59 protein-coding genes (2 of these 59 cut by a window edge) are annotated in these 55,679 nt (G+C 65.5%); 23 read left to right on the forward strand and 36 right to left on the reverse strand.

Translation table 11 applies throughout. The features are described 5' to 3' along the window. The 4 genes from CK489_RS33415 to CK489_RS33430 all read left to right on the forward strand — a co-directional run. Positions 1-192 carry the end of an alpha-E domain-containing protein gene (locus tag CK489_RS33415; RefSeq protein ID WP_095735299.1) on the forward strand. It extends 753 nt beyond the left edge of the window, so the window shows 192 of its 945 coding nt (coding positions 754-945); its start codon lies beyond the left edge, outside the window; it ends in the stop codon at positions 190-192. A 161-nt stretch (positions 193-353) separates the two neighbouring features. Further along, on the forward strand, positions 354-1,196 hold the full coding sequence (locus CK489_RS33420; RefSeq protein WP_050625547.1) for a transglutaminase family protein: 843 nt from the start codon (positions 354-356) through the stop codon (positions 1,194-1,196). Between the two features lie 50 nt (positions 1,197-1,246). After that, positions 1,247-2,089, forward strand: a complete 843-nt coding sequence (locus CK489_RS33425; protein ID WP_095735300.1) for an alpha/beta fold hydrolase — start codon at positions 1,247-1,249, stop codon at positions 2,087-2,089. 69 nt (positions 2,090-2,158) lie between these two features. Then, positions 2,159-2,584, forward strand: coding sequence for a carboxymuconolactone decarboxylase family protein (locus tag CK489_RS33430; protein WP_095735301.1), 426 nt, complete (start codon positions 2,159-2,161; stop codon positions 2,582-2,584). A 15-nt stretch (positions 2,585-2,599) separates the two neighbouring features. On the opposite strand, the gene CK489_RS33435 is transcribed toward CK489_RS33430, so the two are convergent. Next, the gene (locus tag CK489_RS33435) at positions 2,600-4,210 is read right to left on the reverse strand and encodes an ABC transporter substrate-binding protein (RefSeq protein WP_095735302.1); all 1,611 of its coding nucleotides are present in this window, start codon (positions 4,208-4,210) and stop codon (positions 2,600-2,602) included. Between the two features lie 300 nt (positions 4,211-4,510). Here CK489_RS33435 and CK489_RS33440 point away from each other — a divergent pair, with 300 nt between their 5' ends. Together CK489_RS33440 and CK489_RS33445 are read left to right on the forward strand one after the other, a co-directional pair. Continuing rightward, positions 4,511-5,272, forward strand: a complete 762-nt coding sequence (locus CK489_RS33440) for a proteasome-type protease (protein WP_021077764.1) — start codon at positions 4,511-4,513, stop codon at positions 5,270-5,272. A 14-nt stretch (positions 5,273-5,286) separates the two neighbouring features. Continuing rightward, positions 5,287-6,048: an SDR family oxidoreductase gene (locus CK489_RS33445; protein WP_050625541.1), complete on the forward strand. Its 762-nt coding sequence runs from the start codon at positions 5,287-5,289 to the stop codon at positions 6,046-6,048. A 599-nt stretch (positions 6,049-6,647) separates the two neighbouring features. Here the strand turns inward: CK489_RS33445 and CK489_RS33450 are convergent. Beyond that, a complete protein-coding gene (locus CK489_RS33450; RefSeq protein ID WP_050625540.1) occupies positions 6,648-7,871 on the reverse strand; it encodes an MFS transporter in 1,224 nt (407 codons plus the stop codon). Between the two features lie 116 nt (positions 7,872-7,987). Here CK489_RS33450 and CK489_RS33455 point away from each other — a divergent pair, with 116 nt between their 5' ends. After that, positions 7,988-9,238: a NupC/NupG family nucleoside CNT transporter gene (locus tag CK489_RS33455; RefSeq protein ID WP_095735303.1), complete on the forward strand. Its 1,251-nt coding sequence runs from the start codon at positions 7,988-7,990 to the stop codon at positions 9,236-9,238. Positions 9,239-9,374: 136 nt separating this feature from the next. On the opposite strand, the gene CK489_RS33460 is transcribed toward CK489_RS33455, so the two are convergent. Then, the gene (locus CK489_RS33460; RefSeq protein WP_095735304.1) at positions 9,375-9,941 is read right to left on the reverse strand and encodes a cupin domain-containing protein; all 567 of its coding nucleotides are present in this window, start codon (positions 9,939-9,941) and stop codon (positions 9,375-9,377) included. A 110-nt stretch (positions 9,942-10,051) separates the two neighbouring features. Continuing rightward, entirely contained in the window at positions 10,052-10,342 is a 291-nt protein-coding gene (locus CK489_RS33465) for an usg protein (protein WP_074127572.1), read from the reverse strand. Between the two features lie 404 nt (positions 10,343-10,746). On the opposite strand from CK489_RS33465, the gene groES reads away from it, so the two are divergent. Beyond that, positions 10,747-11,061 (forward strand): co-chaperone GroES, encoded by a 315-nt coding sequence (groES, locus tag CK489_RS33470; RefSeq protein WP_021077770.1) that lies wholly within the window; start codon positions 10,747-10,749, stop codon positions 11,059-11,061. A 43-nt stretch (positions 11,062-11,104) separates the two neighbouring features. Next, on the forward strand, positions 11,105-12,745 hold the full coding sequence (gene groL, locus CK489_RS33475; RefSeq protein WP_050625538.1) for a chaperonin GroEL: 1,641 nt from the start codon (positions 11,105-11,107) through the stop codon (positions 12,743-12,745). A 122-nt stretch (positions 12,746-12,867) separates the two neighbouring features. Here the strand turns inward: groL and CK489_RS33480 are convergent, their stop codons facing one another. After that, on the reverse strand, positions 12,868-13,698 hold the full coding sequence (locus CK489_RS33480) for a DUF3313 domain-containing protein (protein ID WP_198961089.1): 831 nt from the start codon (positions 13,696-13,698) through the stop codon (positions 12,868-12,870). Positions 13,699-13,973: 275 nt separating this feature from the next. Here CK489_RS33480 and CK489_RS33485 point away from each other — a divergent pair, with 275 nt between their 5' ends. Then, positions 13,974-14,582, forward strand: a complete 609-nt coding sequence (locus CK489_RS33485; RefSeq protein WP_095735306.1) for a TetR/AcrR family transcriptional regulator — start codon at positions 13,974-13,976, stop codon at positions 14,580-14,582. Between the two features lie 82 nt (positions 14,583-14,664). Here the strand turns inward: CK489_RS33485 and CK489_RS33490 are convergent, their stop codons facing one another. Next, entirely contained in the window at positions 14,665-15,504 is an 840-nt protein-coding gene (locus CK489_RS33490) for a LysR family transcriptional regulator (RefSeq protein WP_095735307.1), read from the reverse strand. 125 nt (positions 15,505-15,629) lie between these two features. Here CK489_RS33490 and CK489_RS33495 point away from each other — a divergent pair, with 125 nt between their 5' ends. Next, a complete protein-coding gene (locus tag CK489_RS33495) occupies positions 15,630-16,223 on the forward strand; it encodes a cysteine hydrolase family protein (protein WP_095735308.1) in 594 nt (197 codons plus the stop codon). Between the two features lie 10 nt (positions 16,224-16,233). Beyond that, the gene (locus tag CK489_RS33500) at positions 16,234-16,863 is read left to right on the forward strand and encodes a glutathione binding-like protein (protein ID WP_095735309.1); all 630 of its coding nucleotides are present in this window, start codon (positions 16,234-16,236) and stop codon (positions 16,861-16,863) included. Between the two features lie 22 nt (positions 16,864-16,885). On the opposite strand, the gene CK489_RS33505 is transcribed toward CK489_RS33500, so the two are convergent. From CK489_RS33505 to CK489_RS33550, 10 genes are all read right to left on the reverse strand, one after another. Further along, positions 16,886-18,382 carry an AMP nucleosidase gene (locus CK489_RS33505; protein ID WP_095735310.1) on the reverse strand — a complete coding sequence of 499 codons (1,497 nt, stop codon included), beginning with the start codon at positions 18,380-18,382 and terminating at the stop codon, positions 16,886-16,888. Positions 18,383-18,490: 108 nt separating this feature from the next. Beyond that, positions 18,491-18,841: a DUF779 domain-containing protein gene (locus tag CK489_RS33510; RefSeq protein ID WP_095735311.1), complete on the reverse strand. Its 351-nt coding sequence runs from the start codon at positions 18,839-18,841 to the stop codon at positions 18,491-18,493. Positions 18,842-18,924: 83 nt separating this feature from the next. Beyond that, positions 18,925-20,433, reverse strand: a complete 1,509-nt coding sequence (adh, locus tag CK489_RS33515; RefSeq protein ID WP_502694161.1) for an aldehyde dehydrogenase — start codon at positions 20,431-20,433, stop codon at positions 18,925-18,927. Between the two features lie 194 nt (positions 20,434-20,627). Continuing rightward, positions 20,628-21,584, reverse strand: a complete 957-nt coding sequence (locus tag CK489_RS33520) for a GAF domain-containing protein (protein WP_050625809.1) — start codon at positions 21,582-21,584, stop codon at positions 20,628-20,630. A gap of 263 nt (positions 21,585-21,847) precedes the next feature. Further along, positions 21,848-22,981: a DUF2778 domain-containing protein gene (locus CK489_RS33525; RefSeq protein WP_347336261.1), complete on the reverse strand. Its 1,134-nt coding sequence runs from the start codon at positions 22,979-22,981 to the stop codon at positions 21,848-21,850. 434 nt (positions 22,982-23,415) lie between these two features. Next, positions 23,416-24,111, reverse strand: coding sequence for a DUF899 family protein (locus tag CK489_RS33530; protein ID WP_095735313.1), 696 nt, complete (start codon positions 24,109-24,111; stop codon positions 23,416-23,418). A gap of 79 nt (positions 24,112-24,190) precedes the next feature. Further along, positions 24,191-25,693, reverse strand: a complete 1,503-nt coding sequence (locus CK489_RS33535; RefSeq protein ID WP_095735314.1) for a glycosyltransferase family 39 protein — start codon at positions 25,691-25,693, stop codon at positions 24,191-24,193. 7 nt (positions 25,694-25,700) lie between these two features. Beyond that, a complete protein-coding gene (locus tag CK489_RS33540) occupies positions 25,701-26,834 on the reverse strand; it encodes a glycosyltransferase (RefSeq protein WP_095735315.1) in 1,134 nt (377 codons plus the stop codon). Positions 26,835-27,089: 255 nt separating this feature from the next. After that, complete coding sequence (locus CK489_RS33545; protein ID WP_095735717.1) at positions 27,090-27,299, reverse strand: hypothetical protein; 210 nt, start codon at positions 27,297-27,299, stop codon at positions 27,090-27,092. 67 nt (positions 27,300-27,366) lie between these two features. After that, complete coding sequence (locus tag CK489_RS33550; RefSeq protein WP_095735316.1) at positions 27,367-27,723, reverse strand: hypothetical protein; 357 nt, start codon at positions 27,721-27,723, stop codon at positions 27,367-27,369. A gap of 139 nt (positions 27,724-27,862) precedes the next feature. On the opposite strand from CK489_RS33550, the gene CK489_RS33555 reads away from it, so the two are divergent. Next, complete coding sequence (locus tag CK489_RS33555) at positions 27,863-28,723, forward strand: DUF72 domain-containing protein (RefSeq protein ID WP_245350589.1); 861 nt, start codon at positions 27,863-27,865, stop codon at positions 28,721-28,723. Positions 28,724-28,734: 11 nt separating this feature from the next. After that, positions 28,735-29,196 (forward strand): DUF488 domain-containing protein, encoded by a 462-nt coding sequence (locus CK489_RS33560; protein ID WP_095735317.1) that lies wholly within the window; start codon positions 28,735-28,737, stop codon positions 29,194-29,196. Here CK489_RS33560 and CK489_RS33565 read toward each other — a convergent pair. The 19 genes from CK489_RS33565 to CK489_RS33655 all read right to left on the reverse strand — a co-directional run bounded on the left by CK489_RS33565 (position 29,193) and on the right by CK489_RS33655 (position 46,828). Further along, positions 29,193-30,110, reverse strand: a complete 918-nt coding sequence (locus tag CK489_RS33565) for a PhzF family phenazine biosynthesis protein (RefSeq protein ID WP_095735318.1) — start codon at positions 30,108-30,110, stop codon at positions 29,193-29,195. The two genes, CK489_RS33560 and CK489_RS33565, sit on opposite strands and share 4 nt — an antisense overlap. Before the next feature lie 99 nt (positions 30,111-30,209). Continuing rightward, on the reverse strand, positions 30,210-31,109 hold the full coding sequence (locus CK489_RS33570) for an amidohydrolase family protein (protein ID WP_095735319.1): 900 nt from the start codon (positions 31,107-31,109) through the stop codon (positions 30,210-30,212). Between the two features lie 15 nt (positions 31,110-31,124). Further along, positions 31,125-32,369 carry an MFS transporter gene (locus CK489_RS33575; RefSeq protein WP_095735320.1) on the reverse strand — a complete coding sequence of 415 codons (1,245 nt, stop codon included), beginning with the start codon at positions 32,367-32,369 and terminating at the stop codon, positions 31,125-31,127. A 46-nt stretch (positions 32,370-32,415) separates the two neighbouring features. Continuing rightward, a complete protein-coding gene (locus CK489_RS33580) occupies positions 32,416-33,144 on the reverse strand; it encodes a GntR family transcriptional regulator (RefSeq protein WP_095735321.1) in 729 nt (242 codons plus the stop codon). A gap of 71 nt (positions 33,145-33,215) precedes the next feature. Further along, a complete protein-coding gene (locus tag CK489_RS33585; protein ID WP_502694162.1) occupies positions 33,216-34,535 on the reverse strand; it encodes an adenylate/guanylate cyclase domain-containing protein in 1,320 nt (439 codons plus the stop codon). 44 nt (positions 34,536-34,579) lie between these two features. Continuing rightward, positions 34,580-35,743 carry an ABC transporter permease gene (locus CK489_RS33590; RefSeq protein ID WP_095735322.1) on the reverse strand — a complete coding sequence of 388 codons (1,164 nt, stop codon included), beginning with the start codon at positions 35,741-35,743 and terminating at the stop codon, positions 34,580-34,582. An 18-nt stretch (positions 35,744-35,761) separates the two neighbouring features. Beyond that, positions 35,762-36,721 carry an ABC transporter ATP-binding protein gene (locus tag CK489_RS33595; RefSeq protein WP_095735323.1) on the reverse strand — a complete coding sequence of 320 codons (960 nt, stop codon included), beginning with the start codon at positions 36,719-36,721 and terminating at the stop codon, positions 35,762-35,764. After that, positions 36,718-37,509 (reverse strand): HlyD family secretion protein, encoded by a 792-nt coding sequence (locus CK489_RS33600; RefSeq protein WP_095735324.1) that lies wholly within the window; start codon positions 37,507-37,509, stop codon positions 36,718-36,720. The genes CK489_RS33595 and CK489_RS33600 overlap by 4 nt, the downstream gene beginning before the upstream one ends. Beyond that, positions 37,506-38,231: a TetR/AcrR family transcriptional regulator gene (locus CK489_RS33605; protein WP_095735325.1), complete on the reverse strand. Its 726-nt coding sequence runs from the start codon at positions 38,229-38,231 to the stop codon at positions 37,506-37,508. The genes CK489_RS33600 and CK489_RS33605 overlap by 4 nt, the downstream gene beginning before the upstream one ends. Positions 38,232-38,468: 237 nt before the next feature. Then, on the reverse strand, positions 38,469-38,879 hold the full coding sequence (locus CK489_RS33610) for a DUF2000 family protein (RefSeq protein WP_050629205.1): 411 nt from the start codon (positions 38,877-38,879) through the stop codon (positions 38,469-38,471). Positions 38,880-39,017: 138 nt separating this feature from the next. Next, positions 39,018-39,368: a DUF4189 domain-containing protein gene (locus tag CK489_RS33615; RefSeq protein WP_050422346.1), complete on the reverse strand. Its 351-nt coding sequence runs from the start codon at positions 39,366-39,368 to the stop codon at positions 39,018-39,020. 473 nt (positions 39,369-39,841) lie between these two features. Continuing rightward, a complete protein-coding gene (locus tag CK489_RS33620; RefSeq protein ID WP_095735327.1) occupies positions 39,842-41,446 on the reverse strand; it encodes an NTP transferase domain-containing protein in 1,605 nt (534 codons plus the stop codon). Next, positions 41,443-42,144 (reverse strand): XdhC family protein, encoded by a 702-nt coding sequence (locus CK489_RS33625; protein ID WP_050629204.1) that lies wholly within the window; start codon positions 42,142-42,144, stop codon positions 41,443-41,445. The genes CK489_RS33620 and CK489_RS33625 overlap by 4 nt, the downstream gene beginning before the upstream one ends. A 2-nt stretch (positions 42,145-42,146) precedes the next feature. Then, a complete protein-coding gene (locus CK489_RS33630) occupies positions 42,147-42,470 on the reverse strand; it encodes an XdhC family protein (protein WP_021077800.1) in 324 nt (107 codons plus the stop codon). A gap of 29 nt (positions 42,471-42,499) precedes the next feature. Continuing rightward, entirely contained in the window at positions 42,500-43,702 is a 1,203-nt protein-coding gene (locus tag CK489_RS33635; protein ID WP_198961090.1) for a vWA domain-containing protein, read from the reverse strand. A 143-nt stretch (positions 43,703-43,845) separates the two neighbouring features. Further along, on the reverse strand, positions 43,846-44,754 hold the full coding sequence (locus tag CK489_RS33640; protein ID WP_074128121.1) for an AAA family ATPase: 909 nt from the start codon (positions 44,752-44,754) through the stop codon (positions 43,846-43,848). 99 nt (positions 44,755-44,853) lie between these two features. Then, positions 44,854-45,660: an FAD binding domain-containing protein gene (locus CK489_RS33645; protein WP_050422266.1), complete on the reverse strand. Its 807-nt coding sequence runs from the start codon at positions 45,658-45,660 to the stop codon at positions 44,854-44,856. 67 nt (positions 45,661-45,727) lie between these two features. Then, the gene (locus tag CK489_RS33650) at positions 45,728-46,213 is read right to left on the reverse strand and encodes a (2Fe-2S)-binding protein (RefSeq protein ID WP_016840414.1); all 486 of its coding nucleotides are present in this window, start codon (positions 46,211-46,213) and stop codon (positions 45,728-45,730) included. 168 nt (positions 46,214-46,381) lie between these two features. Then, complete coding sequence (locus tag CK489_RS33655) at positions 46,382-46,828, reverse strand: SRPBCC family protein (protein ID WP_016840413.1); 447 nt, start codon at positions 46,826-46,828, stop codon at positions 46,382-46,384. 208 nt (positions 46,829-47,036) lie between these two features. On the opposite strand from CK489_RS33655, the gene CK489_RS33660 reads away from it, so the two are divergent. The 3 genes from CK489_RS33660 (at position 47,037) to CK489_RS33670 (ending at position 49,723) form a co-directional block, all read left to right on the forward strand. Further along, the gene (locus tag CK489_RS33660) at positions 47,037-48,392 is read left to right on the forward strand and encodes a 3-carboxy-cis,cis-muconate cycloisomerase (RefSeq protein ID WP_095735329.1); all 1,356 of its coding nucleotides are present in this window, start codon (positions 47,037-47,039) and stop codon (positions 48,390-48,392) included. A 54-nt stretch (positions 48,393-48,446) separates the two neighbouring features. After that, positions 48,447-49,229: a 3-oxoadipate enol-lactonase gene (gene pcaD / locus CK489_RS33665; RefSeq protein WP_095735330.1), complete on the forward strand. Its 783-nt coding sequence runs from the start codon at positions 48,447-48,449 to the stop codon at positions 49,227-49,229. Positions 49,230-49,330: 101 nt separating this feature from the next. Beyond that, positions 49,331-49,723: a carboxymuconolactone decarboxylase family protein gene (locus tag CK489_RS33670; protein ID WP_050629198.1), complete on the forward strand. Its 393-nt coding sequence runs from the start codon at positions 49,331-49,333 to the stop codon at positions 49,721-49,723. On the opposite strand, the gene CK489_RS33675 is transcribed toward CK489_RS33670, so the two are convergent. Next, entirely contained in the window at positions 49,703-50,230 is a 528-nt protein-coding gene (locus CK489_RS33675) for a hypothetical protein (protein ID WP_050629197.1), read from the reverse strand. The genes CK489_RS33670 and CK489_RS33675 overlap by 21 nt on opposite strands. Before the next feature lie 180 nt (positions 50,231-50,410). On the opposite strand from CK489_RS33675, the gene CK489_RS33680 reads away from it, so the two are divergent. The 6 genes from CK489_RS33680 to CK489_RS33705 form a co-directional block, all read left to right on the forward strand. Continuing rightward, positions 50,411-51,169 carry a hypothetical protein gene (locus CK489_RS33680; protein ID WP_095735331.1) on the forward strand — a complete coding sequence of 253 codons (759 nt, stop codon included), beginning with the start codon at positions 50,411-50,413 and terminating at the stop codon, positions 51,167-51,169. A gap of 496 nt (positions 51,170-51,665) precedes the next feature. Next, entirely contained in the window at positions 51,666-52,583 is a 918-nt protein-coding gene (locus tag CK489_RS33685; RefSeq protein ID WP_050629195.1) for an ABC transporter permease subunit, read from the forward strand. Positions 52,584-52,593: 10 nt separating this feature from the next. Continuing rightward, positions 52,594-53,919, forward strand: a complete 1,326-nt coding sequence (gene livM, locus CK489_RS33690; protein WP_095735720.1) for a high-affinity branched-chain amino acid ABC transporter permease LivM — start codon at positions 52,594-52,596, stop codon at positions 53,917-53,919. Next, positions 53,916-54,749, forward strand: coding sequence for an ABC transporter ATP-binding protein (locus tag CK489_RS33695; RefSeq protein ID WP_095735332.1), 834 nt, complete (start codon positions 53,916-53,918; stop codon positions 54,747-54,749). Before livM ends, CK489_RS33695 begins: the two co-directional genes overlap by 4 nt. Next, complete coding sequence (locus CK489_RS33700; RefSeq protein WP_050629192.1) at positions 54,746-55,495, forward strand: ABC transporter ATP-binding protein; 750 nt, start codon at positions 54,746-54,748, stop codon at positions 55,493-55,495. The genes CK489_RS33695 and CK489_RS33700 overlap by 4 nt, the downstream gene beginning before the upstream one ends. Before the next feature lie 155 nt (positions 55,496-55,650). After that, positions 55,651-55,679: the start of a branched-chain amino acid ABC transporter substrate-binding protein gene (locus CK489_RS33705; RefSeq protein ID WP_050629191.1), read on the forward strand. Its footprint extends 1,090 nt past the window's final position; 29 of the gene's 1,119 nt are visible here — the first part of the coding sequence; its start codon is at positions 55,651-55,653; its stop codon lies off the right edge, out of view.

The following is a 55,679-nucleotide window of genomic DNA, read 5'->3' on the forward strand; positions in this document are numbered from 1 at the left end:
AATCTGGACCAGATCGGCGTCGCCTATGGCCGCCAGGGCGCCTCCCAGCGCCACGCCCGCGGCATCAGGAACCGGCTCGAGCACAGCCATATGGACGATATCTTCCAGCACGGCGTGCACGAATTCATCCAGGAATTCATCGCTGACAACTCGCGGCTGGGTGAGATCATCACCAAGCAGTATCTGATCTGACCGATACGGCCCAAAATCGCTCAAATTGTCGTCATGGCGGACCTCATCCCGGCCATCGACGTCTTGCTTTCGCGGCCGATTAGGAAGAAAGACGTGATGCCCGGGAACGGTCCGGGCATGATGCTTCTGCCCAAAAAAACCGACTGAACTCCGGTTGAGCCATGCGCCTGCGGATAGCCCACACCACCACCTATCGCTACGAGCCGGCGGCCTCGGGCGTGATCCAGATTCTGCGGATGACGCCGGGCAGCCATGACGGCCAGTATGTCGCGGATTGGCAGATCGACGTCTCGACCGATTCCAGGCTCGATACCCACGAGGACGCCTTCGGCAACGTCACCCACGTGCTGACGCATGGCTCGATCAGCGACCTCACCATCCATTGCGAGGGCCTGGTCGAGACCCAGGACACCGGCGGGGTGCTCAAGGGCAGCGACGAGCGGTTTCCGCCGAGCCTGTTCCTGCGTGCCACGCCGCTGACCGACCTCAGCCCGGCGATGACGAGCATCGTGCGTGAGCTGCGCGCCGAGGCCGGCACCGACGTGCTCGGCTTCCTGCATGCGCTGATGGTGCGGATCTACGAACACATGACCTTCGACGAGGACCCGACCAACAGCGCCACCTCGGCCTCCGAGGCGTTCACGCTGAAGCGCGGCGTCTGCCAGGACTACGCCCATATCCTGATCGCCTGCGCGCGCGCCGGCGGGGTTCCGGCGCGGTTCGTCTCCGGCCACTTCCTGCGCTCCGACGGCATGGTCAACCAGCAGGCCGGCCATGCCTGGGCCGAGGCGTTCGTGCCGGACTTGGGCTGGGTCGGCTTCGACGCCGCCAACGGCATCTGCACCACCGACGCCCATGCCCGCGTCGCGATCGGCCTCGACTATCTCGGCGCCGCCCCCGTCCGCGGCACCCGCTATGGCGGCGGCAACGAGACGCTGACCGTCGCGGTCAAGGTCGATCAGGCCGGACGTCCCGGCCAGTGGCAGAGCCAGACGCAGTCGTAGGCCGACGTCTCACGTCATTCCGGGGCGCGTCTCCTGGCGCGGGTGTCATCATGGACCGACGTCTCTTTCTCGCAACCGCCCTGTTCGGCCTGGCGCGCATCCCGGGTGCCGACGCGCTCGAGCGCTGGCAGACGCTGCCGGCAACACCGGCGCCGATCGCAGGGCGCAGCGCGCACGCCGAGGTCAACGGCATCAGCCTGTTCCATGTCGAGACCGGCGATGGCAGTCCGGTGGTTTTCTTGCACGGCGGGCTGTCCAATTCCGATTACTTCGGCCTGCAGGTGCCGGAGGTCGCGCGGAATCACCGCGTGATCTGCGTCGACAGCCGCGGCCATGGCCGCAGCAGCCGCAATGCGCAGCCGTTCGGATACGATTTGATGACCGACGACGTCGTGGCGTTGCTCGATCTTCTGAAGATTCCGCGCGCGGCGATCGTCGGCTGGAGCGACGGCGCCATCATCGGCCTCGATATGGCAATGCGCCATCCCGATCGGGTGAGCCGGGTATTCGCGTTCGGCGCCAACACCCAGACATCGGGCCTCAAGCCCGACATCGACAAGAACCCGACCTTCGCGCAGTTCATCGCGCGGGCGAAGACCGAGTATGAGCGCCTGTCGCCGACGCCGGGTGAATATGACCAGTTCCTGCAACAGATCGAGAAGATGTGGGACAGCCAGCCGAACTGGACCGACGACCAGTTGCGCACGATCCGCGCGCCGGTGCTGATCGCGGACGGCCAATATGATGAGGGCATCAGGCGCGAGCATACCGAGTACATGGCCGCGACCATTCCCGGCGCCGGCCTGCTCATCCTGCCCAATGCCAGCCATTTCGCGTTCCTGCAGGATCCTGCGCTGTTCAACGCCGCGTTGCTTGATTTTCTCGACGCCTGACCGCGGACGCGGCAGCGCCGGCCGCCTTCTGCTATGATCGTCGCGCAATCTGACGAAATGAGAGAAGCCATGGCCACCGTAAAATTGCTTTCCGACGACGAACTCTCGGCCGAGGCGCGCGCCGTCTTCGACGACATCCGTTCGACGCGGAAGTCGGACTTCATCAACAATTTCTGGCGCGCGCTCGCGCATGATCCGAAGACCTTGCGGCGGACCTGGGAGAGCATCAAGGAGGTGATGGCGCCGGGCGCGCTGGATCCGAAGGTCAAGGAAATGCTCTACGTCGCGGTCTCGGTGGCCCATGGTTGCAGCTACTGCATCCATTCGCACACCGCAGCCGCCCGCGCCAAGGGCATGACCGACGCCGAGTATCAGGAAATGCTGGCGATCGTCGGCATGGCGGCCGAGACCAACCGGCTGGTCACCGCGCTCGGCGTGCCGGTGGATGAAGCGTTCCTTGTCGGTGCACCGGCCGGACGAAGCCAGGAGCCGTAACGGCCCAGCACTGCGTCACTTGTCCAGCCAAACGTCTTCGAACCGCAGATTGTTGTACTGGCTGTTGTCGTGCGGATGAAAGTTCTTCACGTAAGGCTGCCAGCAATTGCCGGCCGATGAGTGCAGGATGACCGGCCGCGCGGCGTCGTCGACCAGCAGGCGCTCGATGTCGAACACGATCTTGCGGCGCTTGTCCTTGTCGACCTCGCGCGACTGCGCGGCGAGCAATTTATCGACCTCGGCGTTGCAATACTGGGTGTAGTTGCGCTCCGAATTGCAGGAGTAGTTCTCGACAAGATTGCCGTCGGGATCGTCGACGCTGACGCCGGTGACATTGAGGCCGATGGTGTAATCCTTGCGCTGCAACCGCGAGTACCAACGCGGCGTGTCGAGGATATCGAGTTCGGCCACGATGTAGATCTTCTTGAGCTGGTCGGCGAGGATCACCGCCGGGTCGCGATAGGTCGGCAAATTACGGGTCTGGATCTTGATCGACAGCGGCTTGGCGCCGCTGTAGCCGAGCTTCTGCATGATCGCCTGCGCGTCGGCGAGGTTCTTCTCGGTATCGGGGCCATAGCCCATCAGCGTCGACAACATCTCCGGCGGCATGCCCCATTCGCCCTCGGGCTTGGCCTGCATCGCGCCGCCGAGCCGCCCGGTACCTTCGAACAGGATCGAGTTGAAGGCCTTGCGATCGAGCGCCAGCGACATCGCCTTGCGGATCTCCGGATTGTCGAACGGCGGATTGACGCGGTTGACCAGGAGATTGATCTGCAGGTTGGTCGACGTCATCTCGCAGATCGCGTTCGGCGCCCGCGCCTTGACGTCCTTCATCAGGGGAATACTGACGTCGGACGGAAACGTGATGTCATAGTCGCCGGTCGCAAACGCCAGCATGCGGGTGGCACGGCTGTCGATCGAGCGCACCGTGATCTCGTCGAGATACGGCCGGTCCTTCTTGAAATAATCGGGGTTGCGGACGAGACGGATCGAATCGCCGCGCCGGAACTCGACGAATTTGAACGGCCCGGTGCCGATCGGTTTGGTGCGCATCACCTGCTGCGGCACGTGACAGGGATAGACCACCGAGAAGGCGCTGGCGAGCAGCGCCAGGAGGCCGGGCTGCGGTTCGGTCAGCTCGAAGGTCGCCTCATCGTCGCCATTGACGCTGACGTCCTTCAGTTTGGAGTACCAGACCTTGCGCGGATTGCGCTTGAAGTCCGTGGCCTTGGAGTCCTGGGTCTCGCTCTTGCCGATCAGCATCCGCCAGGTGCATTGCACGTCCTTGGCGGTGAACGGCTGGCCGTCATGCCATTTCACGCCGTGATGCAGCTTGAATGTAAGCTTCGTGTTGGTGGAATCCCACGACCAGCTCTCGGCGAGATCGGGGATCACGGTGTCGATGCTCTCATGCACCTTGGCCGGATCGAACACCACGAGGTTGTTGAAGACCGCCGCGAACGGCATCACCGAGGCGATGGTGGATTCCTCGAGCAGTGAGGTCGAGGGCGGGTTGTCATTGTGATAGAGCCGCAGCGTGCCGCCCTTCTTCTGCGCCGATGCGGGGCCCGCAACGATTGCAGCGACGCCCAACGCCATGATGCACGCGGCCAATCTCAACGACATTCTCGCCTCCCGGAATTCTTGTTGTTTTTGTCGATTGGAGGCAGTCGATCACAATGCCCGGTGCCTCGCAATGACAGCGAACCCGGATCATTGCCGGCTGCGCGCAGCGCACAGCGAGACCGCCCAAACTCCGAAAAGTGGGCGGCAGGAACAAGCCCATGCGGGCCGTCTCGGCGATCCGACCCCGCCGTTTTGACCGGCCACCGCAATGTCCCGTCACGGGGAATTGGGGTTGGATGCGACCTCGAAATTGGCTACACGTTTCTCCGCCGAGAACCTCGGACCGTTTGAGGACTGGAAATGACCTATTGCTGCGGAATTCTGGTGCGCGACGGCCTCGTCATGATCGCCGACACCCGCACCAATGCCGGCCTCGACAACGTCTCGACCTTCCGCAAGCTGCACATCTTCGAGAAGCCCGGCGAGCGCATCATGGCGATCGCCAGCGCCGGCAATCTCGCGATCAGCCAGTCGGTGCTGTCGACCCTGACCGAGGGCATGGAAGACCCGCACACCGGCGAGCTCGAGACGCTGATGAATGCGCCGACCATGTTCCAGGCGGCGCAGCGGATCGGCCGCGCCATCCGCTCAGTGCACGCCACCGAGGGCGAGGCGCTGCGTTCGGAGGACATCTCGTTCGACGTGTCGTTCCTGTTCGGCGGTCAGATCAAGGGCTCGCGGATGCGCCTGTTCATGGTCTACACCGCCGGCAACTTCATCGAATGCACCACCGATACGCCCTATTTGCAGATCGGCGAGCACAAATACGGCAAGCCGGTGCTCGATCGCGCCATGCACTACGACGTCGAGCTCTATGAGGCGCTCAAGACCGGCCTGATCTCGATGGATTCGACGATGCGCTCCAACCTCGGCGTCGGCCTGCCGATCGACGTGCTGGTGGTGCGCACCGACGTCTGTGAGGCCGACCTCAACCACCGCATCGAGGCCGGCGAGCCCTATTTCCACGATCTGCGCTCACGCTGGTCGGCGGCGCTGCGCGCGGCGCACCAGAACATTCCACGCCCGCCCTACAAGAACGAAACCGAAGCAAAAACCAAGTAAGAGGAAACTCGGAGATGACTGAGGCAACCCGCAAGATCGCACTCGTGACCGGCGCCGGCACCGGCGTCGGCCGCGCCGCATCGCTCGCCCTGATGGACAAGGGCTACACCGTGGTGCTCGCCGGCCGCCGCATGGAGATGCTGGAGGAGACCGCCAAGCTCGGCCCCGCCGGCAAGAGCCTGTGCGTCTCGGCCGACATGGCCAACCCCGCCGCGATCGCCGCGCTGTTCGACAAGGTGAAGGCGACCTATGGCCGGCTCGACGTGCTGTTCAACAACGCCGGCATGGGCGCGCCGCCGGTCAATTTCGAGGACTTGCCGCTCGAGCAGTGGCAGGCCGTGGTCAACACCAACCTCACCGCGCCGTTCCTGTGCACCCAGCACGCCTTCCGCATCATGAAGGACCAGACCCCGCGCGGCGGCCGCATCATCAACAACGGTTCGATCTCGGCACATGCGCCGCGGCCGTTCTCGGCGGCCTACACCTCGACCAAGCACGCCATCACTGGCCTGACTAAGGCCTCCAACCTCGACGGCCGGATGTATGACATCGCGGTCGGCCAGGTCGATATCGGCAACGCCGCAACCCCGATGACCGATCGCATGGTCAACGGCCCCGGCGTGCTGCAGCCGGACGGCACCACCAAGCACGAGCCGCGCATGGATGCGAAGGCGGTCGGCGATGCCGTCGCCTACATGGCCGGCCTGCCGCTCGACGCCAACGTGCTGTTCATGACAGTCATGGCGACCAAGATGCCGTTCGTGGGACGGGGCTGATCTTCCCCAGCTCCCCGCGTGCGGCAGGGCTATCACGATCGCATGGCCGGGCTTGTCCCGGCCATCGCGCTGCAGGGGCACGGTCAAAATATCGAAAACAACCCCATGCAAAGTGCCGGCGGCTGCCGGCGTCCGATCGGGCGGGTTGACACGTCGGGCAAATCAGCCGTATTTTTCCATTATTCCGAAATCGCTCAGGAGCCGGGAGCAGCATCCTTCAGTTCTCATCCGGGATGCCCGGCGTCCCGTCGTTCGCTTTTCTTCGCCAGTAAACTCGCTGCATCCGATCGGCGACAATGAACACTGGTATCGCGCCAAGGAATATGAGTTCGTACCAGGTACGATGCTGGTGCCAACTGTCAAAAAGTACGGCCGCCATTCCCCCGAAGGCAATTGTGCCCAGAGCCCAAATTCTCCATCTTACATTCAAAACGGCCTCACATAGTTGGGCTGCCTCCGCTGGCGGCCTCTTTTGCATTCCCGGCAAACGCCGCATGCGTCTGGCTACAGCTTCGTTTGCTTCACGCTTAAGCGCCGCGTAACGATCTCGTAGGGATCTTCTGCCACGCGCTTATTTCTGAGCCGTTGCGACGTCTATCCTACTCCAGCTTCTCCACATCCCGCAGCGTCGGGAACAGCTTCATCCAGAGCAGCGCGACCGCAACCGTGGCGACGCCGCCGAGCACGGCCGACGGCACGGCGCCGAGCAACGCCGCGGTGACGCCGCTCTCGAACTGGCCGAGCTGGTTCGACGCGTTGATGAACAGGAAGTTGACCGCGCCGACCCGGCCGCGCATCTCGTCGGGGGTCGCAAGCTGCACCAGCGAGAAGCGGATCACGACGCTGATCGTATCGGCCGCGCCAAGCACCGCGAGCGCCAGCGCCGATAGCCACATCCAGTGCGACAACGCGAACACCACCGTCGCCACGCCGAACACGATCACCGCCTGGAACATGCGTAATCCCACGCGGCGGTTGATGGTGTGCCGCGCCAGCACCATCGTCATCAACAGCGCGCCGACCGCAGGCGCCGCGCGCAAGATGCCGAGGCCGAGCGGGCCGGTCTGCAGGATGTCGCGCGCATAGATCGGCAGCAGCGCAGTGACGCCGCCGAACAGCACCGCGAACAGATCGAGCGAGATGGTGCCGAGGATCGCCGGATTACTGCGCACGAAAGTGACGCCGGCAAACAGATCATCCGACACCTCGCCGTTCTTCGCCGCCGCCCGCTGCAGCCGGCCGATGCCGCCGGTCAAGAGCGCGCCGAACAGCCAGAACACCATCATGATGCCGTAGGGCGCGCTCGGCATCAGCGCGTAGGCAAAGCCGCCGAGCGCGGGGCCGGTGATGGTCGCGACCTGCGCTGCGCCGCTCGAGATCGCAGTCGCCCGCTGCAGCGAACCTTGCGGGGCGATCAGCGGCAACAGCGCAGCGGTCGCCGGGCTCTCGAACGCGCCGGCGATGCCGAGCACGAAGGTCGCAATGAAGATCTGGATCTCGGAGATGGTGCCGGCAAACGTGCTTCCTGCGAGAAACAATGCGGTCAGCGCCTCCGCGACCTGGCAGGCCTGCACCACGCGCTTGCGCTCGAAGCGGTCGGCAGCGTGGCCTGCGACGAACACCAATAGCGCCGTCGGCAGGAACTGGACCAGCCCGACCATGCCGAGGTCGAAGGCGCTGCCGGTCAGGTCATAGATCTGCCAGCCGATCGCCACCGCGCCGATCTGGCTGGAGAAGCGCGACAGGCTGCGCGACGACAGGAAGAACAGGAACGGTCTGTGGCCGAGCAGGTCGCGGGCGCCGACCGAGGTGACGGAGGACATGGGTGATTGCGTGGCCGAGCGCCTGCAACTTGTCAATGGAGAGGACGCGAACGCGCAACAGCATTGCGCTGCGCGGGGCCCCCACCCATAATCGCCTGAGAGTTCTTGGGGGCGTGATGCTGCAGTTGCAATCGGCGTTCGGCGTGGTGGCGTTGCTCGTGATCGCCTGGGTGTTGAGCGAAAATCGCAGCATGGTGTCGCTGCGGCAGGCGGCGATCGGGCTCGCGGTCACCATCGCGACGGCGCTGGTTCTGATCAAGGTGCCGCTGGTGACGCAGGCCTTCGGCGTGATCAACGATGCCGTCGGCACCATCGCCGCCGCGACGCGGGCCGGCACCGCCTTCGTGTTCGGTTACGTCGGCGGCGGCCCGGCGCCGTTCGATCCGAAGGCTCCCGGCTCGGATTTCATCCTCGCCTTCCAGGCGCTGCCGATCGTGCTGGTCATGAGCGTGCTGACGACGCTGCTGTTCTATTGGCGCGTGCTGCCGCCCATCGTGCGCGGCATGGCCTGGCTGCTCGAGCGTACGCTCGGCGTCGGCGGCGCGGTCGGGCTCTCGACTGCGGCCAACATCTTCCTCGGCATGGTGGAGGCGCCGCTCTTCATCCGCCCGTATCTGGCGCAGCTCAGCCGCAGCGAATTGTTTCTGGTGATGACCGGTGGCATGGCCGGGATTGCCGGCACCGTGCTGGTACTGTACGCGACGTTGCTTGCGCCGCTGATCCCCGACGCCGCCGCGCATTTCGTCATCGCCTCGGTGCTCGGCGCGCCGGCCGCCATCCTGGTCAGCCTGATCATGGTGCCGGAAACCTCCGATAAACGCACCGGCGGATCGCTCGACGACCCCGATATCCAGGTCTCGTCGACGATGGACGCGATCGTGAAGGGCACCGCCGCGGGGCTCGAGCTCCTGATGAACATCATCGCGATGCTGCTGGTGCTGGTCGCGCTGGTCTATCTTGCCAACAAGATCGTCGGCCTGCTGCCGGAAATCGGCGGCGCGAAGATCTCGCTGCAACGCCTGCTCGGCTATGTCATGGCGCCGGTGTGCTGGCTGATGGGCCTCCCTTGGCCGCAGGCGCTCACGGCCGGCAGCCTGATGGGCACCAAGACCGTGCTGAATGAGCTGATCGCCTATGTCGATTTGGCGAAGCTCGGCCCCGACGCGCTCGATCCGCGCTCGCGCCTGATCATGCTCTACGCGATGTGCGGCTTCGCCAACTTCGCGAGCCTCGGCATCATGATCGGCGGCCTCGGCATCATGGCGCCGACGCGGCGCGACGAGATCAACGCGCTCGGACTGAAGTCGATCGTCTCGGGCACGCTGACGACCTGCCTGATGGGCGCGATCGTGGGGGCGATGACGTGACTTTCCGTCATTCCGGGGCGGCGCAAAGCGCCGAGCCCGGAATCCATCAGGCCGCAACACGCGTGGGGAAATGGATTCCGGGCTCGCGCTGCGCGCGCCCTCAGGTGCGCAATTGCGCACCGGGGAATGCCAGGGCCTACGCCTTCAATTCCACCGTCTTGAACTCGGCCGGCAGGATCACCTCGAGCAGCTCGACGTCGTCGGAATAGTCCAGGATCATGTGCCGGATGCGCGGCGGCTGGGTCCAGGCGCTGCCTTCCTTCATCAGCGTCTCGCCCTCGCCTTCCATGTAGGTCTTCACCCAGCCCTTGAGCACGTAGACCATCTGGAAGTCGACGTCGTGGAAGTGCAGCTTCGACACTTCGTCCGGATCGCACGGGCCCTGCAGCCGGATCACATGCGCCTGGGCGAGGCCGTGCGAGGCGGCCGATATGCCGAGGTCGCGGTACTTGGCGTAGGCGCGCAGGCCGTCGGCCTTGAAGTCCTCCTCGCGGTGATGGCTGATCGCGACGCGCTGCTTCGGCCGTGCCTTGGTCGCTGCTTTGGGCGCGCTCTTCTTGGCCGCCGAAACACGGCCCTTGGACTTGATGGTCTTGCGCGCGGACGATTTGGCGGGCGCCTTCTTGGCGCCGCCGCCAAGTCCCGACCATTTCTTCTTCACCGCGGTCTTGGCTGCGGATCTCGATGCCGTCTTCTTGGCCATTGTTCGCCTCCCGTCTTTTCTGGCAGACGGAGGCTAACACAAGTCGCGCCGCGCGAGGTGGGCAAAGGCGCATCGCCGCGCCTTGCCCCCTTGCCTTGCCCCTCAGCGGATCAATGCAGCCGGAACACGCCGTCGACGGCGCGCAGCTCGGCCGGCTTGACCAGCTTGGAATGCGCCACCGTCACCGAGAACAGCGGGCCCTCGAGCTTCTGCTGCCAGAAGGCGAGGAAATCCTGCAGCGCCGGAAATTTCGGAAACAGGTCGTAGTTCTGCCAGACATAGGTTTGCAGCAACGAGGGGTGATCCGGCATCCGATAGAGGATTTGCGCCGTCGTCAGCCCGTACCCCAGCAACTGCTTCCTGAAATCGTCGGAAACAACCCCACCAACTCGCGAGACCATGCCAACCTCCTGTGACGGAGCGCATTCACGTGGTGGCCGACCTCCCCGCCGGACCACCGGCAATGGATACGCTCACATGAGAGAAATGTGACGCACGCGACTAACTCATCTCAAGCCTAAATGTTTAAAAGGTTGTTGAAATTTCGTGCGTTGGCAGCAGCTTACCGCATCTGCTAATAGCTGCGGCGCGCCCAAGAGGAGCTACGGGGGCAGCATTAAGCATGCCGAAATGATCCCGATATCCTTCTGGCAACCGACACTTACGAGTGCCAATTTTTCTGCTAGAGGCACTTGCCCGCCGCCAAGGCTTGGCCTATCTCCTGCCCAACCAGTCTGGCACTCGCTGGACTGGACTGCTAAAACTCCAAAAATCTACAGCATCCGCAAATGTTTAGGAGGACTGCATGAAATTCCGTCCGCTTCACGACCGCGTCGTGGTTAAGCGTATCGACGCCGAAGAGAAGACCGCTGGCGGCATCATCATTCCGGACAGTGCCAAGGAAAAGCCCTCGCAGGGCGAAGTCATCGCCGTTGGCCCGGGCGGCCGCGATGAAGCCGGCAAGCTGATCCCCATCGACGTCAAGGTCGGCGACCGCGTCCTGTTCGGCAAGTGGTCGGGCACCGAGGTCAAGATCGACGGCGAAGACCTGCTGATCATGAAGGAAAGCGACATCATGGGCGTGCTCGACGTCCCCGCTTCCAAGAAGAAGGCGGCCTAAGCGCCTCCCTCCCTCCCAGTAATTCTCTCAAGGAAAAACTCAGATGGCAGCTAAAGAAGTCAAATTCTCCGTCGAGGCGCGCGACAAGATGCTGCGCGGCGTCGACGTTCTCGCCAACGCGGTGAAGGTCACGCTCGGTCCGAAGGGCCGCAACGTGGTGCTCGAGAAGTCGTTCGGCGCTCCCCGCATCACCAAGGACGGCGTCACCGTCGCCAAGGAGATCGAGCTCGAGGACAAGTTCGAGAACATGGGCGCCCAGATGGTGCGCGAAGTCGCCTCCAAGTCCGCTGACGCGGCCGGCGACGGCACCACCACGGCAACCGTGCTCGCCCAGGCGATCGTGAAGGAAGGCGCCAAGTCGGTCGCCGCCGGCATGAACCCGATGGACCTGAAGCGCGGTATCGACCTCGCGGTCGAAGCCGTCGTTGCGGACCTCCAGAAGAACTCGAAGAAGGTCACCTCGAACGAGGAGATCGCCCAGGTCGGCACCATTTCGGCCAACGGCGATGCCGAGATCGGCAAGTTCCTCGCCGACGCCATGAAGAAGGTCGGCAACGAGGGCGTGATCACGGTCGAGGAAGCCAAGTCGCTCGAGACCGAGCTCGACGTCGTCGAGGGCATGCAGTTCGATCGCGGCTACATCTCGCCCTACTTCGTCACCAACGCCGACAAGATGCGCGTTGAGATGGACGACGCCTACATCCTGATCAACGAGAAGAAGCTCTCCTCGCTGAACGAGCTGCTGCCGCTGCTCGAGGCCGTGGTGCAGACCGGCAAGCCGCTGGTCATCGTCGCTGAAGACGTCGAAGGCGAAGCCCTCGCCACCCTCGTCGTCAACCGCCTGCGTGGCGGCCTGAAGGTCGCGGCCGTCAAGGCTCCGGGCTTCGGCGATCGCCGCAAGGCCATGCTGCAGGACATCGCGATCCTGACCGGCGGCCAGGCCATCTCGGAAGACCTCGGCATCAAGCTCGAGAACGTCACGCTGCAGATGCTCGGTCGCGCCAAGAAGGTGATGATCGACAAGGAAAACACCACGATCGTCAACGGCGCCGGCAAGAAGGCCGACATCGACGCCCGCGTTGCCCAGATCAAGGCGCAGATCGAGGAAACCACCTCGGACTACGACCGTGAGAAGCTGCAGGAGCGTCTCGCCAAGCTCGCGGGCGGCGTCGCGGTGATCCGCGTCGGCGGCGCGACCGAAGTCGAGGTGAAGGAGCGCAAGGATCGCGTTGATGACGCGATGCACGCGACCCGTGCGGCTGTCGAGGAAGGCATCGTCCCGGGCGGCGGCGTCGCCCTGCTCCGTGCCTCCGAGCAGCTCAAGGGCCTGCGCACCAAGAACGACGACCAGAAGACCGGCGTCGAGATCGTGCGCAAGGCGCTGTCGGCTCCGGCTCGCCAGATCGCGATCAACGCCGGTGAAGACGGTTCGGTCATCGTCGGCAAGATCCTGGAGAACAAGGCCTACAACTACGGCTTCGACTCCCAGACCGGCGACTATGCCGACCTCGTCAAGAAGGGCATCATCGACCCGACCAAGGTCGTCCGTACCGCGATCCAGAACGCTGCCTCGGTTGCCGCGCTGCTGATCACCACGGAAGCGATGGTTGCCGAGCTGCCGAAGAAGAACGCCGGCGGGCCCGCGATGCCTCCGGGCGGCGGCATGGGCGGCATGGACTTCTAAGTCCAGCCACTCAAGGCAATCCACGAAATGCGAAACCCCGGCAGCGATGCCGGGGTTTCTGTTTTGGGGGGTCATCATTCCCAGGCACGCGAAACGTGAGCCCCGGAGTGACGAGTGCCCGCTCACTCCGTGCGCGCCGCAACCGGTCCCTTGTCGGTCCAGTCAGGCGGCACGCCCGCGCTGTCGCCGACCATGCCGATGAGACCGGGCGCGCGTCCGAACGCTTCGCATGCCGGATATTTCGGCGCGCCGCCGAGCAGGAAGCCGAGCCGCTGCATCGAGGGCATCGAGGGCACGCCGCCGAACGGCGTCACGCCGGTGACCAGCATCTGGCTGAAGTCGCCGCCGAATGATGCCGCAAGGCCGTACGCATCGCCCTCCTCCGACATCCGCCCGGTGTCGAAGGCATTGGCCGCGCGGCCCCAGACCATCGCCGCCTTCTGCTGTCCGGACGTATCGCGCGCCTCGGCTTCAAGCGACAGGCTGCCGAGCCCGACCGGAATGCGCGGAACCGGCACCGGCACGCCGGGCAGCAGAATCGTCTTCGCGACCGACACCCCCTTGGAGACGCCAACCGCGGTCGGGTCGGTCGGCACCACGTGGGTAATGACGGCCTGGACAGTCAGGTCGGCCGGCTCCGACGCGACCACGTAGAGGCGTTCGCTCAGGCCCGCACACAAGGCGCGGTCCGCGGCGTTGGTGACGAGCTTGCGCTGCGCGGCCGTGAACGGCGCCGGCGTCTTCTCGGAGAACACGGTGGGGATGATCCGGATCGTCTTCGCTGCCAGCACCTCGTCCTTGCTCACGCGCAGCTGCGACCGGGTCAGCATTCCGTCCGATTGCACCATGTTGTCGTAGGAGCGAAGCGAGCCGGCCTGATCCAGCGTGGCCGTCGCGCAACCCGAGACCAACAGGCCGAGCAGGCTCGCCGCCGCCCAGTTGCGGAGCTGCATCCTCCGCCCGCTCACGAATCCGTTTGCCGCCGGAATCCGTTTGATCCAGCATACGCGCGAGCAGGTTGTCATTGAGGCACCACGGACTTACACTTGGTGTAATTATTACACTCGGTGTAATTATCGTGTTGGGCGGTTTTATGGCGCGACCGCCGGCTGCGACCGGAAGACGCATGCCCGACCGCGCTGCCATGTGCGTTGACGCCGACGGCCGCACGAACCCGAGGCCGCGACGTGCTTTTGCCCCGATTGCCTGTTCGTGAGAGAAGCGGCCGATGCCCGATACACTGACGAAAACCCGGACGCCTGCGAAGGAAGGCCTGCGCGAGCGCAATCGCCGCCAGACGCTGCAACGCATCGCCGATGCCGGCATGGAGCTGTTTCTGGCCAACGGCTTCGAGGCGACGACGCTGGATGAGATCGCGGCGGCGGCCGGCATCTCGCGCCGGACCTTCTTCTATTATTTCAAGAGCAAGGACGACATCCTGCTCGCGCATATCGTCACCTATGACGACGCGCTCAGGGCATCGATCCGCGACCATGCCGCCGTCGGCGCGCCGATCGACGTCGTCCGTGAGGCCCTGCTGGAGGTGTCCGCCCGCTTCCAGACCGCGCGAACCGTCGCGATCTCACGCCTGATCCGCGAGAGCGACGTGCTCAGCTCCCGCAGACACCGGAACGACCTGCACCGCGAGCAGGTCATCTATGACATGCTGTGCGAATTGTGGCCGGCCAAGGATCGCCGCAACCGCCTTCGCCTGGTCGCGATGGCTTCGAGCGGCGCACTGCGCATTGCGGTCGACGCCTGGCTCGAGCAGGGCGGCAAACGCCAGCTCACCAAATTCGTCCAGAACGCCTTCGCCAATCTGAAGGCCGCGATCTGAGCGCGCCCTACCCGTCACTCCCCGGTGCGCAATTGTGCACCGGGGAATGACGCAAGGGTAAGTCCGTCTTCCCGTCTCCACCTCACTCGCTGCGCGCGACATCCTGAAAGCAGCCGCGCAGCCAGTCGATGGTGACGCGCGTTGCCGCATCGCGCTTGAGATGGTTCTGCACCAGCAGCCAGACGTCGCGCCGCTTCGGCAGCAGCGTGGCGCGCAGACGGCGGTCGGTCAGCAGGTCCACACAGCTATGTTCCGGTAGCACGCCGACCGCGTGATGCGACTGGATCAGCTTGTGGATGATACGGACATTGTCGGTGACGCAGCGCGCGCGAAGCCGCCTGGCGCGCAGGAACTGCATCTCGGGAATTGCTCCGAGCTCGTCCGGATAGGCGCAGGTCACCGCCTCTCCCGTTGTCGTCGCGGTCGGCTCGAAGAAATACAGCCTGACCTCGGCGAGCTTCGAGATCGCAAAGTCGCCCTTGTCGGGCTTGCGCAGGCGGATCGCGAGGTCGGCTTCCCAGCGCGAGAATTTGACGTTGTCGCTCGAGGTCAGGAATTGCAGAGTGAGGCCCGGATTGGCGCGCAGCAATGCGCCGGTGCGCGGCGCCAGCACTTCCTCGGCGATCGCGTTGGTGGAGGCAATGCGCAGCCGGCCGACCGGCCCGGGCAGGCTTTCGCCGACCCGGCCGATCTCCTCGGCATGCGCGGCCATCGCCTGGATATGTGCGAGCACCACGTCGCACTGCCGGGTCGGCTTGCGGACGCCGTCGGCGGCCTCGAACAGCCGCAGCCCGAGCGCGCGTTCGATCCGCGCCAGGCGGCGGCCGACCGTGGTCTCGTCGATGCGCAGCCGCGCGCTGGCGCCGGCATAGGTGCCCTCGTCCCTGACCGCGGCGATAATGCGAAGGTCGTCCCAGTTCATGGCGGCAGGCTACATCCAAGTTGGCCTGCCTGCAATAACGCAGCCACCGGCTGCAATATCCCTGCATATCAGCAGGCCGCTCCGCGGCTATATTTCAGCCACCCCATCTCGTGGAGACCAGGACCATGTCGTCAGCCAAAACCTTGATGCAGCTTGCCGGTATCGACACCACCCCGCCGCGCCTCGGCGAGACCTGCCTGGTGCTGATCGACATCCAGAACGAATATCTGACGGGTCCCCTCGCCCTGCCCGACGCCAGCCCCGCAATCGCCCGCGCCACCGCATTGCTCGGTCGCGCGCGGGAGAGCGGCGCCAAGATCATCCACATCGCGCACAAGGGAGGGCCGGGCAGCCTGTTCGATCGCGACGCGGAGCGCGGCGCGATCGTCACACCGCTCAAGCCGCGGCCCGGCGAGATCGTGATCGAGAAGCAGTTGCCGAACGCCTTCGCCGGCACCGACCTCAATGCGCAGCTTGCCGCGACCGGCCGCAAGGAGCTGGTGCTGGCCGGCTTCATGACGCATATGTGCGTCAGCTCGACCGCGCGTGCCGCGCTCGATCTCGGCTTCCGCACCACCATCGACGCCGAGAGCTGCGCCACCCGCGACCTGCCCGACGGCAAGGGCGGCACGATTGCAGCAAGGCTCGTTCACGACGTCGCGCTCGCCGAACTGTCCGACCGCTTCGCAATCATCGCCCGCGGCAACGCGCTCGCCTGAGATCACCATCATGCTTGAACTTTATTTCTCGCCGATGGCCTGCTCGCTCGCCAGCCGCATCGCATTGATGGAGGCCGGAATCGAGGCGCGCTACCACCTCGTGCAGCTCTGGACCAAGAAGCTGCTGGAGGACGATGGCGACTTCCGCGCGGTCGCACCGAAGGGCGCGGTGCCGGTGCTGGTGCTCGAGAACGGCGAGCGCCTGACCGAGAGCGCGGCGGTGCTGCAATACATCGCGGACCGCAAACCCGAGCTCGGCCTGGCGCCGCCGCCCGGCGATCCGGATCGCTACCGCCTGCAGGAATGGCTGAGCTTCATCGGCACCGAGATCCACAAGGGCTTTCTGTTCCCGACCTTCTGGTACAAGGACGACGCATCGCTTGCCAAGCCGCGTGCCAGGATCGGCCAGACCTTGTCGGTGCCGTCGGTGCATCTGGCGGACCGTGAATTCCTGGTCGGCGATCGCTTCACGGTCGCGGATGCGCACCTCGCCTGGGCCCTGCTGCTGCTCCGCGGCGCCGGCGTCGACGTCGCGCAATGGCCGTCACTGGCAGCCTATCTCGCACGCATCCAGGCACGGCCGCAGGTCAAGGCCGCGGTCGGCATCGAGACGCAATTGTGGAAATCGCTCGCCGCATGAGCGAGGCGCGCGTCTTCCGGGGCTACTGGAACGCGACCTCGGCGAAGCTGCGCAGCTTGCGCGAATGCAGCCGCTCGGATTCCTGCTGCTTGAGCCGCTCCAGCGCCTTCAGGCCGATCTGAAGGTGCTGGCCGACGCGCTGGCGATAGAACTCGCTCGCCATGCCCGCCAGCTTGATCTCGCCATGCAGCGGCTTGTCGGAGACGCACAGCAGCGTGCCGTAGGGCACGCGGAAGCGGTAGCCGTTGGCGGCGATCGTCGCCGATTCCATGTCGAGCGCAATGGAGCGCGACTGCGACATCCGCCGGATCACCTGCGGCCCGCTGATCTCCCAATTGCGATTGTCGACGCTGGCGACCGTGCCGGTCCGCATCAGCCGCTTGAGCTCGAAACCGGTGAGCCCGGTCACCTCGCCGACCGCCTCCTCCAGCGCGACCTGCATCTCCGCCAGCGCGGGGATCGGCACCCACAGCGGCAGCTCGTGATCGAGTACATGATCCTCGCGGACATAGCCATGGGCCAGCACGTAGTCGCCGAGCCGCTGCGTGTTACGGAGGCCCGCGCAATGCCCGATCATCAGCCACGCATGCGGCCGCAGCACCGCGACGTGATCGGTGATGTTGCGCGCATTCGACGGGCCGATCCCGATATTGACCAGCGTGATGCCGCGATAGCCGGGCTCGACGAGATGAAACGCCGGCATCTGCGGCACGCGCTCCGATGCGGTGCCCGTGGTACCGCCGCCTGCCAGCGCGCTGCGCGTGATCAGATTGCCGGGCGCGACGAACGCCTCGAGGCCTTCCTCGCCCGCCGCGAGACGCTGCAAGCTCGATTGTGCGAAGGCGTCGACATAGAACTGGTAGTTGGTGAAGATCACGAAATTCTGGAAATGCTCGGGGTCGGTGCCGGTGTAGTGATAGAGCCGGCGCAGCGAGTAATCGACCCGCGCGGCGCGGAACAGCGACAACGGCTCCGGCGTTCCCGGCGTCAGTTCGAACGTGCCGTCGGCAATCGCATCGTCCATTGCCGCGAGATCGGGCGTATCGAACACGTCGCGCAGCGACCTTGTGAACGCCGAGCTGTCGGCGATGGTCAGCGCCGCCTCGATATTGATGTCGCGCCGGTAGGCGAAATGGATCGGAATCGGCTCGCTGGACTCCCCGATCTCGACCGCCACGCCGTGGTTCTTGATCAAGAGCCCGATCTGCTCGGTCAGATAGGTCCGGAAGATATCCGGCCGCGTGATGCTGGTCTCGTGGATGCCGGGTCCCGCGACGAAGCCGTAGGCCAGCCGCGAATCGAGCCGCGCATGCGACGAGGTCGTGATGCGGACGAAAGGATAGTGCGCGCGCACCCGCGTCGTGATCACGGCGCCGTTGACATAGGCCTCGAAGCGATTGCGCAGGAAGCCGGTGTTGCGCTCGTAGATTTCTTCGAGGCGAGCAACGGCGGCTGCGGCATCGGTGAAGGCTTCCGTCGTTATCGGCGGTGGGGTTTCGATGAGGGGCGTGGGAGACATGTTCGCTTTGCACCAGATCCGTTGCCGAGCCGGGACTCGCTTGGGATCACCGCAGTATAGCGACAATAGTCTCGAGTTCCAGATCGGCGCTGGTCGCGCCCGGCCGCCCTATTCGGCCTCGCGCGACGGCAGCGCGCAGAGTTCGGACCGGGTCAGGAACCTGCGTTCGCGCCCGTTGTCGAGCGAGAACATCCCGCCGCGGCCAGGAACGACGTCGATGATCAGGTCGGTATGCTTCCAGACCTCGTACTGCGAACCGCTGATGTAGAACGGCGCGCCGCCGATCTCGCCGAGCTTGACGTCGTGCATGCCGATCAGGAATTCACCTTGCGGGTAGCACATCGGCGACGAACCGTCGCAGCAGCCGCCCGATTGATGAAACAGCACCGGCCCATGGTCGGCGACGATCTCGGCAAGCAGTTCGAGCGCAGCTGGCGTCGCCGTTACCTTGTCAGCCATCCCGGCCTCCGTGATGGGAGCTCCGGCGGGGCATCGGCCCGCCGGAGCTCGTCGCGTTGGTCCACAGCGCGTGAGCTATGGCCTCAGAAGAAGCCGAGCTTCTTCGGGCTGTAGCTGACCAGGATGTTCTTGGTCTGCTGGTAGTGGTCGAGCATCATCTTGTGGGTCTCGCGGCCGATGCCCGATTGCTTGTAGCCGCCGAACGCCGCATGCGCGGGATAGGCGTGATAGCAATTGGTCCAGACCCGGCCGGCCTGGATGGCGCGGCCGAACCGGTAGCAGCGATTGGCGTCGCGGCTCCAGACGCCGGCACCGAGACCGTAGAGCGTGTCGTTGGCGATCGACAGCGCTTCCTCGTCGTCCTTGAAGGTGGTCACCGACACTACCGGCCCGAATATCTCCTCCTGGAAGATGCGCATCTTGTTGGTACCCTTGAAGACGGTCGGCTTGACGTAGTAGCCGCCCGAGAGCCCGCCGCCGAGATTGTTGCGCTCGCCGCCGGTCAGGACCTGCGCGCCCTCCTTCTTGCCGATGTCGATGTAGGAGAGGATCTTCTCGAGCTGCTCGGAGGACGCCTGCGCGCCGATCATCGTGGTCGGATCGAGCGGGCTGCCCTGCGTGATCGCCTCGACGCGCTTGAGCGCACGGTCCATGAACTTGTCGTAGATCGATTCCTGGATCAGCGCACGGCTCGGACAGGTGCAAACCTCGCCCTGGTTGAGCGCGAACATCACGAAGCCTTCGATCGCCTTGTCGAAGAAGTCGTCGTCTTCGGCGCAGACGTCCTTGAAGAAGATGTTGGGCGACTTGCCGCCGAGTTCGAGCGTCACCGGGATCAGGTTCTGCGACGCATATTGCATGATCAGCCGGCCCGTCGTGGTCTCGCCGGTGAAGGCGATCTTGGCGATCCGGTTCGACGATGCCAGCGGCTTGCCGGCCTCGAGGCCGAAGCCGTTGACGACGTTCAGCACGCCCTTCGGCAAGAGGTCGCCGACCAGTTCGAGCCAGACCAGGATCGAGGCCGGCGTCTGCTCGGCGGGCTTCAGCACGACGCAGTTTCCGGCAGCAAGCGCGGGCGCCAGCTTCCAAGTCGCCATCAGGATCGGGAAATTCCAGGGAATGATCTGGCCGACCACGCCGAGCGGCTCGTGGAAATGATAGGCCACCGTGTCGTGGTCGATCTCGGAGAGCGAGCCTTCCTGCCCGCGGACCACGCCGGCAAAGTAGCGGAAGTGGTCGATCGCCAGCGGAATGTCGGCGGCCGTCGTCTCGCGGATCGGCTTGCCGTTGTCCCAGGTCTCGGCGGTCGCGAGCTTGTCTAGATTGGCTTCCATCCGGTCGGCGATCCTGTTGAGGATCAGCGCGCGCTCGGCCGGGCTGGTCTTGCCCCAGGCATCCTTGGCCGCATGCGCGGCATCAAGCGCCGCCTCGATATCCGCGGCGTCAGAGCGCGGAATTTCGCAGACCGGCAACCCGGTCACCGGCGAGATGTTGTCGAAATACTTGCCGGAGCGAGGCTCGCGCCATTCGCCGCCGATGAAATTGCCGTAGCGCTTGGCGAACGGCGCCTTGAGCACGGACTGCATGTCCATCTTGTTCATGTGTTCCTCCGTTGGCACGCCGATGCACACGGCGTTGGCCGAAACGGTCGGTCAAATCGGGCAAACAGAACAGGTGCCCGCGTCAGGTGCAGGCGGGAACTGTCGCAAATCTGAGACAGGATGCACCGCAAATCGCCATCGGCGCGTCTCGCCCGGGCGACCGGACCTAGCTGCGGCAGGATCACCTAGCGGTGCAGACCGAGCAGCTTCAGCTTGCGATGCAATGTCGCGCGGGACATGTCGAGATCCTTGGCGGCCCTGGATACGTTGCCGCCGGCCCGCGCCAGCGCACGCTGCAACACCGCGCGTTCTGCGGCAACGAGGTCGCCATTGTCGCGCGTCTCGCCGATCAGATCGGCAGCCGGCAGCGGCCGCGCCAGCGATGCCGCGGTGAGGCCCAACGCACGGCGCGCCGCACGCGTCGCACCGATCACGAGGTCGTCGCGATCGACCGCCAGCAGCGAGTTGACCGCGCGCTCGCTTTGCGGCGTCAGCAGAATTCGGGCGTCGGGAAACGCCCGCCGAAAATTCTCGGCCTCGATCGCGCGCGCGGCATCGATGGCGGTAGTCGCGATCAGCCGGGAGAATCCTCGCGTCAGGTCGGCGCGGCAGGAGGAGACGTCAAGCGCGGCAGCCAGTTCGCCGTGCTCGTCGAAGATCGGCGCGGTGGTGCAGAACAGGCCGGAATTCCGCGTGAAGAAGTGCTGCTCGCGATCGATCGACAGCGGCCGCTTTTCGACGATGCAGGTGCCGATGCCGTTGGTCCCCTCGTATTTCTCGCTCCAGACCGCGCCGGTCCACAGACCCCACGTGTTGAACGTCGCATCATCGGCGTCTGCGCCGCGTCGGTCGACCACGACGCCGTCGCGGTCCGCGAGCAACACGGAACACCCCACCCCGCCGACGGCAAGAAACAACCGGTCGAGCGTGGCCTGGGCGACCGTCAGCAGTTCGCCGAGACGCTGCTGCGCAGCGGCGACCTCGACCTCGTTGAGACGATGAGACGGCAGACGGGATGCGGGATCGAGTGCATGCAGATGGCCGGAGCGACGCCACGACGCCGACAAGTCGGATGGCGCTCCGCCTCCGGAAAGCACGTCGAGAACCTTGTCCGTGTGCACGATATCCGTCGAGCGGCTCATGCTTTCCTCCCTGCTCCCAAGGTTCTGCGAACCCGCGGGAGCGCGGCGCTGTTGGCTCAGGCACCCCTATATTTGGTAGACTATAACGTGCCCCAAGCCCTTTCAAGCGACCCCGTCATTGCGATACCAAGGCTAGTATATCCCGCTAGCCACAATGCATTTTGCGAAAGGTCAATCGCCGCGTCGGCGCCGGGCGCCGCGGCACGACGGCGGGGCAGTCCAAAGGGGCTCGGGGACTCGGCGTCCCCTCCGGGACAATGCGCTTACTGGATCCGCGCGAGCACCGCGAGGCGGCGGATGCCCTTGTTGCGGTAGGCATCGAGGAACGCGTAATAGTCCTTGAACGAGACGCAGCCGTTGGAATCGCCGTTCGGGCCGAGCATGAAGGTGTGCGCGAGCAGGCCGACGCGGTTGAAGATCTTGCCCTCGCCGCCGATCGGATTGAGCCGCAGCGCCGGCACGCCGTGGAACAGCGCCTCGCGCGGCTTCAGCTCGTAAATGTGCGGCGGCGTCACGCCGACCATCTTCAGATGCGACGACCTGGGATCGTCGAGCCTCGAGCCGAGGCCCGAATGCGCCTCGAGGCGCGTGCCGTCGGGCAGATACACGGTCCTGGCCGAGATGTCGTACACCGCGGTCTGGCGGTCATAGGGCGGCGAGCCGCCGAGCATCGGGTTCTGGTCCAGCGTCGACGGAATGCTGCCGGTGACGTTGGCATCGGCGGAGGCAAACGACAGCAGCCCGCCGCTCGACTCGCGCTTGCCCCACAGCTTCTCGACCATGGTCTGCCGCTCGCTCGATGCGATCGACATCACCGCGGCCTTGGCGCGCGCGGCCATGTCGCGGACGCCGCCGGATTTCGCGGCCTGCTTGGCCTCGGCCGGCTTCGCTTCGGCGCCCTTCTCGGTTGCCTTGGGCTGAACGTTGGCGGTGGGATCGTTGAGCGCCACCTGCAGATTGGCGGCGGCTTGCTTCTTGGCGGTTTCGACCGATTTCGGCGCCGGCAGCGGCTTCGTTGTCTCGGCGAGCTCCGCCGTGGCCACCGCCCTCGCCGTCGCAACGACCTTGGGTGCGGCGGCCTGCTTGATCGGGTCGATCTGCGGTGCGGCGTCGGCCACGACGCTGGACGCGACGCCCTCGGGCGAGGCGGCTGCAAACCGATCGTTAAACATAAGCGAAGGCGCCGCGGCTTCCGACTTCGCGACCTCGGTCTTTGCCGGAGCCACCGGCGCCGGCGTCACGGACGCGAACACCTCGTTGAACGCGGGTGCCGGGCGGGTCGCGACCGCCACGGGCCGCTTGACCACCGGCGCATCGAACGACGCATTGCCGACCGACGGATAGACATTCGCCGCGAAGATGTTGGCGTAGACGGTCCAGGCGCAGCCAAGGACCAACGCAGCAACGGCGGCGCTGCCAAAGAAATGCTGCGGAAGAATCTTTCGGGAGGATTTCTTGCGGACCGGCGCCCCAAGAACATACGCACTTGCACTCGTACCCATACGCCCGACGCTCAAAACAGGTCCACCTTTGTCCCCACACTGGATCTGCCGAACGATGTCTCGGCGTAACCGTAGCGCAGGGGGCACAGACGGCCATTAAGGCGACTTTTAGTTAAATGCCGCTTAACTGGGCGCATCCCCTGCAGCGCGGGAAGTGCCTGTGGCGTAGGGCTTTTTTAAGATGACATTGGACCGCCAAAACGGCTTTTTTGTCCCATGATGGGACATCCCGGCAGGCTGCTCCGCCGCCGCCTGCCGGGATGAATCCTAGGGAGAATTTCCTTGCCGATCGCCCCGTAATCGCGCGGGGATCGAGCAAAAACCATCTCTCAATAGGCGAGCTTCGGATACCAGTCCGCGCCGCGCCCCTCGCGCGTGGTGTCGAGCAAAGTCCACAGCGGATCCAGGTCCGGCGCACCACGCGGGTCCTGGCCGGGATCCATCGTGCCGGCACCCATTTCGCCGGCCCAGAAATGCCGGATCGTGCCGCCATCGCGCGTGAAGACGTTGTAGCCGGGTAGGTCGTCGTCATCCCTGCTGACATAGTCGCGGGTGTAATCGCCCGACGCATCCGAATAGACCTTGTGGCGGGTCCAGCCGCGCGCCCGCTTCGCCTCGATCAGCCGTGCGATCGGCGAGCGCGCCACGAACACCAGCGACACGCGCTGCTCGATATCAGGCAGCTTCTCCTCCCATGTGCCCATGAACGATGTGCACATCGGACACGGCTTCTCGCGCTGCGGGCCGAACATGTAGCTGTAGATGATGAGGGTCTGCTTGTTGCCGAACAGGTCGGTGAGCGACGCCGCGCCGGACTCGCCGGTGAATGCATAGGCCCTCGTCACCTCGCCGCCCGGCGGCAAGGCACGGCGCAACTCGGCGACGCGCGCTATGTGCCGGCGCAGCTCGATCTCTTCGACAAGCAGCGCCTGGCGCGCCCGGCGATACTCGGCACTCTCGTTGGGAAAGCGCCTGGTGTTGGTGCTGGCGAGCTCGGCGGCCGGCTTGAGGACGGAACTGGTCATGGTTGGAACCTCGCGTGGTTGACGGGCTCCCTGGAAGACGACCCGGACCCGGACGATCCGACACTCAACGGCGACGATCTTATTGCAGTTCCGGCGGCGGCGAGCGGTCCAGGACATCGCCCTTTGCGCCCTCAAGCAGATCGAACGCGTAGGTCTCGACGACCAACGGCCCACGCATGCGTTTGGCCTCGCCCACTGTCTCGACGCGGGCGAAATTGTCGCGCATCGCGGCCGGGATCTCCTGCTCGACCTCATGCACATACAGCAGCTTGCCTGATAGCTGCGCCGGGCTCGGCTCTGACATGTTGACCCAGCGAATGCGCTGGCCCTGCTGGGCGACGCAGGTGCCCTTGGGGAGATAGAAGGCCAGCCAGCCGGTGGTGCCGTAGTCCGGCGCCAGCACGCAGCTCGCACCGGACCGCACCCGCGCCGCCTCGATCTCATCAGCGAGCTGCTGCCAGCCGACACCGACGCTGCGCACGGTGGCGTCGCGGCGGTAACCCGAGAGCATGCCGGTATTGGCCTGCACGATCAGCAGCGCGAACAGCACGACGCCGGTGGGCGCGGCCCAGCGGCGGCAGAAATCGATCGTGCGCTGCTCGCGCGGCGCCCACTGCACCTGGATCGCGGCGACCGCAGCCGCCACCGCGAAGGCCGGATAGACCGGCGCGAACCAGTTGGCCTCGACCCGCGCATGCAGCGCGTGCCAGGTGAAGTAGACCACGATGGTCCAGAACATGGTGTTGACCAGCACCCGTGCCGGCATCGCGCCGGCGCGGCGCCGGTACAGCGCATAGAGGCCCATCACGCCGAGGATAAAGACCAGCGGCGTTGCGAACGCAAACTGCGTCGGAATCAGCTCGGCGATGTAGTTCGGCCGGAAATCCTCGATCCGGGCGCGGCCCATCTGCTTGATGAACGACACCCATTGGTGATCGGCATTCCAGAGGATGACCGGCGCAAACAGGCCGGCCGCGACCAGACCGCCGAGATAGAGCCAAGGCGAGAGATACCAGCGCCGCAGCTTCGGCACGACAGAAAGCCAGATCAGGATCGCGGGACCGAAAAACAGTGCCGTGTATTTCGACAGCAGCGCCGCACCGGCGCTGACGCCGACCGCGAGCCACCAGGCGCCGCGGCCGCTCTCCAGCACCTTCGCCAGTGCGTACAGCAGGAAGCTGGACGCAACCAGCAGCGGCGCATCCGGCGTCACGATCAGCGTGCCGACGGCGGCCATCAGCGTGACGTTGAGCAGGATGGTCGCGCTAGCGGCGATGCGCCGGCCGCCGAACAGGATCTCGGCCGCGCGGTAGATCGCCCAGCTCATCGGCAGCGCGAGCAGGATCGAGACGAGGCGCACGCCAAACGGCGTATCGCCGGCGATCATGGTGCCGAGCCGGATCACCACCGCCACCATCGGCGGATGATCGTAATAGCCGCCGGCGAGCGACTTCGACCACATCCAGTAATAGGCTTCGTCGAAGGTCAGCGGCGTCCATGCGGCGGCGGCCAGCCGCAACACGACCAGCGCGCACACCGCAAGGGCGGTGTTCCGGGCCAGCCGCGCCTCAGTTGCGTTCATGCCGCCGTCATCGCTTGCGCCAGACGAACAGCCCGGACATCGCGTAGTTCCACACCACGCCCATCAGCGCGCCGGCCGCGCCCGCAAGCCACCAGATCGGTTCCTGGTCGTAGACCGAGAACGCGACGCCGACATTGGCCAGCAGGCCTACGCTGCAGACCAGATAGAACAGCAGCAGGCCGCGCAGGATGCCAAAACCTTTCAGCCGCTGATCGCGATAGGTCAGGAAATTGTTGAGGATGAAGTTGCTGGTCATCGCAACGATCGCGCCGGCGGCCTGGGCCTCCGGGAATGGCGCCTTGAACAGTTCCAGCGCGATGAACAGTACTGTGAGATGCACCAGCAGGCCGAGCCCGCCGACCGCTGCGAACAGGATGAAGCGCAGCGAGATCAGGTCGTTGGTCAGCTTCGCCAGCACGAGGCCGAGGAAGTCCAGCGCGACCATCGAGTCGAGCTTGCTCTCGCCATGCTGGCGGGCACCGAATGTGTAGGGAACCTCGACCGTGCGCAGCTTGCCCTCTGCCGTGGCCACCACGTCGAGCAGGATCTTGAAGCCCTGGGTCGAGAGCTGCGGCGCGAGCTGCTCGAAACGGTCGCGGCGGATCATGAAGAAGCCGCTCATGGGATCGGCGACCTCGACCTTCAGCGTGCGGCGCGCGATCTCGGTGGCGAAGGCGCTGGCGCCGGCGCGCTGCTTGTTGAAGCCGTCGGCCTTGTAGCCCTCGATGTAGCGGCTGCCGACCACGAGCTCGGCCTCGCCGCTCTGCAGCAGCCCCAGCATCTTCGGGAGCTGGCTCTCGTCATGCTGCAGGTCGGCGTCCATGACAGCGGCAAAGGGCGCGCTCGAGGCCAGGATGCCCTCGATGCAGGCGCCGGACAGGCCGCGCCGGCCGATTCGGCGGATGCAGCGCACGCGGGAGTCCTTCCGCGCCAGTGCGCGCACCACGTCCCAGGTTCCGTCGGGCGAATTGTCATCGACGAAGATGACCTCCCACGGCACGTCCTTCAGGGTCGCGTCGAGCCGGCGGTACAGCACCGTGACGTTGTCGCGTTCGTTGAAGGTCGGGACCACCACCGAAAGCTGCGGCAGACCTGCTGCCTGCGACGCGGTTTCGGGGCTGAGCTTGATGGCGTCATTCATGAGCGCCAGCGTATAGCCGCAGCCTCCCCCGCTGCCAAGGCGGGCCGACCCAAACGCGGTCTCGGGAAGCGGGAAAACGGGGCAAAACACCCCTGAAAATGCCAACGACCACGAACAAGGGGCGCGCGTACATCCGGCGCAGCCGACATTGCCGTGGTCGTCCCAGCGCCGGAGCCCTTAAGCTGCAACGTCGCCGTTATGAGCCAGATAGGAAGCCCCCATGCGGTTCGCAAGGGGCAATCTGCACAACGGGCGCTAGTTGTTCGGGACTTCCCGGATCACCGGGCCGCGCGGCGCCGGGGCCGCCGGTGCAGCCTCGGCGGCGGGCGCCGCCTGCGGCTGCGCCGCGGCAGGCTGGGTCGGGTGACGGAGCTGGCTCGGCGACGGCCCGTAGATGAACGCCGCCGCCAGCGCGATGGCTGCGACCACTGCGCCCAAGAAGCCTGCCGTCGATTGTGAGCGCATCCCGATCATCCCCTCGCCTGCCCGGATTGATATCAAAAATCGGCCGGCCGCAACAGGATTCGGGAACCTATTTCGCCGCGGCCTTGCGGCGGGTGAAGGCGGTCACGATGTCCTTCTGCGCCAGATCGATCGCGCGGTTGGCGGTGGTCAGATTGGCGTCCGCATCCTGCTTGGGAAATTGCAGCGTCAGGAAGTCGATCAGCGAGACCCGGAAGTTCTGCCGCTCCGAGGGACAGACATTGGCGATCAGCGAGGTGAACTCCTGATCGGACATCGCCTTGTTGCTGTCGCGAGGATATTCGCGGGCGAGACAATTCCAGTAGGCGTCGCGGCCGGTGATCGCGAGCTTGTGCGCGTCGTCGACCTCGTCGGCCATCGCGGCTGACGATGTGATCAAGAGGGCGGCCGCCAGCAGCATGCGCATGCGTTGTTCTCCCGTTTTTCGGCATCCTAGCCAACGCTTGCGATCACGATAAGCACCGCCGCGCCAATCTGGCAAACTGGCCAATCACGATTATTTTGACTACTCTCTATTCCCTTCCCTCCTCACGATGAGTGCAGTCGTGGCCAAAGCTCCCACCAAGGCGACCAAGACCGACGCCAAGACGAACAACAAGACGACCAAGACGGACGCAGGCAACATCTATATCGGCGTCGGCGGCTGGACCTTCGAACCGTGGCGCGGGGTGTTCTATCCGGACAAGCTCACCCAGGCGAAGGAGCTGTCCTACGCCGCCTCGAAGCTGACCTCGATCGAGATCAACGGCACCTATTACGGCTCGCAGAAGCCGGAGAGCTTTCGCAAATGGGCCGGCGAAGTGCCCGACGGCTTCATCTTCTCGCTGAAGGGGCCGCGCTTCGCCACCAACCGCCGCGTGCTCGCCGAAGCCGGCGACTCCGTGAAGCGGTTCTACGATTCGGGCGTGCTCGAGCTGAGGGACCGGCTCGGCCCGGTGCTCTGGCAATTCGCGCCGACCAAGAAGTTCGACGGCGCCGATTTCGGCAAGTTCCTCGAGCTGCTGCCGCGCAAGCTCGACGGCCGCGCGCTGCGCCATGTCGTCGAAGTGCGCCACGACAGCTTTTGCGTGCCCGAATTCGTCGCCCTCATTCGCGAGCACGAGGTGCCGGTGGTGTTTGCCGAGCACGGCAAGTATCCGGCGATCGCCGATGTCGCCAGCGACTTCGTCTATGCGCGGCTGCAGAAGGGCAATGACGAATTGAAGACCTGCTATCCGCCGAAGCAGCTCGACGCCTGGGCTAAGCGCTTTCAGGACTGGGCCGGCGGCGGCGAGCCGGACGACCTGCCGAAGGTCGACAAGACAGCGCCGAAGAAGGCGCCGCGCGACGTGTTCGCCTACGTGATCCACGAGGGCAAGGTGCGTGCGCCCGCGGGCGCGATGGAACTGATCGAACGGGTGAAGTGAAGGCTTTAGCGATGGCGAAGGCGAAGCGGCTGTTCACCATCGGCTACGAGCAGACGCCGTCGAAAGCGGTGCTCGACGAGCTTGAGCACGCCGGCGTCAAGCTCCTGGTCGACGTCCGCGCGGTCGCCTCCTCGCGCCGGCCCGGCTTCTCCAAGAGCCAGCTCGCCGCGGGTCTCGACGAGCGCGGCATCGGCTACGTCCATCTGCGCGGCCTCGGCACGCCGAAGAGCGGACGGGAGGCGGCGCGCAGCGGGCAATACGCGCTGCTGCACAAGATCTATTCGGCGCATCTCAAGACGGTGCAGGCGAAGGAAGAGCTCGACGAGCTGTCGGCGCTGGTGAAGAAGTCCGGCCCGGTCTGCATCCTCTGCTACGAGCGCGACCACGAGCACTGCCACCGCCGCTGGATCGCCGAGATCATCGAGGAGCGCGACGGCGTCAAGATCGAGAACCTCGCCGCGCCGCAGGTCTAGCCGCCCTCGCCGGCTACGCTCAACGTCCCCTGCATCATCTGCACACAGGCGCCGCCGACATGCGCCGATATGTTTGCGCCGGCCTGCTTGCGCACGCGGGTCAGCAGCAGGCTCGGCCGGCCCATGTCAAAGCCCTGGCCGACCGTCAGCTTCAGGACGCCGTCACGTAGCGGATCGAGCGCGGCCAGCAGCGCGGCCGCGGCGACCGTGGCGCTGCCTGTGGCCGGGTCCTCGATCAGGCCGCTTGATCCCGAGAAGAACATCCGTGCCTGCAGATCGCACGGCGCCTCCGCGGCCGGGACGTCGCGGGTGTAGAAATACGCGGAGAATGCGCCGTCGCGCGGGAAGAAGCGGCCGAACGCCGCCGCATCCGGCTTTGCCCGTCGCACCGCATCGCGCGATGCGACTTCGAAGACCAGAAATGGAGTTCCGACGCCAACTACCTGCGGTGCCTGGCGATCCGTCCTGACGTCGTCTGCCGTGAGCGAAATCAGGCTCGCGACCTCGCCGGCGGAGAATTGCGCCAGCCGCGACAGCGGCTGCGGCGCGGTCAGCTCGGTGGCAACGACCCTGCCGCCGTCTCGTGTGATGTCGACCGGCACCAGCCCCGCCTTCTCCTCGAACACCAGACGCGGCTTCGGCTCCTTCGCAAGCTGCGCCAGCACGAAGGCGGTACCGACATTGGGATGCCCGGCGAACGGCAGCTCCCTGACCGGCGTGAAGATGCGAACGTTGGCGTCATTGGCCGCATCCTGCGGCGGCAGCACGAAGGTCGTCTCGGAGTAGTTGAACTCGGTCGCGATCGCCTGCATCTGCGCGGTCGACAGTCCCTCGGCGTCGAGCACCACGGCGAGCGGGTTGCCGCCGAAGGCGCGGTCGGTGAAAACGTCGACAGTGATATAGCGCCGCTGCATCGTGCTTGTCCTTGTGCTCCGGTCATCCGCGACCGTTGGCATCATCGTAGCACGGCTGCAATGACGCCCATCAGAGCACTCGGTACAATCCAGCGCGAGCTAGAAGCGAAACAGCTCGCGCGGTGATGCCAGAACACGCGCGCGCTCATCGGCATCAGTGACGAGTTCGTCGAGGAATTTGCGATTCTTCGCATAATTCTGCGTCGCTTCGAACTGCGTGTGCGGCCAGTCGCTGCCCCACAGCAGCCGGTCGACGCCGTAGGCGTTGCGCAGCAGCGGGTAGGCCTGCTTCGCGAATGCCTCGCCGCTCGGACCATTGCGGTATGGCGCCGAGATCTTGACCCAGACATTGCGCGTCGTGCCGAGCTTGAGCACCGACTGGAAACCGGGATCGTCGACGCCGAGTTTTGGATCGGGCAAGGCGAAGTGATCGAGCACGACCTTCACGCCCTGGTCGAGCAGCCTTGGCGCAAGCATCGCGAGGTCCGTCGCGTTGCGCTGGATCTCGACCTGCCAGTCGAGCGTCCTGATCTCTGCCAGCAGCGCCGTCCACTCCGCCGACGTCAGATCCGGCAGCTGCTGGCCGACCAGATTGAGACGGATGCCGGCCACGCCGGCGCGATCGAGTGCGCGAAGCTCGTCCGCCGCGACGGCGGGATCGACCACCGCGATGCCGCGCAGCCGGCCATTGGTCGCCTTCAGGCATTCGACCAGATAGGAATTGTCGATGCCGAGAAAGCTTGGCTGCACCAATACGCCGTTGGTCATGCCGTTCTGGTCGAGCTGCTGCAGATAGAGCGCGAGCGGCGCGTCGTAGTCGGGCGCGTAGCGCCGGCCCGGCGCGAGCTCCAGGCCGCGATGGAAGACGTGGGCGTGGGTATCGATCGCCGGTTGCGGCACCTCAGCCCTCACTCTGCGCGTCAAACCGCCTGCCGACAACGCGGCAACCATCCCCGCGGCAAACCGGCGCCGCGTCAAGCCATGTTGGTCCGATGTCATGGTCATTCCTCATCATCACGCGCGCGCAGCGGTGGCCTGCTCGAAAACCTTGCCGCGGGTTTCCGGCAGCATCAGCACCGCGACCAGCACCAGCGAATAGGCGAAGGCCGCGTCGATCCCGATCGCGGCGCCAAGGCCGATGTGATCGCTGAGATAGCCGACCAGGAAGGGAAATGCGGCGGAGACGATGCGGCCGAAATTGTAGCAGAAGCCGACGCCGGTGCCGCGCACGCCGGCCGGATAGAGCTCACTGAACAGCGCCGCCATGCTGGCGGGAATGCCCGCCGAGAAGAAGCCGAGCGGGAAACCGAGCACCAGCATCTGCGAATTCGACAGCGGCGCGAAGATATAGACCAGCACGGTCACGACGCAGGCGGCGGCGAACAGCGTCACGTTGGCGCGCCGGCCGATCCGGTCGCTGATGATCCCGGAGACCACGCAGCCGCAGAAGAAGGCGACGATGATGACGGCGAGATAGGCGCTGGAGCCGAGCACCGAGAGATGCCGCACTTCGCGCAAATATGTCGGCAGGAACGTCGTCAGCGCCGCATAGCCGCCATGGGCGCCGATGCCGAACAGCCCGCCGATCAAGGTCGAGCGCAGCACGTCGCGGTGGAAGATTCCGGCGAGCGTCGCGAAGAACGGCGGGTCGGCTTGGCGCGATGCGACGCGCGGCGGCTCCTTCAATCCACGCCGGATGTAGAGGATCAGCAGCGCCGGGATCAGGCCGACCGCGAACAGGACGCGCCAGGCGATATCGGCCGGCGCATAGGTGAACACCAGGGCCGAGAGCAGCACTGCCGCGCCCCAGCCGACCGCCCAGGCGCTCTGCACCGCGCCGAGCGCCTTGCCGCGATGTTCGGGCCGAATGATCTCCGCCATCAGCACCGCGCCGCAGGCCCATTCGGCGCCGAAGCCGACGCCCTGAATGGCCTTCAGGACCACGAGCTGGCTGTAGTTCATCGCGAAGGCCGAGGCGAAGGTCGCCAGCGCAAAGGTCGCGACCGTGATCTGCAGCGCCTTCACGCGCCCGAAGCGGTCGCCGAGCGCGCCGCCGAGCCAGCCGCCGAACGCGCCGAAGAACAGCGTGACCGAGCCGAGCAGACCCGCGTCGGCCTTGCTGATCCCGAATGCGGTGATCAGCGCCGGAATGGCGAGGCTGAACATCTGGACGTCGAGCGCGTCGAGGCCCCAGCCGCCAAAACTTGCCCAGAAGGTGCGCCGCTCGAGCGGCGAGCATTCGCTGTACCAGTTCACCATTATTCCTCCCTGAAATGTCTTGTGTTGTTTTATTTGCTTGCCGCGTTCATCTGATCTCGGCGTGGTAGCGGAAGCGGTCCGCCGGCCCGCGAGAGCGGCGCCATTCGATCGGCCGCCGCTCCAGATCGAACGCAAGGCGCTCGATCACGATCAGCGGCGCGTTGGCTTCCAGCCGCAGCAGGCGCGATTGCATCTCGTTCGCGATCTCGACGGTGAGGATTTCATCGGCGGAGACCACGACCTGGCCGCAGCGGTCCTCGTAGAGCGGATACAAGAGATCGCCGAACTCGGCGGTGTCGAGCGACAAGATCGCCTCGAAGCGCGACCTCTCGAGCCAGATCTCCTCGGCAAGCAGCGGCACGTCGTCGATCAGCCGCAGACGCGACAGGCTGATCACGGGCTCGCCGACTGAGATGCGCAGTGCCGACGCCACCGCCGTTGGCGCCGGCATCGCCTTGCGCCGCAGGATGCGGCTTTGCGGCACGCGGCGCTCGCCGCTTTCGGACTGGAAGCGGAAGAAACGGAACAGCGAGGAGTTGAAGCGCGCACGGCGAACGAAGGTACCGCGGCCCTGCTGGCGCTCCAGCACGCCGTCGCGGACCAGTTGATCGATCGCCTTGCGCACGGTGCCGATCGCGACGCCGTAATGCGCGCCGAGCTCGGCCTCCGAGGGGATCAGATCCCCCGGACGCCATTCATTGCGATTGATGCGCGCCGCGAGATCGTCGCGGAGACGCTGGTAGCGCGGCAGGCGGTCGTCGAGGGCTGATGTCATCTAGTCATCTATATGAGTAGATGATATCGAGTCAATCGCTACCCTGATACCTTAGGCGCTTAAAGCGTGGCCTACCCCAATTGCCAGACCGGCACCGGGCGCTCGTAGCCCCGCACCGGGATCTCGCCGCGCGACACGGCGTCCGTGCAGTCGTCGCCGAGCGCATCATGCACGGCAGACGAGATCAGGAATTGCGAGCCGAGCTCCTTGTTGAGCGCCTCGAGCCGCGCGGCAAAGTTCACGGTGTCGCCGATCACGGTGTACTCCTTGCGCCGCGGCGAGCCGATATTGCCAGCGACGACCTCACCAATATGAATGCCGATGCCGATCCGCAGCGGCCAGCTCGACGTTGCATTGGTGCGCTCATTGGCGGCCAGCATCTCGCGCGCGGCGGCGACCGCCTGATGCGCGGCGTCGCCGGTCTCGAACGGCGCACCGAACAGCGCGAGAAAGCCGTCGCCGAGAAACTTGTTCACGATGCCGCCGTGGCGATCGAGGATGTCGACCAGCACCGCGAAGGCGCCGTCGAGCCTGTCCACCACCTCCTGCGGCGAGCGCGTACTCGCCCCCGCGGTGAAGCTGCGGAAATCGACGAACATCACCGCGACGCGGCGGACGTCGCTTCCGGTAGAAGCGCCCTCCGCCATCAGACGTTCGACCACCTGCGGCGAGACGTGCTGGCCGAACAGGTTGGTGATGCGGTCGCGCGCGGTGGCGGCCATAATGCTGGCGCCGAACTGACGCCGCAGCTGCATGCCGACGGTGCCCGCCAGCACGCCCGAGACCAGGATCACCACACTGCGCGCGGCGTGATAGAAGAAATCCGGCGCGGGATCGAGCGTCCCGTCGGGACGATAATACATCGCCATCCAGAACAGCTCGGAGGCCGCAACGAAGCCGGTGAAGGTCGACAGCCAGAAATCCAGCCGCAAGGTCGAGGCGATGATGAAGATGAAATAGACCAGCGGCGCGACCCAGCCGAGCGCCGCGACGGGGCCCATGCTGTCGATATGCAGGGCGAGCGCGACCGTCGGCATCGACGTCTCGATCAGCGCGCCGACATAGCGCCTGATGATCGGTAGGTCGCGCCCCTGCTTCTGGTGCCTGATGATCGCGCTGTGCACCCACAATTCGAACAGGATGAACGGCACCATGACGGAGTAGATATAGGACGGCTTGAAATTGCCGTGCCACACCCGGGCCAGCGCCTCGGGAGCCGCGACGTAGATCGTCGAGGTGATCACCGAGAACGCCACGGCGATGCCGATCAGCACCTTGATGCGCAGCAGCTCGGTGGTCATCACCTCCTGCATCAGGGCGTGATGAAAGTCGGCGGAGACCGTCGTGTCCTGCGTCGTCTTATCGCCGCCCCGCCAGCCAGCCATCGTCATCGCCCCGGTCACCATGCCAGAATGACTCCTTGCTCATACTAGCCTCAATCGAGCGTGCGGCGGAAGCGCGTCACGGCGACGGTCATGGCGAACAGCATCAGGGCAGCCAGCGCAATCGTGTCATATTGCAGATTCGGCATCGCCGCCCCCTTCAGCATGATGGCGCGGACGATGCGGATGAAATGGGTCAGCGGCAGGACCTCGCCGATATATTGAGCCCAGACCGGCATGCCGGCGAACGGAAACATGAAGCCGGAGAGCAGGATACTCGGCAGGAAGAACATCATCGAGAGCTGCATCGCCTGCAGCTGGTTCTGCACGATGGTCGAGAATGTATAGCCGATCGACAGATTGGTGGTGATGAACAGCGTGGTGAGCAGCCCCAGCAATGTGAGGCTGCCGAGCACCGGCACGCCGAACAGCAGCACGCCGATGCCGATGATCAGCCCGGCCTGGATGAAGCCGACCATCACGTAGGGGATGATCTTGCCGAACATCACCTCGACCGGCTTGATCGGCATCGACAGAAGGCTTTCCATGGTGCCGCGCTCGATCTCGCGTGTCACCGACAGTGCGGTGAAGATCAGCATGGTCATGGTGAGAATGGTCCCGACCAGGCCGGGCACGATGTTGAGGCGCGATTCCGCCGCCGGGTTGTAGCGGGCATGGGCGCGGATCTCGAACGGCATTTCGGGCGGATCACCGATGTGCAGGTCGTGTGCCAGCGCGCCCTGCACCAGTGGCCCGAGCGCGCCGAGCGCCGAGCCCGCCGCGACCGGGTCGGTGGCATCGGCCGCGACCAGGAGCGCCGGCTTGTCGCCGCGCCGTACCGCGCGCTCGAAGCCGCGCGGGATCTCAACGCCGAACAGCACCTTGCCGGACTGCAGCAGCTCGTCGAGCTGCTCGACGGTGTGCACCTCGCGCGTGAAGCGGAAATAGGCGGTGTTCTCCATCGCCTTCAGGATCGAGCGTCCGAGGTCGGAATCTTCCTGTAGCAGCACCGCGGTCGGCAGATGCCGCGGCGTGGTGTTGATGGCGAAGCCGAACAACAGGAGCTGCATGACCGGAATGATGATGATCATGGCGAATGACACGCGGTCGCGGCGAAGCTGGATGAACTCCTTGACCAGCATCGCGTAGCTGCGGCGCCAGAAGCCGAACGCCGGCTCCCTCTGCTCGCCATTCCGGATCGTATCCGTCGCACTCATGGCACTTATCCCTGACGATTATCCTTGGAAGTTGTCCTTGGAGCGTCCCATCAGATCAATGAAAACATCCTCGAGCGACGGCTCGCTCGGCTGCCAGCGCCACTTCGAATTGTCGCGATAGGGCGCAATCGCGGCTTCGAGCGCCGCCTTGTCGCGGCCGGAGACGTGCAGGCTGGTGCCGAACGGCGCCACCATGTCGACGCCGGGCTTGCCGGTCAGCTCGGCCATCAGGCCGTTGAAATCCTCGCCGGTGACCGTCCAGGTCGACAGCCCGGACTTCGCGATCACTTGGTCCACGGTGCCATGCGCCAGCAGATGGCCATAGGCGATGTAGGCGATCTCGTGGCAGCGCTCGGCCTCGTCCATGTAGTGGGTCGAGACCAGCACGGTGAGGCCCTCGGCGGCAAGCGCGTGGATCTCGTTCCAGAAATCGCGCCGCGCCTTGGGATCGACGCCGGCGGTCGGCTCGTCGAGCAGCAGCAATTGCGGATTGGGCAGCGTGCAGGCGCCGAGCGCGAGCCGCTGCTTCCAGCCGCCGGACAGCTCGCCGGCGAGTTGTTCCTCGCGGCCCTTCAGCCCGATCCGCGCGATCATGTCGGCTGCGGCGCGGCGCGCGTCCGGCATGCCATAGAGCCGCCCGACGAACTCCAGATTCTCGCGCACCGAGAGATCCTGGTAGAGGCTGAAGCGCTGCGTCATGTAGCCGACCTTGCGCTTGATCTTGTCGGCATCGCGCCGGATGTCGTAGCCGAGGCAGGTGCCCTCGCCGCTGTCGGGCGTCAGCAGGCCGCACAGGATGCGGATGGTGGTGGTCTTGCCGCTGCCGTTGGGACCGAGGAAGCCGTAGATCTCGCCGCGCTTGACCTGCATCGACAGGTCGTGGACCACCTCGCGTCCACCAAACGACTTGGTCAGGCCCTTCACATCGATGGCGATGGACGATGCGTCGGACCGCGGACTGGTCGAACCGCCGTTCATCTGCGGTCCGCCGCCGCCATCGGCGTCTTGGGGTTGAGGTAGATGCTGATCGGCTGGCCGACGCGTAAACTATCGGGCCGGCTCGGCCGCGCCTGGATCAGGTAGACCAGCTTGTTGCGCTCATCGAGGCTGTAGATGACCGGCGGCGTGTACTCCGCGGTGGTGGCGATGAAATAGATCTTGGCGGTGAGATCGGCGGCGCAATTGTCGCACGTCACCCGCACCTCGTCGCCGAGCGCGAGCTTCGGCAGCTCGGTCTCCGGCACGAAGAAGCGCAGCTTCATGTTGCCGGGCGGCATGATCGACAGCACCGGCCGCTGCGCCTGCACCATCTCGCCCTCGCGAAAATAGATCTGCTGGATCGAGCCCGCAATCGGCGCAAAGCCCTTGCGGCGGTCGAGCCGCGTCTGCGAGGTCACGACGCGTGCCTCCGCAACCCGCAGCGCCGAGACCGCGGAATCGAGGTTGGCTTGGGTGCCGGCGCCGGTGCCGCGCAGCGAGGCGGCGCGGTCGTAGCTCTGCTTGGCATTGGCCAGGGTCGCGTTGTTCTGGTTGAGATCGGCGCGCTGCAGATCGTCGTCGACCGAATAAAGCAGATCGCCGGGCTTGACCTCGTCGCCCTCTCGCACGTTGAGCTTGATGACGCGGCCGGACTCATCGGGGCTGACGAAGATCATGTCGGCCTCGACCCAGCCCTGGAAGCCGGGATCGCGCTTCTCCTTGCAACCGGCCAGCGCCGCCGCCAGCGCGACGACGGCCACGAGCTTCATGATGCGCGACGCGCTCATGTCTTCCTCCGTTCGCCGAAAATCAGATCGAGGTGAACCTTGAACATCGCGAGCCCATCGAGCGGCGCGTGCCGCGCGAACAGGCTGTGCCAGATCACCGCGACGATCGCGGGCGCCACCACCAGCTGCGGGAAATCGCTGAGTTCGCGGTGCTTGATCTCGCCGCGCGTGATTGCGAGCTGGACCAGCGCCTTCATGCCGGTCAGGCCCTTCGACACCACCTCGCGGAAATAGAAATCGGCGATGGCCGGAAAGCGCGGCCCTTCCGAGACGATCAGGCGGATGATGTCGCCGCGCCGGGTCGACACGACCTCGCGGATGAAGGTCTCGGCAAACCCCTCCACCGCGTCGCGCACCGGACCGGTGATGGTCGGCAGCGCGGTCATGCGGCTGATCAGCGGCACCAGCGCGGTGCGGATCAGCTCCTCGAACATCGTCTCCTTGTCCTTGAAGTAGAGATAGAGCGTGCCCTTGGCGACGCCCGCCCGCTTGGCGACATCGTCGAGCCGGGTCGCGGCAAAGCCGCGGGCGATGAACTCATCCATCGCCGCCTCGATGATCGCAGCGCGCCGCTCCGCCGATTTCTCGGCACGGTTCGAGGCGGGCTTGACCTCAGGCAGTTTTGCCGAGGTCACCTTCGGGGCCCTCGCCGCGGCGGCCCGGATCGTGGTCCGGCGTTTGGTCGGCTGGGTGCGGGTCGTGTTTCCGGTGCGCTTTGTCATGGCCACAATATGACTGACTGGTCAGTCATTGTCAATCCGATATGAGGTAACGCGTTCCCTTACGAAAGGTTGCTGGCCGCCGGCTTGAGCGCGATCAAATCACCACGCGTTCTTCGTCATTCCGGGGCTCGCGAAGCGAGAGCCCGGAATCCATTGAGCCGCAGAACTCCTGGATGATTGGATTCCGGGCTCGACGCTGCGCGTCGCCCCGGAATGACGGCGGGAAGCGGTATCGCGCTACGTGTGAAACTTCAGCCCGTCGAGAATCTTGTCGACCACCTTGCGCTCGGCGCGGAAAGCGAGACCGACCAAATTGAGGTCGGTGCGCGCCACCGCCTTCACGACCTCGCGGTTGGCCGCATCATGCGTGGTTTTGAACATGTCCTCGGTGTAGAGCGCCGGCTTCACGTCGCGCGCCAGCGCGCGCTCCAGCGCCCGCGACAGCTGCGCACGGTCGGCGCCGTAGATCAGGATCGGCTGGCCGATCAAAGAGAGATATTGCGTCCCCGAGCCGTCCTCGTAGTTCTCGCCGATGCATTCGGGAAAGGAGGCTGCGATGCCACCGGCAAGAAACGACGCCACGTTGAGCTTCTGCCAGACTTCCAGGTCGGTGCGGATCACGACCGCGATCTTGGTGTCGAACTGCATGGCGGTAAATCTATCCGCAGGCCGATAGCCAACACCAGCCCTGACGGCGCATCCCTCGCCTGCCCGTCAGACGCCAACGTTCGTTTCCTGCAAGGCTTACGCGCGGCCAACCGTCGCCGCTATTCCTGTAGTCCGCCCCTAGCCCTTGGCGTCGCAGGCCCAGGCGCGGATCACGCATTCCTTGCCGCCAAACTCGTAGCACTTCCTGGTCGCGGCGTTGAGCGAGCTCGAGATCTTCGGCGCCACCGCATAGCCATGGGCGCCGCAGGGATTCTTCATGTCGATCGAGAGCGCGGCGCAGGCGCGCTTCATGGTGACGGTGGTGCAATCGCCCTTGCACTGCTTCAGCGCCGCGGCGCGCGCCGCGCCTTCCGCGGGATAATCGTAGGCCTGGCCATAGGCCCCGCACTTTCCGACCGCGAACGCGCCGGCCGCGCGCGCCTTGGGGATGAAGTTTTCCACGGAGAAACGCGTGGCCCCGAGCAGCAATGTCAGGACAAGTATCGTCAGCGCGCGGCGCTGCGCGGCGGCGGTCGAAATGATCAAGTGGAAATCCCCCAAAGTCCGGCGCGGACTTTACGCAGGGGTCGTTGCCAGATGGTGAATGACGGGTTGATGGCAGGACGCCGCTCAATCCGTTCGTCGTCCCGGCGAAGGCCGGGACCCATAACGACCGAACGCTGCTGTGGGCGAAGCAGCGGCCCCAGCCGCGCAAGACAATCCGCATTTGTGGTTATGGGTCCCGGCTCGCGCTTCGCTTGGCCGGGACGACAGCGGATGGATAGAGCGTGCAGGGTGAGCGAAGGCGTGCCCTATCCGTTCGTCGTCCCGGCGAAAGCCGGGACCCATAACCACCGAACGCTGTTGTGGGCGAAGCAGCGGCCCAAGCCGCGCAAGACAATCCGCATTTGTGGTTATGGTCCCGGCTCGCGCTTCGCTTGGCCGGGACGACGCGGATAATCCTAGCCCTGCCGCGCGGCTTCCAGCGCCTGCGGCGTGTCGATGTCGAGGAAGGCGCTGTTGCCTTCGACCGGGACTTCGGCGACCACTTCGGCATGCTTGGCGATCAGATGACGAGCGCCGATGTCGCCGTCGAGCGTCATCAGCTCCTTGAAGAAGCGCCGTGACCACAGCACCGGATTGCCGCGGCGGCCCTCGCTGACCGGCACCGCGATCAGATGGCCGCGGTCCGGCGCGAAGGTTTCGATCAAGCGGTCGATCAATTGTGCATCGATCAGCGGCATGTCGCCGAGGCAGACGATCGCGCCGTCGGCGCTGTCTGACACCGCGGAGATGCCCGCCTTCACGGAGCTCGCGAGCCCACCGGCGAAATCCGGGTTGCGCACGAACTTGACCTTGAGTCCATCGAGCGCCTGCTCGACCAGGTCGGCCTGATGCCCGGTGACGACGATCACCTCCGAGGCCTTCGAGGCCAGCGCCTGCTCGGCGACGATGCGCGCGAGCTTCTTGCCGTCGAGCTCGGCAAGCAGCTTGTTGGGTCCACCCATCCGGGTCGAGCGGCCGGCGGCGAGCACGATCGCCGCGACGTTGCGGTTGCCTTCGGTGTCCGGCACGGTGCGCGGCTGCGGCCGCGTCACGATCTCCATCAACAGCCCGCCGACGCCCATGCCGGTGAGATCCGACCGCGTCACCTTGATACCGGCGAGCAGCCGCATCAGCACCCAGTCGAAACCATTCTCGACCGGCGAGCGCGCGCAGCCCGGCGCACCCAGCACCGGCACGCCGCCGGCGCTGCCGATCAGCAGCAGATTGCCGGGATCGACCGGCATGCCGAAATGCTCGACGGCGCCGCCGATCTCCGTGATCGCGGCCGGGATGACGTCGCGGCGGTCGGCGATTGCGGATGCGCCGAACACGATGACGAGCTCGGCGCCGAGCCCAAGCAATTCCTTGATCGACGCGGCGAGCACGGTCTCGTCATGCGGCACGCGGCGCTCGGCGATGATGGTGGCGCCGGCCGGCGCGAGGCGTTCGGCGGTGACGCGCAGCGTCTTGTCGATCACCTTCGGCGCGAGGCCCGGCAGCAGGGTCGAGACCACGCCGACCTTCTTGATCACGTAAGGCGCGATCCGCAGCGTATCCTTGCCGGCCACCGCGACGGCGGCATCGCGCAGCCGACCCTCGACGCCGAACGGGATCAGCTTGACGGTCGCGATCATCTCGCCCTCGACCACCGGCTTGAACGCCGAAAGCGTCGCGAAGGTGATCGCTTCGTCGACGCCATTGATGCGATCGACCGCGGCACGGTCGACCACCAGCACGCCGGGACGCGCCGCGAACAGATTGGCGCGGCCGGTGAAAGCACGCTCGACATTGACGCCCTCGCCCGCCACCGCCTGCGCGATGCTGGCAGCGGCGACGTCTTCGGAGACGTCGCCGTCCTCGAGCCGCACCACGACAACGTCCTTGACGCCGGCCCTGGTCAGCGCATCGACTTCCTCAGGGCCGATCGTGGTGCCCTTCTTGAGCACCAGCGAACCCTGGCGGAGCGTATGCACGGTGACGCCGCCAATCGCGTCGGCCGGATTGGCGGGACCGAATTTCATGCCGCTTCTTCTTTTTCTTTGGGAGGCAAACGCAGCTGCGCGGTGATCTCGGCCATGATCGCGACCGCGATCTCCGACGGCGACACGGCGCCGATGTCGAGCCCGATCGGCGCGTGGATGCGCGCGATGTCGCTGTCCTTGGCGCCCTGCGCACGCAGCCGCTCGGCACGCTTGGCATGGGTCTTCCGCGAGCCCAGCGCGCCGATATAGAAGCAGTCGCGGTCGAAGGCGTGCAGCAACGCCGGATCGTCGATCTTCGGATCATGCGTCACCGCGACGAACGCGGTGTAGTGATCGACATTGAGCGGCGGCAGCGCGACGTCGGGCCATTCGGCGACCAGCGGCACGTCGGGGAAGCGCTCGGGGCTTGCGAACGCCGTGCGCGGATCGACCACCGTCACGTCATAGTCGAGCGAGCGCGCCAGCGGCGCCAGGGCCTGGCTGATATGGACCGCGCCGATGATCACGAGCTTTGCGGTCGGCGCGTAGACGTTGAGGAACAGCTTCTTGCCTGCGACCTCGACATTGCCGCTCTTGCCCATTCGAAGCTGCTTGGCGAGCTCGGCGCGCAGCGGATCGGCGGCGATGTCCGCGGCCTTGACCAGGCGCTGCTCGCCATTGGCGGTGTCGGTGACGATGATGACCGGGCGGCGCGCGGCGCGCTCGGCGTTGAGTTCTTTCAATATCTCGAGCTTCACGGCTAGCCGACCTTCTCGACGAAGACGCGGATGGTGCCGCCGCACGACAGGCCGACATTCCAGGCGGTCTCGTCGGCGACGCCGAATTCGAGCATCTTGGGCTGGCCGCTCGCGATCACATCGAGCGCCTCGGTGACGACGGCGCCCTCGACGCAGCCGCCGGAGACTGACCCTAGGAACGTGCCGTCGTCATTGATGACGAGGCTGGAGCCGGCCGGGCGCGGCGCCGAGCCCCAGGTCTCGACCACGGTAGCGAGCGCCACGCCATGGCCCTGCTTCTGCCAGGTCTCGGCGGCCTGAAGGATGTCTTCGTCGCGGTTGAGCATGGTGGCCTCCTGCTATCGGGTCAGGCTTCTTAGGCTACAGAACGGATCAGGCTGCGGTGGTGCGCCGGCGGCGGGGATGACAGCGCCCCGATCAAGCCCTTGATGGACGTCAAGTTATGCACCGGGCGAAATTCGTCAACGTGGGGCAACATCATTTTGATGCCCTGCGCCTTGGCCTCGAAGCCGGAGTAGCGCAGCAGCGGGTTGAGCCAGATCAGGCGGCGGCAGGAGCGGTGCAAACGGTCCATTTCGAAGGCCAGTTTGGCATCCGCCTCCCGTTCTAGTCCATCGGATATAAGGAGGACGATGGCGCCCTGCCCGAGCACCCGGCGGGCCCAGAGCTGATTGAAGGTGTGCAGCGAGGTCGCGATCCGGGTCCCGCCGGCCCAGTCCTCGACCGAGGACGAGCAGCTCGCCAGCGCCTCGTCGGGGTCACGCGCCCGTAACGCGCGCGTCACATTGGTCAGGCGGGTGCCGAACAGGAACACCGAGACCCGCTTGCGGGCATCGGTGATGGCATGCAGGAAGTGCAGGAACAGGCGGGTGTACTCGCTCATCGAGCCCGAGATATCGAGCAGCGCCACGATCGGCGCCGGCTTCTCGATCCGGCCGAGCTTCCTGATATCGATGATCTCGCCGCCGGTGCGCAGCGAATTGCGCACGGTGCGGCGCATGTCGAGCCGCAGGCCGCGCGCGTCGGGCTGATAGCGGCGGGTGACCAGCTCGGCCTGCGGCAGACGCATCTTGGCGATCTCGCGCGTCACCTCGGCGATCTCGGCCGCGGTCATCTGCGCAAAATCCTTCTTCTGCAGGATCTCCTTGTCGGAGACCGAGAGCTTCAGCTCCTGCTCCTGGGCCTGTGGGCGCTCCTCGCTCTTGGCCGGCTGCGCCATCGCCTCCTGGACCCGGCGCGAGGCCGGCGGTGGCTTCTTCTTGGCGTGGTCCGGCAGCGGCACCGAATCCAGCATGCTCTTCCACTCCTCGGCGGCGCGGAAGAACAGCATGAAGGCCTGACGGAAGATCAGCGCGTGCTCATGGCGCTTGACGAAGATCGCCTCCAGCGTGGCGTAGAAATCGAGGCGATTGCCGACCTCGATCAGCTGCAGCGCATCGAGCGCATCGATCACCGAGCCCGGCCCGACCGGGAGCCCGGCGGCCCGCAGCGCACGGGCGAAGCCGATCACGTTGTCGGCCATGTGGCCGGTCGGGGGATTGAGGTGGTTGATCGCCATTTTCTGCTCGATCCATCAGCCACGTCATTCCGGGATGCGCCGTCAGGCGCAGGCTCGGAATCCATAACCACGACCGCGAGTATGGATTCCGGGCTCGCGCTGCGCGCGCCCCGGAATGACGGACGCAAAATGCAACGCGCGACCTACGTCTCGCTCGTCGCTTCCTTCAATGTCTTCTGCAACGCATCGCCCTGCATGCGCGCGATGTCGTCCTGGTACTTGAGCAGCGCGCCCAACGTGTCGCCGACCACCTGCGGCGTCAGCGAGCGGGCGTCGAGCTCGGACAGCGCGGTCGCCCAGTCGATGGTCTCGGCGACACCAGGCGACTTGTAGAAATCCTGGCTACGCAGCGCCTGCACGAAGCGCACGACCTGCTGCGACAGTTTTGCGGAGATGTTCGGCACCCGCGACTTGACGATCGCGAGCTCGCGCTCGGCCGAGGGATAATCCACCCAGTGATAGAGGCAGCGCCGCTTCAGTGCGTCGTGGATCTCGCGGGTGCGGTTCGAGGTGATGATCACGATCGGCGGCGCCGGCGCCTTCACGGTGCCGAGCTCGGGGATGGTGACCTGGAAGTCGCTGAGGATCTCCAACAGATACGCCTCGAACGCCTCGTCGGCGCGGTCGAGCTCGTCGATCAAGAGCACCGGCGGGCCGGCGACATCGGGCTCGAGCGCCTGCAACAGCGGTCGCTTGATCAGGAAGCGCTCGGCGAAGATGTCGCTGGCGAGCTGGTCGCGATCGGTATCACCGGAGGCTTCCGCCAGCCGGATCGCGATCATCTGCGCCGCGCTGCTCCACTCATAGACGGCGGAGGCGACGTCGAGGCCCTCATAGCATTGCAGGCGGATCAGCTTGCGGCCGAGCGCCGCCGACAGCACCTTGGCGATCTCGGTCTTGCCGACGCCGGCCTCGCCTTCGAGGAACAGCGGCCGGCCCATGCGCAGCGCGAGATAGGTGACGGTCGCGAGCGACCGCTCGGCGAGATAGCCGCGCGAGGTCAACAGCTCCTCGAGCGCATCGACGGAAGTGGGTAACGCCGATGCACTCATGGAACAGCCAGTCTTCGAACAGAGGTCAGCAAGGTCACGCGTGAAATCTAGTCCTTGGGATCCAGTTCCGATCTAGTCCCTTGGATCTAGTCCTTGGATTTAGTCCTTGGCGTTGGCGGCTTCCACCGCGCGGCGCGTCAAGACGCCGATCAGGTGGGCGCGGTATTCCGCGCTGCCGTGCAGGTCGCTGTTCAGCCCTTCGGCGGGAACCGCGATGCCGTCGAGCACCTTGTGCGAGAAGCGCTTCTTCAAGGCCTCCTCGAACGCGGTGGCGCGGAACACGCCGTCGGAGCCCGCGCCGGTGACCGCGACGCGGACGTCGGACGGACGCTTCGCCACGAACACACCGACCAACGCATAGCGCGAGGCCTGGTTGCGGAACTTGATGTAGGCCGCCTTCTTCGGCACCGGGAACATCACCTTGGTGATGATCTCGTCGGCCTCTAGCGCGGTCGAGAACAGGCCCTGGAAATACTCCTCGGCCTTCAGGCGGCGCTTGTTGGTGACGATGGTCGCGCCCAGCGCCAGCACCGCCGCCGGATAGTCCGCGGTCGGGTCGTTGTTGGCGAGCGAGCCGCCGATGGTACCGCGGTGGCGGACAGCGGGATCGCCGATCAGGCCGGCCAGTTCGGCCAGCGCCGGGATCGCCTCACCGACGATCGCGGAGTTCGCGACCTCGGCGTGCTTGGCGGTGGCGCCGATCACCAGCGAGCGGCCCTTCATCTCGATCGTGTCGAGACCTTCGATATGGGAGAGATCGACCAGATGCGGCGGGCTCGCGAGCCGCTGCTTCATGACCGGCACCAGCGTGTGACCGCCGGCGATCAGCTTGGCGTCCTCGTTCTTCACCAGGAGGTTGGCGGCCTGCCGCACGGTGCCGGGACGGTGATATTTGAATTCGTACATTGGCGAAATTCCTGGGAATGTCCTGATCGCGGTCGCGATGAATTGCTGACTAGCCGTGGTCGACTTGTTAGGCGAGGTCCGACTTGGCCATCGCCTTGGCGCCGGCGGCGATCGAGGCCACGATGTTCTGGTAGCCTGTGCAGCGGCACAGATTGCCTTCCAGCTCCTCGCGGATCACTTCATCGCTGAGCTCGTGGCCCTTGCGATGGACCAGGTCGACCGCGGTCATGATCATGCCCGGCGTGCAGAAGCCGCACTGCAGGCCGTGATGCTCGCGGAAGGCTTCCTGCATCGGATGCAGCGGTGCGCCGTCGGCCGCCAAGCCCTCGATGGTCTTGACCTCATGACCGTCGGCCATCACCGCGAGCGTGGTGCAGGACTTCACCGCCTTGCCGTCCAGGTGCACGACGCAGGCGCCGCACTGCGAGGTGTCGCAGCCGACATGGGTGCCCGTCAGGCGCAGGTTTTCGCGCAAAAACTGGACCAGAAGGGTACGGGGGTCGACATTGGCGTTCACGGGGTTGCCGTTCACGATCATTGAAATCTTGGCCATCAGCACTCTCTTATCTGCGCCACCGCATATCGGCGAAGCAGGCGGTTTAAAATCATTCCAGACGGCATAATATGGGCGCGCCCCGCGATGGGCAACCTTTGGAGCCACCCATCCAGGACATAGCGGGAAGCCTTGGCCGGACCCAGATAGTCCAACCGGAAAGCAGGCCTAACCCTGCACCGCCTTTGCAAAATTTGCAAAGAATTCATCGGCCAGCTTCTTGGCGGCGCCGTTGATCAGGCGCTGGCCGAGCTGGGCGAGCTTGCCGCCGATCTGCGCCTCCACGTTGTAGCTCAGAAGCGTGCCGCCATCCTTGTCGGCGAGGCCGACGGTGGCGCCGCCCTTGGCGAAGCCGGCGACCCCGCCCTCGCCTTCCCCCGAGATCTTGTAGCCGTTCGGCGGATCGAGATCGCTCAAGGTAACCTTGCCCTTGAAGCGGGCCGACACCGGGCCGACCTTCATTTTCGCGGTGGCGCGGAAGCCGCCCTCGTCGGTCTTCTCCAGCTCTTCGCAGCCGGGAATGCAGGCCTTCAACACTTCGGGATCGTTGAGCTTGTCCCACACAGCCTGGCGCGGCGCTGCAAGCTGGACTTCGCCGGTCATCGTCATGGCCATGGGGACCTCCTCGATCGCAAGAACCTTTTCTCCCAAGTAAAGCAGCCCGGGCGCAAAGGAAAGGCCACCTTGGGAGGATGAGCGATGCATATTCGCAACCGCAGCAAGCCAAGCGCTTCGTTCACGAAATCGCGCGGTCCGCTTGCCGAATATGACGGCAGCGCAGGGGCATTGGCAGCGACGCGCAGGAGTGGTTAGGTCGCGCGCCATGAGCACAGCCCTCTCCCCCCTGCTTGCGCCGATGCTGTCGAGCGCCGCGATGCGCGCGGTGTGCGACGACGCCGCCACCCTGCAGAAGATGCTGGATTTCGAGGCGGCGCTGGCCCGCGCCGAAGTGGCCTGCGGCGTGATTCCCGCAGCCAGCGCGGGACCGATTGCCGCGGCCTGCAAGGCCGAATCATTCGACCTCGCCGCGCTGGCCGATGCCGCGACGCGATCGGGCAATCTGGCGATCCCGCTGGTCAGGGCCCTGACCGCTGACGTCGCCAAGGCGGATGCCGAGGCGGCGCGCTATGTGCATTGGGGCGCGACCAGCCAGGACGTCATCGACACGGCGACCATGCTGTCGCTGCGCGCCGGCATCGATGCGCTGCTTGCCGACCTCGACCGCGCCGTTGCAGGCTTTGCCGGGCTCGCACGCGTCAACCGCGACACCGCAATGGTGGCACGGACCTGGCTGCAGCACGCGCTGCCGATGCCGTTCGGCCTCAAGCTCGCCGAATATGCCGCGTCGCTGCATCGCTCGCGCAAGCGCTTGCTGCGCCTGCGCCGCGAAACCCTGGCACTGCAGTTCGGCGGCGCCGCGGGGACGCTCGCCGCGCTCGGCGACAAGGGCCTCGCGGTCGCGGCAGCCCTCGCGAAAGAGCTCGACCTGCCCCTGCCCGACGCGCCCTGGCACACCCATCGCGACCGCATCGCGGAGGCGGCGTCCGTGTTCGCAATCCTCGCCGGCAGCTGCGGCAAGATCGCGCGCGACATTTCGCTGATGATGCAGACCGATGTCGGCGAGGCCTTCGAGCCTGCCGGCGCCGGCCGCGGCGGCTCCTCCACCATGCCGCACAAGCGCAATCCGGTGGCGGCCGCAAGCGCGCTGGGCGCCGCGACCATGGCGCCGAACCTCGCTGCCACGATCTTCGCCGCGCAGGTGCAGGACCATGAGCGCAGCGCCGGTCCCTGGCATGCGGAATGGCCGACCTTGCCGGGCCTGATGCTGGTGACCTCGGGCGCGCTCGCCGCGACCGTCGATCTCGCCGAAGGATTGGAAGTCGATGCGGCGCGGATGCGCGTCAACCTCGATGCGACGCATGGGCTGATCATGGCGGAAGCCGTCACCTTTGCCCTTGCCGACAAGATCGGCAAGAGCGACGCCCATCATCTGATCGAGGCTGCCAGCAAGAAAGCGGTCGCGGAGAAGAAGCATCTGCGCGACGTGCTGTCGGTGGATGCCAAGGTCACGGCGCATCTCGACGACAAGCGAATCGCAGAATTGTTCGAGCCGATGGCCTATCAGGGCGCCTCGCAGGCGCTGATCGACCGGCTGCTGGCTTCACTGGATGACAAGTAGCGACGGCGTGAAGCAACGACGCGCTTCGCCGCACATGACGAGGGGGACAACATAATGCCGATGATCAACGCCGACGGATGCCTGCTCAACGTCCAGGTCGATGGCCGCGACGGCGGACCGACCGTGATGCTGTCGAACTCGCTCGGCTGCACCTTGCAGATGTGGGAGCCGCAGATGAAGGCGCTGACGCAGATGTTCCGCGTCATCCGCTACGACCGCCGCGGCCACGGCAAATCCGGCGTGCCGGCCGGCCCCTACTCGATGGAGCGGTTCGGCCGCGACGTGCTGGCGATCCTCGACGACCTCAACATCGAGAAGGTGCATTGGTGCGGCCTGTCGATGGGCGGCATGGTCGGGCAATGGCTCGGCGCCAACGCTCCTGAAAGATTCGGCAAGATCATCCTCGCCAACACCGCCTGCTATTATCCCGATCCGACCAACTGGCTGAACCGCATCAAGGCGGTGAAGGAAGGCGGCATCGCCGCGGTCGCCGACACCGTGATCGCGGGCTGGCTGACCGCTGACTTCCGCGAGCGCGAACCGGAAACCACGGCGCGCATGAAGGCGATGCTGCTCGCCTCTCCCGTCGAGGGCTATCTCGCCTGCTGCGAGGCGCTGTCGACGCTCGACCAGCGCGCCCTGCTGCCTGGGATCAAGAGCCCGACGCTGGTGATCGCAGGCAAGCAGGACATGGCGACGCCGGTGTCGGCGGGTGAAATGATCCGCAGCGGCATTCCCGGCGCCAGCATGACGCTGCTCGATGCCGCGCACATCTCCAATGTCGAGCAGTCGCACGCCTTCACCGAAGCCGTGGTCGGCTTCCTGACGCAACGGTAACCGCAAGAGCGTCATTGCGAGGAGCGAAACGACGAAGCAATCCACGTCTCCGCCAGCGGCGAAATGGATTGCTTCGGTCGCAATGACGAGGAGGAACTTCAATGGACGATAATCAGCGCCGCAACGACGGCATGACCCAGCGCCGCAAGGTGCTGGGCAATGAATGGGTCGACAAGTCGATCAAGAACCGCAATGCGTTCAACACCGACTTCCAGGACCTGATCACGCGCTACGCCTGGGGTGACATCTGGACCCGGCCGCATTTCGATCACCGCACCCGCCGCGTGCTCGTGATCGGCACCATGGTCGCGCTCGGCCAGTGGGACGAATTCCGCCTGCATGTGCGCGCCGCACTCAGCGAAGGCGACTTCACGCCCGACGACATCAAGGAGATCCTGCTGCAGCAGGCGATCTATTGCGGCGTGCCCGCGGCTAATCACGCCGTCAAGGAAGCCGGCGCGATCATTGCCGAGCTAGGGCTGCTGAAGGGATAGCCCGCTCGCCGGCGCCCCCGCCTCGACGGCAGGAGTCACGGCAGCTCGCTTCGGCGAGGTCTCGAACAGCATCACGATCGCGGTGCCGAGCAGCATCAGAAGCTCGGATGCATGCATCCGCATCGCTTCGATCTCGCCGACCTTGGAGGCCATCATCATGCTGGCGAAGCTCAGCACGCTGCCGAGGCAGAGCGCCACCGCAAGCGCCTCGTCGGCGCCGCTGCTGTTTCTGCGCAGCGGCGAGAACGCGGCCATCGCGAGGAACACCGCGAAGAACGCCACCACCGTGATCCGCGCCAGCGCCAACAGCCATGCGAGCCGCACCGTCGCCATCTTGCCGAGGTGCAAATAGTCGCTCGCATACAGCGCGATCGACACGCTCGGCCGCTCATAGAGGCCGTGGATCGGCGACACCATGATGCTGAACGCGATGATGGTCCAGACCGGAATGAAATAGGCCGCAAGCAGGGCGCCGTTGAAGGAGCTGATCCGCCAGTTGTTCGACATTGCCGCTTCCCGTGGTTCCAGCGCCGTTTGGATTGGCGACGGTTCAGCGTGCGAGGTAACGCCGATCGATTGCCGGCAGCAATTTAAACCCTTTGTTAAGGTTAAGCGCGGTGCGATGGTCCGGGATCGATGCGATCGGGCACGGCCAATATCCGCGCCGGCCAGCATAATGGGGGTAAAATGACTGAAAGAACCCGTATTTTCGTCGCAACGCCCTGCTTCGGCGGCGATCTGAAGATGGCCTATGTGTTGTCAGTTCTGAAGCTTCAGGCTGCGGCCACGGCCCGGGGCATCGACATCGTGTTCCATCTGATCGGAAACGAATCGCTGATCGTGCGCGCCCGGAACGAGCTGGCCCACCAATTCCTCGCCTCCGGCGCCAGCCATCTCCTGTTCATCGATGCCGACATCGGGTTCGAGCCCGAGTCTGTGTTCCGGCTGCTCGACTGCGGCGCCGACGTCTCGGCCGCGGCCTATCCACTCAAGCACATCGATTGGGAAAAGGTGCAACGGGCCGCGGACGCCAAGCGCAAGAACCTCGCCTCATCCTCACTGGACTACGTCGTCACATGGGCGGGCGACCAGATCACGGCGCGCGGCGATGGCTTTGCCAAAGTCCGATATGCAGGAACCGGCTTCCTGATGATGAAACGATCTGCCCTCGTCCGGCTGTGCGACGCTCACCCCGAACTGAAATATCGGGCGAACCACAAGAGCAACGATCTGAACACCGGCAATCTGGTTCGCGCTGACCTCGACCGCGTGTCGCTGTTCGAATGCATGATCGACAAGACGACCGGCGAATATCTGTCCGAAGACTACGCATTCTGCCGGCGCTGGATCGATCTCGGCGGCGAGATCTGGCTCGACCTGCGCAGCGAACTGACGCATTTCGGCTCATACGCCTTCCGCGGCCGCTTCGCCGATCAATTGGCCTGAACGACAGCGGCAAAAACAAATCGACTGGGCCTCGCTGCGTGGCGAGACCCTTTTTGTTGCAACTGCTCAATTGCCCAGCTGCTCACACCGGCCCGGATCCTGCGGCGCTGAGCTTCCGACCCGGGCTCTGGTTGCTCATTCTCTTATCAAGCTGGGGACAACACGTGCATCGGGACCGCAGCTGCTCCGGGAACACGGGTTCCGGCGTGATCATTGCAAGGCAACTGGGTCTCGGCCCCTGTGACATCGGAAGCGCACCCGCCAAAGTAGTTATGTACAAGGCCCTTTCTGCTGCTGCCATGCTGTTGCCGCCGCCGGGGTTCCGCTGTTAGAAAATACCGCGACGCGACGGACCAGGCTGCCGGGGGCCCTCGCCGCGTCAACCGCGACGTAGCGTTTTCGAGCGAAGTGGAGACCGGTTCGCGTGAAGACAACGCGTCCAAATCAAACCGAGAGCCCGTTCGGTTCTCAACCGAACAGGCTCTGACGGCAGCGCATGGATTATTTCGCCCAGCAACTGATCAACGGCCTCGTGCTCGGTTCGATCTACGGCCTGATCGCCATCGGCTACACGATGGTCTACGGCATCGTCGGCATGATCAACTTCGCCCATGGCGACATCTTCATGATCGGCGGCTTCATCGCAATGATCTCGTTCCTGGTGCTGGTGTCGCTCGGCCTCACCGCGATCCCGCTGATCCTGCTGATCGTGCTGCTGGTCTCGATGGTGATCACCGCGCTCTATGGCTGGACCATCGAACGCATCGCCTACCGGCCGCTGCGCCACTCGTTCCGCCTCGCGCCGATGCTGTCGGCGATCGGCATGTCGTTCGTGCTGACCAATTTTTCGCAGGTGTCGCAGGGCGCGAGGGTCAAGCCGGTGCCGCCGATCATCACCGGCGGCTACACGCTGCATGAAGGCTCCGAAGGCTTCGCCGTCCAGCTCTCCAACATCCAGATCGTGGTCGTGCTCGCGACCATCGTACTGCTCGCGCTGTTCACCTGGCTGGTCTCGCGCACCCGGCTCGGGCGCGACATGCGCGCCTGCGAGCAGGACCAGACCATGGCCGCACTGCTCGGCGTCGACGTCGACCGTACCATCTCGATGACCTTCGTGATCGGCGCCGCGCTCGCCGCCGTCGCCGGCATGATGTACCTGCTGTATTACGGGCTGGTCGATTTCTTCATGGGCTTCGTCGCCGGCATCAAGGCGTTCACCGCCGCGGTGCTCGGCGGCATCGGCTCGTTACCGGGCGCGATGCTCGGCGGGCTCGCGATCGGCCTGATCGAGACGTTCTGGTCGGCCTATTTCTCGGTGGAGTACAAGGACGTCGCCGCGTTCTCGATCCTGATCGTGGTGCTGATCTTCATGCCGACCGGCCTGCTTGGCCGTCCCGAAGTCGAAAAAGTCTGACAGGCACTTCGTGAGCGCGACCTCAGCCCGCCCCTCGCACGCCGCGCAGCCTTCGGGCAGCGCCTTCATTCTCAAGAAAGCCCTGATCAGCGCCGCCGTCGCGCTGGTGCTGTTCTCGCTGATGATCGGCGTCCGCACCGAGGCCGGGCCGCAGGGTGGCCTGATCTACTGGACGCGGTTCGGCGACCTCGCCGCCCTCGTCGGCACCGTGTTCGGCGGCAGCATCATCATCGAGCTGCTGCGGCAATGGTGGGGACCGGTCGACAAGGAACACATCGTCCCAAAGCCGGTGCAGGCCGCGATGTCGTTCGCCGGGCGCTGGCTGGCACCGGCGCTCCTGGTGTTCGCCTTCCTGGTGCCCGTGATCTTCTACAATCAGCGTTACATTCTCGACCTGTCGATCCTGGTCCTGACCTATGTGATGCTCGGCTGGGGACTGAACGTCGTGGTCGGCCTCGCCGGCCTGCTCGACCTCGGCTATGTCGCGTTCTATGCGGTCGGCGCCTATTCCTACGCGCTGCTGGCCACCAATTTCGGATTGTCGTTCTGGGTCTGCCTGCCGCTCGCCGGCATCCTGGCGGCGTTCTGGGGCGTGCTGCTCGGCTTCCCGGTGCTGCGGCTGCGCGGCGACTATCTCGCGATCGTCACGCTCGCCTTCGGCGAGATCATCCGTCTCGTCATCATCAACTGGCAGAGCCTGACCGGCGGCCCCAACGGCGTCTCCGGCATCCCGCGCCCGACCCTGTTCGGCATCCCGCTCGACAACAGCGATGACGGGCTTGCCGCCAAGCTCGGCATCGATTTCTCGCCCACCCACCGCATCGTCTTCCTGTTCTACCTGATCCTGGCGATGGCGCTGCTCACCAACTGGGTGACGATCCGGCTGCGCCGGCTGCCGATCGGCCGCGCCTGGGAGGCGCTACGCGAGGACGAGGTGGCCTGTCGCGCGCTCGGCATCAACGTCACCACGACCAAGCTCACCGCGTTCGCGACCGGTGCGATGTTCGGCGGCTTCGCCGGCGCCTTCTTCGCCACGCGGCAGGGCTTCATCAGCCCGGAATCCTTCACCTTCCAGGAATCGGCGCTGGTGCTTGCCATCGTCGTGCTCGGTGGCATGGGCTCGCAGCTCGGCGTCGCGCTGGCGGCGCTGACCATGATCGGCGGCTTCGAGCTGTTCCGTGGTTTCGATCAGTATCGCATGCTGGTGTTCGGCATCGCGATGGTGCTGTTGATGATCTGGCGGCCGCGCGGGCTGATCGGCCATCGCGCGCCGACCGTGTTCCTGGAGCGCAACCAGGCGATCTCGTCCGACCTCGTCAAGGAGGGTCACGGATGAGCGGCGATCCCATCCTCACCGTCGACCGCCTGATGATGCGCTTCGGCGGCATCGTCGCGGTCAACGAACTCTCCTTTGCCGCCGAGCGGCGCAAGATCACCGCGCTGATCGGCCCGAACGGCGCCGGCAAGACCACGGTCTTCAACTGCATCACCGGCTTCTACCGGCCGAGCGGCGGCGCGATCCGCCTCACCAATGACGACGGCCGCACCATGCAGCTCGAGCGGCTCGGCGATTTCCGCATCACCAAGCAGGCCAAGGTGGCGCGCACCTTTCAGAACATCCGCCTGTTCCCCGGCATGACCGCGCTGGAAAACCTGATGGTCGCCCAGCACAACGCGCTGATGCGCGCCTCGGGCCTGACCTTGCTCGGCCTGATCGGCGCGCCGTCCTGGCGTGCGGCCGAGGAGCGCGCCATAGAACTGGCGCGGACCTGGCTCGATCGTGTCGGCCTGCTCTCACGCGCCGACGATGCCGCCGGCAATCTCGCCTATGGCGACCAGCGTCGGCTCGAAATCGCACGCGCGATGTGCACCGAGCCCGTGCTGCTCTGCCTCGACGAGCCGGCGGCCGGCCTCAACGCGCGCGAGAGCGGCGGGCTCAACGAGCTGCTGCTGTCGATCCGCAACGAACAGGGCACCTCGATCCTCTTGATCGAGCATGACATGTCGGTCGTGATGGAGATCTCCGACCACGTCGTGGTGATGGACTACGGCGTCAAGATCGCCGAAGGCTCGCCGCAGGCCGTGCGCGACGACCCCAAGGTGATCGCCGCCTATCTCGGGGCCGACGAGGAAGAGGCGATCGCCGTGATGGAGAGCGGTACGTGAGCGCGACAGCGGCAACCACTCCCCTGCTCGCGGTGCGCGGCGTGCGTGCGGCATATGGCAAGATCGAGGCGCTGAAGGGCGTCGATATCGAGATCAATCGAGGGGAGATCGTCGCGCTGATCGGCGCCAACGGCGCCGGCAAGTCGACGCTGATGATGACGATCTTCGGCCGTCCGCGCGCGCGCGCCGGCACCATCGAGTATGACGGCCGCGACATCACCGGCGTGTCGACCCACGAGATCGCGCGGCTGCGCATCGCGCAATCGCCCGAAGGCCGGCGGATCTTTCCGCGGATGAGCGTCGCGGAAAACCTGCAGATGGGCGCCGACGCCACCGAATGCAGCGAGGCCGAGCGCGAGGCCGGGCTGGAGCGCGTGTTCGCGCTGTTTCCGCGCCTGAAGGAGCGCATCGCGCAGCGCGGCGGCACGCTGTCCGGCGGCGAGCAGCAGATGCTGGCAATCGGGCGCGCCTTGATGAGCCGGCCCCGCCTGTTGATGCTGGACGAGCCCTCGCTCGGCCTGGCGCCGCTGATCGCGCGGCAGATCTTCGACGCCATCCGCACGCTGAACCGGCAGGACGGCCTCACCGTGCTGATCGTCGAGCAGAACGCCAACCATGCGCTGAAGCTCGCCCATCGCGGCTATGTCATGGTCAACGGCCTGATCACGCTGTCCGGAACCGGCGGCGAATTGCTGCAGCGCCCGGAAATCCGCGCCGCCTATCTGGAAGGCGGCCGCCACGGCTAGCTGCACATTCCGTGCCGCCGTTGCAGCTGATGTAGCGTCGATTTGCCTGAAAATTGCCGGTGACTTCGCCGCGAAACCAGCCGAGAATGCCCGCGGTTTTGGGGCCCGGCGTGCCGGGCCCCTCCGCAAGAGGCAACGACCACGAGGGACGTCTCATGAAATCACTGAAGCTGATCGGCCTGGC

It is taken from the genome of Bradyrhizobium sp. UFLA03-84, from assembly GCF_002289535.1.
GTDB lineage: Bacteria > Pseudomonadota > Alphaproteobacteria > Rhizobiales > Xanthobacteraceae > Bradyrhizobium > Bradyrhizobium viridifuturi.

Excerpts from the sequence above, each read along its gene's own strand:
- groES (WP_021077770.1), top strand. The coding sequence starts at position 10,747 with ATGAAATTCCGTCCGCTTCACGACCGCGTCGTGGTTAAGCGTATCGAC.
- CK489_RS33655 (WP_016840413.1), bottom strand. The coding sequence starts at position 46,828 with ATGGCCATGACGATGACCGGCGAAGTCCAGCTTGCAGCGCCGCGCCAG.
- CK489_RS33605 (WP_095735325.1), bottom strand. The coding sequence starts at position 38,231 with ATGACAAAGCGCACCGGAAACACGACCCGCACCCAGCCGACCAAACGC.
- CK489_RS33565 (WP_095735318.1), bottom strand. The coding sequence starts at position 30,110 with ATGCAGCGGCGCTATATCACTGTCGACGTTTTCACCGACCGCGCCTTC.
- CK489_RS33580 (WP_095735321.1), bottom strand. The coding sequence starts at position 33,144 with ATGACATCAGCCCTCGACGACCGCCTGCCGCGCTACCAGCGTCTCCGC.
- CK489_RS33445 (WP_050625541.1), top strand. The coding sequence starts at position 5,287 with ATGACTGAGGCAACCCGCAAGATCGCACTCGTGACCGGCGCCGGCACC.
- CK489_RS33465 (WP_074127572.1), bottom strand. The coding sequence starts at position 10,342 with ATGGTCTCGCGAGTTGGTGGGGTTGTTTCCGACGATTTCAGGAAGCAG.
- CK489_RS33685 (WP_050629195.1), top strand. The coding sequence starts at position 51,666 with ATGGATTATTTCGCCCAGCAACTGATCAACGGCCTCGTGCTCGGTTCG.
- CK489_RS33545 (WP_095735717.1), bottom strand. The coding sequence starts at position 27,299 with ATGCGCTCACAATCGACGGCAGGCTTCTTGGGCGCAGTGGTCGCAGCC.
- CK489_RS33440 (WP_021077764.1), top strand. The coding sequence starts at position 4,511 with ATGACCTATTGCTGCGGAATTCTGGTGCGCGACGGCCTCGTCATGATC.
- CK489_RS33435 (WP_095735302.1), bottom strand. The coding sequence starts at position 4,210 with ATGTCGTTGAGATTGGCCGCGTGCATCATGGCGTTGGGCGTCGCTGCA.
- CK489_RS33460 (WP_095735304.1), bottom strand. The coding sequence starts at position 9,941 with ATGGCCAAGAAGACGGCATCGAGATCCGCAGCCAAGACCGCGGTGAAG.
- CK489_RS33540 (WP_095735315.1), bottom strand. The coding sequence starts at position 26,834 with ATGAATGACGCCATCAAGCTCAGCCCCGAAACCGCGTCGCAGGCAGCA.
- CK489_RS33670 (WP_050629198.1), top strand. The coding sequence starts at position 49,331 with ATGGACGATAATCAGCGCCGCAACGACGGCATGACCCAGCGCCGCAAG.
- CK489_RS33510 (WP_095735311.1), bottom strand. The coding sequence starts at position 18,841 with ATGGCTGACAAGGTAACGGCGACGCCAGCTGCGCTCGAACTGCTTGCC.
- CK489_RS33645 (WP_050422266.1), bottom strand. The coding sequence starts at position 45,660 with ATGTACGAATTCAAATATCACCGTCCCGGCACCGTGCGGCAGGCCGCC.
- CK489_RS33620 (WP_095735327.1), bottom strand. The coding sequence starts at position 41,446 with ATGAAATTCGGTCCCGCCAATCCGGCCGACGCGATTGGCGGCGTCACC.
- CK489_RS33570 (WP_095735319.1), bottom strand. The coding sequence starts at position 31,109 with ATGACATCGGACCAACATGGCTTGACGCGGCGCCGGTTTGCCGCGGGG.
- CK489_RS33660 (WP_095735329.1), top strand. The coding sequence starts at position 47,037 with ATGAGCACAGCCCTCTCCCCCCTGCTTGCGCCGATGCTGTCGAGCGCC.
- CK489_RS33595 (WP_095735323.1), bottom strand. The coding sequence starts at position 36,721 with ATGAACGGCGGTTCGACCAGTCCGCGGTCCGACGCATCGTCCATCGCC.
- CK489_RS33610 (WP_050629205.1), bottom strand. The coding sequence starts at position 38,879 with ATGCAGTTCGACACCAAGATCGCGGTCGTGATCCGCACCGACCTGGAA.
- CK489_RS33430 (WP_095735301.1), top strand. The coding sequence starts at position 2,159 with ATGGCCACCGTAAAATTGCTTTCCGACGACGAACTCTCGGCCGAGGCG.
- CK489_RS33590 (WP_095735322.1), bottom strand. The coding sequence starts at position 35,743 with ATGAGTGCGACGGATACGATCCGGAATGGCGAGCAGAGGGAGCCGGCG.
- CK489_RS33500 (WP_095735309.1), top strand. The coding sequence starts at position 16,234 with ATGCTTGAACTTTATTTCTCGCCGATGGCCTGCTCGCTCGCCAGCCGC.
- CK489_RS33495 (WP_095735308.1), top strand. The coding sequence starts at position 15,630 with ATGTCGTCAGCCAAAACCTTGATGCAGCTTGCCGGTATCGACACCACC.
- CK489_RS33635 (WP_198961090.1), bottom strand. The coding sequence starts at position 43,702 with ATGGCGATCAACCACCTCAATCCCCCGACCGGCCACATGGCCGACAAC.
- CK489_RS33455 (WP_095735303.1), top strand. The coding sequence starts at position 7,988 with ATGCTGCAGTTGCAATCGGCGTTCGGCGTGGTGGCGTTGCTCGTGATC.
- CK489_RS33530 (WP_095735313.1), bottom strand. The coding sequence starts at position 24,111 with ATGACCAGTTCCGTCCTCAAGCCGGCCGCCGAGCTCGCCAGCACCAAC.
- CK489_RS33680 (WP_095735331.1), top strand. The coding sequence starts at position 50,411 with ATGACTGAAAGAACCCGTATTTTCGTCGCAACGCCCTGCTTCGGCGGC.
- CK489_RS33520 (WP_050625809.1), bottom strand. The coding sequence starts at position 21,584 with ATGAGCCGCTCGACGGATATCGTGCACACGGACAAGGTTCTCGACGTG.
- CK489_RS33600 (WP_095735324.1), bottom strand. The coding sequence starts at position 37,509 with ATGAGCGCGTCGCGCATCATGAAGCTCGTGGCCGTCGTCGCGCTGGCG.
- CK489_RS33490 (WP_095735307.1), bottom strand. The coding sequence starts at position 15,504 with ATGAACTGGGACGACCTTCGCATTATCGCCGCGGTCAGGGACGAGGGC.
- pcaD (WP_095735330.1), top strand. The coding sequence starts at position 48,447 with ATGCCGATGATCAACGCCGACGGATGCCTGCTCAACGTCCAGGTCGAT.
- CK489_RS33505 (WP_095735310.1), bottom strand. The coding sequence starts at position 18,382 with ATGTCTCCCACGCCCCTCATCGAAACCCCACCGCCGATAACGACGGAA.
- CK489_RS33675 (WP_050629197.1), bottom strand. The coding sequence starts at position 50,230 with ATGTCGAACAACTGGCGGATCAGCTCCTTCAACGGCGCCCTGCTTGCG.
- CK489_RS33480 (WP_198961089.1), bottom strand. The coding sequence starts at position 13,698 with ATGCAGCTCCGCAACTGGGCGGCGGCGAGCCTGCTCGGCCTGTTGGTC.
- CK489_RS33575 (WP_095735320.1), bottom strand. The coding sequence starts at position 32,369 with ATGGTGAACTGGTACAGCGAATGCTCGCCGCTCGAGCGGCGCACCTTC.
- CK489_RS33630 (WP_021077800.1), bottom strand. The coding sequence starts at position 42,470 with ATGCTCAACCGCGACGAAGACATCCTTCAGGCCGCCGAGACCTGGCAG.
- CK489_RS33485 (WP_095735306.1), top strand. The coding sequence starts at position 13,974 with ATGCCCGATACACTGACGAAAACCCGGACGCCTGCGAAGGAAGGCCTG.
- CK489_RS33560 (WP_095735317.1), top strand. The coding sequence starts at position 28,735 with ATGGCGAAGGCGAAGCGGCTGTTCACCATCGGCTACGAGCAGACGCCG.
- groL (WP_050625538.1), top strand. The coding sequence starts at position 11,105 with ATGGCAGCTAAAGAAGTCAAATTCTCCGTCGAGGCGCGCGACAAGATG.
- CK489_RS33450 (WP_050625540.1), bottom strand. The coding sequence starts at position 7,871 with ATGTCCTCCGTCACCTCGGTCGGCGCCCGCGACCTGCTCGGCCACAGA.
- CK489_RS33550 (WP_095735316.1), bottom strand. The coding sequence starts at position 27,723 with ATGCGCATGCTGCTGGCGGCCGCCCTCTTGATCACATCGTCAGCCGCG.
- CK489_RS33650 (WP_016840414.1), bottom strand. The coding sequence starts at position 46,213 with ATGGCCAAGATTTCAATGATCGTGAACGGCAACCCCGTGAACGCCAAT.
- CK489_RS33535 (WP_095735314.1), bottom strand. The coding sequence starts at position 25,693 with ATGAACGCAACTGAGGCGCGGCTGGCCCGGAACACCGCCCTTGCGGTG.
- CK489_RS33585 (WP_502694162.1), bottom strand. The coding sequence starts at position 34,535 with ATGACGATGGCTGGCTGGCGGGGCGGCGATAAGACGACGCAGGACACG.
- CK489_RS33695 (WP_095735332.1), top strand. The coding sequence starts at position 53,916 with ATGAGCGGCGATCCCATCCTCACCGTCGACCGCCTGATGATGCGCTTC.
- CK489_RS33640 (WP_074128121.1), bottom strand. The coding sequence starts at position 44,754 with ATGAGTGCATCGGCGTTACCCACTTCCGTCGATGCGCTCGAGGAGCTG.
- adh (WP_502694161.1), bottom strand. The coding sequence starts at position 20,433 with ATGGACATGCAGTCCGTGCTCAAGGCGCCGTTCGCCAAGCGCTACGGC.
- CK489_RS33420 (WP_050625547.1), top strand. The coding sequence starts at position 354 with ATGCGCCTGCGGATAGCCCACACCACCACCTATCGCTACGAGCCGGCG.
- CK489_RS33425 (WP_095735300.1), top strand. The coding sequence starts at position 1,247 with ATGGACCGACGTCTCTTTCTCGCAACCGCCCTGTTCGGCCTGGCGCGC.